Annotated in this window: 39 protein-coding genes (1 of these 39 running past the window's edge); 21 read left to right on the top strand and 18 right to left on the bottom strand. The window is 59.4% G+C overall.

Annotation, left to right across the window (positions count from 1 at the left end):
* The 9 genes from BGE01nite_RS01655 to BGE01nite_RS01615 form a co-directional block, all read right to left on the bottom strand.
* Window positions 1–135: the 5' portion of an ATP-dependent RNA helicase gene (locus tag BGE01nite_RS01655; protein ID WP_146848526.1), read on the bottom strand. It extends 2,421 nt beyond the left edge of the window; only the first 135 of its 2,556 coding nucleotides appear in the window; it begins with the start codon at window positions 133–135; its stop codon lies off the left edge, out of view.
* Window positions 136–238: 103 nt separating this feature from the next.
* Window positions 239–697, bottom strand: coding sequence for an SRPBCC family protein (locus BGE01nite_RS01650; protein WP_146848525.1), 459 nt, complete (start codon window positions 695–697; stop codon window positions 239–241).
* A 161-nt stretch (window positions 698–858) separates the two neighbouring features.
* On the bottom strand, window positions 859–3,102 hold the full coding sequence (gene katG, locus BGE01nite_RS01645) for a catalase/peroxidase HPI (protein WP_146848524.1): 2,244 nt from the start codon (window positions 3,100–3,102) through the stop codon (window positions 859–861).
* A gap of 156 nt (window positions 3,103–3,258) precedes the next feature.
* Entirely contained in the window at window positions 3,259–5,106 is a 1,848-nt protein-coding gene (locus BGE01nite_RS01640; RefSeq protein ID WP_146848523.1) for an amidohydrolase, read from the bottom strand.
* Between the two features lie 19 nt (window positions 5,107–5,125).
* Window positions 5,126–6,463: an alginate export family protein gene (locus tag BGE01nite_RS01635; protein ID WP_146848522.1), complete on the bottom strand. Its 1,338-nt coding sequence runs from the start codon at window positions 6,461–6,463 to the stop codon at window positions 5,126–5,128.
* 15 nt (window positions 6,464–6,478) lie between these two features.
* Window positions 6,479–7,012 carry an antibiotic biosynthesis monooxygenase gene (locus BGE01nite_RS01630; RefSeq protein WP_146848521.1) on the bottom strand — a complete coding sequence of 178 codons (534 nt, stop codon included), beginning with the start codon at window positions 7,010–7,012 and terminating at the stop codon, window positions 6,479–6,481.
* An 88-nt stretch (window positions 7,013–7,100) separates the two neighbouring features.
* The gene (locus tag BGE01nite_RS01625; protein WP_146848520.1) at window positions 7,101–7,778 is read right to left on the bottom strand and encodes a hydrolase; all 678 of its coding nucleotides are present in this window, start codon (window positions 7,776–7,778) and stop codon (window positions 7,101–7,103) included.
* Window positions 7,779–7,863: 85 nt separating this feature from the next.
* A complete protein-coding gene (locus BGE01nite_RS01620) occupies window positions 7,864–8,352 on the bottom strand; it encodes a VOC family protein (RefSeq protein ID WP_146848519.1) in 489 nt (162 codons plus the stop codon).
* Between the two features lie 84 nt (window positions 8,353–8,436).
* Window positions 8,437–8,829 (bottom strand): hypothetical protein, encoded by a 393-nt coding sequence (locus BGE01nite_RS01615; RefSeq protein WP_146848518.1) that lies wholly within the window; start codon window positions 8,827–8,829, stop codon window positions 8,437–8,439.
* A gap of 196 nt (window positions 8,830–9,025) precedes the next feature.
* On the opposite strand from BGE01nite_RS01615, the gene BGE01nite_RS01610 reads away from it, so the two are divergent.
* Window positions 9,026–19,399 (top strand): Calx-beta domain-containing protein, encoded by a 10,374-nt coding sequence (locus BGE01nite_RS01610; protein WP_146848517.1) that lies wholly within the window; start codon window positions 9,026–9,028, stop codon window positions 19,397–19,399.
* Window positions 19,400–19,405: 6 nt separating this feature from the next.
* Here BGE01nite_RS01610 and BGE01nite_RS01605 read toward each other — a convergent pair whose 3' ends face one another.
* A complete protein-coding gene (locus BGE01nite_RS01605) occupies window positions 19,406–20,107 on the bottom strand; it encodes a pirin family protein (RefSeq protein ID WP_146848516.1) in 702 nt (233 codons plus the stop codon).
* 90 nt (window positions 20,108–20,197) lie between these two features.
* Here BGE01nite_RS01605 and BGE01nite_RS01600 point away from each other — a divergent pair, with 90 nt between their 5' ends.
* From BGE01nite_RS01600 to BGE01nite_RS01575, 6 genes are all read left to right on the top strand, one after another.
* Window positions 20,198–21,103 carry a LysR family transcriptional regulator gene (locus tag BGE01nite_RS01600; RefSeq protein ID WP_170266520.1) on the top strand — a complete coding sequence of 302 codons (906 nt, stop codon included), beginning with the start codon at window positions 20,198–20,200 and terminating at the stop codon, window positions 21,101–21,103.
* A gap of 86 nt (window positions 21,104–21,189) precedes the next feature.
* Window positions 21,190–23,784: a DUF1800 family protein gene (locus BGE01nite_RS01595; RefSeq protein ID WP_146848514.1), complete on the top strand. Its 2,595-nt coding sequence runs from the start codon at window positions 21,190–21,192 to the stop codon at window positions 23,782–23,784.
* A gap of 47 nt (window positions 23,785–23,831) precedes the next feature.
* Window positions 23,832–25,262, top strand: a complete 1,431-nt coding sequence (locus BGE01nite_RS01590) for a DUF1501 domain-containing protein (RefSeq protein WP_170266519.1) — start codon at window positions 23,832–23,834, stop codon at window positions 25,260–25,262.
* 80 nt (window positions 25,263–25,342) lie between these two features.
* Entirely contained in the window at window positions 25,343–26,152 is an 810-nt protein-coding gene (locus BGE01nite_RS01585; protein ID WP_146848512.1) for an SDR family NAD(P)-dependent oxidoreductase, read from the top strand.
* A gap of 3 nt (window positions 26,153–26,155) precedes the next feature.
* Complete coding sequence (locus tag BGE01nite_RS01580; RefSeq protein WP_146848511.1) at window positions 26,156–27,760, top strand: glycoside hydrolase family 75 protein; 1,605 nt, start codon at window positions 26,156–26,158, stop codon at window positions 27,758–27,760.
* Between the two features lie 59 nt (window positions 27,761–27,819).
* Window positions 27,820–28,515, top strand: coding sequence for an RDD family protein (locus BGE01nite_RS01575; protein ID WP_146848510.1), 696 nt, complete (start codon window positions 27,820–27,822; stop codon window positions 28,513–28,515).
* 13 nt (window positions 28,516–28,528) lie between these two features.
* Here the strand turns inward: BGE01nite_RS01575 and BGE01nite_RS01570 are convergent, their stop codons facing one another.
* Both BGE01nite_RS01570 and BGE01nite_RS01565 read right to left on the bottom strand, forming a co-directional pair.
* Window positions 28,529–29,929, bottom strand: a complete 1,401-nt coding sequence (locus tag BGE01nite_RS01570; RefSeq protein ID WP_146848509.1) for an APC family permease — start codon at window positions 29,927–29,929, stop codon at window positions 28,529–28,531.
* A 3-nt stretch (window positions 29,930–29,932) separates the two neighbouring features.
* Complete coding sequence (locus BGE01nite_RS01565; RefSeq protein ID WP_146848508.1) at window positions 29,933–30,898, bottom strand: type I phosphomannose isomerase catalytic subunit; 966 nt, start codon at window positions 30,896–30,898, stop codon at window positions 29,933–29,935.
* A 300-nt stretch (window positions 30,899–31,198) separates the two neighbouring features.
* Here BGE01nite_RS01565 and BGE01nite_RS01560 point away from each other — a divergent pair, with 300 nt between their 5' ends.
* Entirely contained in the window at window positions 31,199–31,459 is a 261-nt protein-coding gene (locus BGE01nite_RS01560) for a hypothetical protein (RefSeq protein ID WP_218032871.1), read from the top strand.
* Between the two features lie 26 nt (window positions 31,460–31,485).
* The gene (locus BGE01nite_RS01555) at window positions 31,486–32,121 is read left to right on the top strand and encodes a hypothetical protein (protein ID WP_146848507.1); all 636 of its coding nucleotides are present in this window, start codon (window positions 31,486–31,488) and stop codon (window positions 32,119–32,121) included.
* A 120-nt stretch (window positions 32,122–32,241) separates the two neighbouring features.
* On the opposite strand, the gene BGE01nite_RS01550 is transcribed toward BGE01nite_RS01555, so the two are convergent.
* Entirely contained in the window at window positions 32,242–32,421 is a 180-nt protein-coding gene (locus BGE01nite_RS01550; protein ID WP_146848506.1) for a hypothetical protein, read from the bottom strand.
* A gap of 49 nt (window positions 32,422–32,470) precedes the next feature.
* On the bottom strand, window positions 32,471–35,056 hold the full coding sequence (gene clpB / locus BGE01nite_RS01545) for an ATP-dependent chaperone ClpB (RefSeq protein WP_146848505.1): 2,586 nt from the start codon (window positions 35,054–35,056) through the stop codon (window positions 32,471–32,473).
* A 242-nt stretch (window positions 35,057–35,298) separates the two neighbouring features.
* Here clpB and BGE01nite_RS01540 point away from each other — a divergent pair, with 242 nt between their 5' ends.
* Together BGE01nite_RS01540 and BGE01nite_RS01535 are read left to right on the top strand one after the other, a co-directional pair.
* Window positions 35,299–36,546 carry a protoporphyrinogen/coproporphyrinogen oxidase gene (locus tag BGE01nite_RS01540; protein ID WP_146848504.1) on the top strand — a complete coding sequence of 416 codons (1,248 nt, stop codon included), beginning with the start codon at window positions 35,299–35,301 and terminating at the stop codon, window positions 36,544–36,546.
* Window positions 36,547–36,581: 35 nt separating this feature from the next.
* The gene (locus BGE01nite_RS01535; RefSeq protein ID WP_146848503.1) at window positions 36,582–42,137 is read left to right on the top strand and encodes a PVC-type heme-binding CxxCH protein; all 5,556 of its coding nucleotides are present in this window, start codon (window positions 36,582–36,584) and stop codon (window positions 42,135–42,137) included.
* A 5-nt stretch (window positions 42,138–42,142) separates the two neighbouring features.
* Here the strand turns inward: BGE01nite_RS01535 and BGE01nite_RS01530 are convergent, their stop codons facing one another.
* Window positions 42,143–43,258, bottom strand: coding sequence for a nucleoid-associated protein (locus BGE01nite_RS01530; protein ID WP_146848502.1), 1,116 nt, complete (start codon window positions 43,256–43,258; stop codon window positions 42,143–42,145).
* A gap of 312 nt (window positions 43,259–43,570) precedes the next feature.
* On the opposite strand from BGE01nite_RS01530, the gene BGE01nite_RS01525 reads away from it, so the two are divergent.
* From BGE01nite_RS01525 to BGE01nite_RS01510, 4 genes are all read left to right on the top strand, one after another.
* Window positions 43,571–43,960 carry a hypothetical protein gene (locus BGE01nite_RS01525; RefSeq protein ID WP_146848501.1) on the top strand — a complete coding sequence of 130 codons (390 nt, stop codon included), beginning with the start codon at window positions 43,571–43,573 and terminating at the stop codon, window positions 43,958–43,960.
* Window positions 43,961–44,064: 104 nt separating this feature from the next.
* Window positions 44,065–44,562: a hypothetical protein gene (locus BGE01nite_RS01520; RefSeq protein WP_146848500.1), complete on the top strand. Its 498-nt coding sequence runs from the start codon at window positions 44,065–44,067 to the stop codon at window positions 44,560–44,562.
* Between the two features lie 87 nt (window positions 44,563–44,649).
* Window positions 44,650–46,215 carry an ArnT family glycosyltransferase gene (locus BGE01nite_RS01515; protein ID WP_146848499.1) on the top strand — a complete coding sequence of 522 codons (1,566 nt, stop codon included), beginning with the start codon at window positions 44,650–44,652 and terminating at the stop codon, window positions 46,213–46,215.
* Window positions 46,212–46,856 carry a phosphatase PAP2 family protein gene (locus BGE01nite_RS01510; RefSeq protein ID WP_146848498.1) on the top strand — a complete coding sequence of 215 codons (645 nt, stop codon included), beginning with the start codon at window positions 46,212–46,214 and terminating at the stop codon, window positions 46,854–46,856. Before BGE01nite_RS01515 ends, BGE01nite_RS01510 begins: the two co-directional genes overlap by 4 nt.
* Here the strand turns inward: BGE01nite_RS01510 and dusB are convergent.
* From dusB to rpoN, 3 genes are all read right to left on the bottom strand, one after another.
* Complete coding sequence (gene dusB, locus BGE01nite_RS01505) at window positions 46,785–47,828, bottom strand: tRNA dihydrouridine synthase DusB (protein ID WP_146848497.1); 1,044 nt, start codon at window positions 47,826–47,828, stop codon at window positions 46,785–46,787. The two genes, BGE01nite_RS01510 and dusB, sit on opposite strands and share 72 nt — an antisense overlap.
* A gap of 56 nt (window positions 47,829–47,884) precedes the next feature.
* Complete coding sequence (locus tag BGE01nite_RS01500; RefSeq protein ID WP_146848496.1) at window positions 47,885–48,451, bottom strand: response regulator; 567 nt, start codon at window positions 48,449–48,451, stop codon at window positions 47,885–47,887.
* 569 nt (window positions 48,452–49,020) lie between these two features.
* A complete protein-coding gene (gene rpoN / locus BGE01nite_RS01495) occupies window positions 49,021–50,439 on the bottom strand; it encodes an RNA polymerase factor sigma-54 (protein WP_146848495.1) in 1,419 nt (472 codons plus the stop codon).
* Window positions 50,440–50,630: 191 nt separating this feature from the next.
* Between rpoN and BGE01nite_RS01490 the strand changes: the two genes are divergently transcribed.
* The 6 genes from BGE01nite_RS01490 (at window position 50,631) to BGE01nite_RS01465 (ending at window position 57,439) form a co-directional block, all read left to right on the top strand.
* The gene (locus tag BGE01nite_RS01490) at window positions 50,631–51,548 is read left to right on the top strand and encodes a sugar phosphate isomerase/epimerase family protein (protein ID WP_146848494.1); all 918 of its coding nucleotides are present in this window, start codon (window positions 50,631–50,633) and stop codon (window positions 51,546–51,548) included.
* Window positions 51,549–51,675: 127 nt separating this feature from the next.
* Window positions 51,676–52,746 (top strand): TFIIB-type zinc ribbon-containing protein, encoded by a 1,071-nt coding sequence (locus BGE01nite_RS01485; RefSeq protein WP_218032870.1) that lies wholly within the window; start codon window positions 51,676–51,678, stop codon window positions 52,744–52,746.
* Between the two features lie 61 nt (window positions 52,747–52,807).
* Window positions 52,808–53,626, top strand: a complete 819-nt coding sequence (locus tag BGE01nite_RS01480) for a sugar phosphate isomerase/epimerase family protein (protein WP_146848493.1) — start codon at window positions 52,808–52,810, stop codon at window positions 53,624–53,626.
* A 129-nt stretch (window positions 53,627–53,755) separates the two neighbouring features.
* Window positions 53,756–54,889 (top strand): molybdopterin-synthase adenylyltransferase MoeB, encoded by a 1,134-nt coding sequence (gene moeB, locus BGE01nite_RS01475; RefSeq protein WP_146848492.1) that lies wholly within the window; start codon window positions 53,756–53,758, stop codon window positions 54,887–54,889.
* Between the two features lie 306 nt (window positions 54,890–55,195).
* Complete coding sequence (locus tag BGE01nite_RS01470; RefSeq protein WP_146848491.1) at window positions 55,196–56,098, top strand: PIG-L deacetylase family protein; 903 nt, start codon at window positions 55,196–55,198, stop codon at window positions 56,096–56,098.
* A gap of 6 nt (window positions 56,099–56,104) precedes the next feature.
* Window positions 56,105–57,439: a carbon-nitrogen hydrolase family protein gene (locus tag BGE01nite_RS01465; protein ID WP_146848490.1), complete on the top strand. Its 1,335-nt coding sequence runs from the start codon at window positions 56,105–56,107 to the stop codon at window positions 57,437–57,439.
* The last annotated feature ends 232 nt before the right edge of the window (window positions 57,440–57,671 follow it).

The following is a 57,671-nucleotide window of genomic DNA, read 5'->3' as shown; positions in this document are numbered from 1 at the left end:
GAGAAGCATCTGCGGCACCTGGGTGGTTTTGCCAGAGCCCGTGGGAGCCACGAGCACCAGACGATTGCCCACCTGCAGCGTGCGCAGGATGTCAGCGTGGATCTTCCAGATGGGGAGCGCGGTAGGGGCAGGCATGAAAAGGGGCGCGCATGCTATCGCTCAGCGCAGGTAATGCCAACGCGAAGCTCGACAACAACGACGAGAGTTTGCCGCAGCGCGCCCCAGTCCTGCCAAGCACTCACATGCCGTCCGGAATCTCAGGATCAACGAGCTGCGCGAGCTGGATGAGTGATTCCTGCCAGCCCATATAGCAGCCGTGCTCTGGGATGATGGAAGGCACGCCTTCCTGCGTGACCTTGATCTCAGTGCCGCAGAAGACTTCCTTCAACTCCACCGTGACATGCATCTCGCCGGGCAGGTTCGCGTCCTCGAACTTGTCTGTGTAGCGGATTCGCTCATTCGGTGTGAGCTCGGTATAAGTGCCGCCGAAGTAGTGGCTGGAACCCGTGGTGAAGTTCGTGAAGGACATGCGGTAGGTGCCGCCCACGCGGGCATCGATGTGATGCACCTTGGCGGTGAATCCAAAGGGAGGCAGCCACTTGCACTTGGCATCGGCATCCAGAAAGGCGCGGTAAACACGCTCAGGCTTGGCACGCAGGACGCGATGGAGGCAGATGGTATGGGTATCGGTTTTCATAGGTTTGGTGTTGGGGGTTCAACATCACGACGAACGGGATCGCGGCCGGAGGACAACTTTCGGAAATTATTTTTTCGGAGAGCACTCTCCTCAATAAAAACGCCCCGGACCTGCATGAGGTCCGGGGCGTGATTTTGAGCTTTCAGGTCTGACCTTGAAGGTTACACCAGATCGAAGCGGTCCAGGTTCATCACCTTGGTCCAGGCGGCGACGAAGTCCTGGAGGAACTGATCTTGCGAATCGGAGCAGGCATACACCTCGGCCACGGCACGCAGCACCGAGTTCGAACCGAAGACGAGGTCGGCACGCGTGCCACTCCACTTCGGCTGGCCTGATTTGCGGTCGATGCCGGCGAAGGCATTGCCGCATGGCGAGACCGATTTCCACTCCGTGCCCATGTCGAGCAGGTTCACGAAGAAGTCATTGGTCAGAGCCTCAGGTTTCGAGGTGAGCACGCCATGCTTGGCACCACCGACATTCAGCACACGCAGGCCACCGACAAGCACCGTCAGTTCCGGCGGAGTGAGGGTGAGCAGTTGCGCACGGTCGATCAGCAGAGCTTCCGCAGGTACGCTGTATTTGCCTTTGAGGTAGTTGCGGAAGCCATCGGCCACCGGCTCGAGCGCCTCGAAAGATTCAGCATCCGTCTGCTCAGCGGAGGCATCCATGCGGCCTGGAGTGAAAGGCACCGTGATGGACTTGCCAGCGTTCTTCGCGGCCTGCTCCACACCGGCACCACCTGCCAGGACGATTAGATCCGCGAGGGACACTTTCTTGCCACCGGCGGCAGACTTGTTGAAGTCAGCCTGGATGCCTTCCAGCACTTTCAGCACCTTGGCGAGCTGCGCAGGCTGGTTCACTTCCCAGTCTTTCTGCGGAGCCAGGCGAACGCGGGCACCATTGGCGCCGCCACGCTTGTCAGAGCCACGGAAGGTGGAGGCCGAAGCCCAGGCGGTGGAGACGAGTTCGGAAACGCTCAGGCCCGAAGCCAGCACTTTGCTCTTCAGCGCAGAGACCTCCTCCGGGTTGACCAACGGATGATCGACGGCAGGAATAGGGTCCTGCCAGATCAGTTCTTCTGCGGGAACTTCAGCACCGAGGTAGCGGGCACGAGGCCCCATGTCGCGATGAGTCAGCTTGAACCAAGCACGAGCGAAGGCATCCGCGAACTGGTCGGGATTCTCCAGGAAACGGCGAGAGATCTTCTCATACGCGGGATCAAAGCGCAGCGCGAGGTCCGTGGTGAGCATGGATGGCGCGATCTTCTTCGAAGCATCATGCGCATGCGGCACGGTGCCAGCGCCGGCATCGCCTTTCGGCTTCCACTGCTGGGCACCTGCGGGGCTCTTGGTGAGCTCCCACTCATAACCAAAAAGGTTTTCAAAGAAGCCATTGCCCCACTGCGTCGGCGTGGTGGTCCAGGTGACTTCGAGACCGCTGGTGATAGTGTCGGCGCCTTTGCCGGAACCAAAACTGTTCTTCCAACCGAAGCCCTGCTCCTCCAGGCCTGCGGCCTCAGGATCATGGGAGACATTCGATGAAGGTCCCGCGCCGTGAGTCTTACCAAAAGTATGACCACCAGCGATCAGCGCCACGGTCTCCTCATCATTCATGGCCATACGGCCAAAGGTATCGCGAATGTCATGGGCCGATTTGATCGGATCAGGATTGCCGTCCGGGCCTTCAGGATTGACGTAGATCAGGCCCATCTGCACAGCGGCCAGCGGGTTCTCCAGATTGCGGCTGTGGACCTTACCGTCAGCGCTGTCATCAGAGACAAGCACAGAGTCGCCTTCCACACCGGGGGAGCCGTGCGCATAGCGCACATCACCACCCAGCCAGGTTGTTTCGCGGCCCCAGTAGACATCATTGTCAGGCTCCCAGGTATCTTCACGACCACCGGCGAAACCAAAAGTTTTGAAGCCCATGGTCTCAAGCGCCACGTTGCCCGTGAGGATCATCAAATCAGCCCAGGAGAGTTTGCGGCCATACTTCTGCTTGATCGGCCAGAGCAGGCGGCGCGCCTTGTCCAGACTCACGTTGTCCGGCCAGCTGTTCAGGGGAGCAAAGCGCTGCTGTCCACGACCACCGCCGCCACGACCATCACCCGTGCGATAGGTGCCCGCGCTGTGCCAGGCCATGCGGACAAACAGCGGACCATAGTGTCCGAAGTCAGCGGGCCACCAGTCCTGCGAGTCGGTCATCAGTGCCGCGAGATCCTTCTTCACGGCGGCGAGATCCAGGCTCTTGAACTCCTCCGCATAGTTGAATTCGCAACCCATGGGGTTCGACTTCGACGAATGCTGGTTAAGAAGGTCAACACGCAACTGATTCGGCCACCAGTCTCGGTTTGTGGTTCCGCCGCCGGCGGTTTGATGGAAGGGGCACTTGGCTTCTGTTGTCATAGGTTTGATCTAGGGTGGGAGCTGAAGAAGACGACCGAATTAAGACCCCAGCAATACGCACGAGGGTATCACCGGGAGACTATCCATTCCGACGATTCTAATTTGATCTCTTTCCGTCTGTCACCCGAAAAAGCTGCACGAACGTGCTCCGGTCCATTAGAAGGCGTAACAGTCGCACCCACTGCCCCACAATTGCGGGAGCGGCGTGGCCTGAATCGTTGAACCACTGCGATTCATGACCGGCGCGATGTGGGGGGCAAAGCTGATGCTGCGTTCCGCCTTGGTAAATCCTGGTGCGCCATAGCCCCCAAACTTCGCCACCGGACTCCAGTCCGGAGTCACGGGCAGGTCAGGCGGCGAGTGCTCTTTGAACTCTGCCTCGGCATACACCGGCTTCCCGCCGAGGATGGTCAGCACGCTGTGCAGCCCTTTGATCTCCTCCTCCGGCACCTGGAAGTAGTCATCACTGAGCACGATGAGGTCCGCTAGCTGGCCGGGTTTGAGCACGCCTTTTTTCTCTTCGTCACGGCTGAACCAGGCGCTGCCATGGGTGTAGAGTTCGAGAGCTTCTTTACGGCTTAGACGATTCTTCTCCGTGTACAGGCTCAAACCCCCGACCGTCTTGCCGCTGACCAGCCAGTAGAGCGAGTTCCATGGATTGTAGTTCGCCACGCGTGTGGCATCTGTTCCCGCACCGACGGGCACGCCCATCTCCAGCATGCGGCGCACGGGTGGGGTGCGCTCCGCTGCTGCCTTGCCATAGCGATCGACAAAATACTCGCCCTGGAAGGCCATGCGATGCTGAATGGCGATGCCGCCGCCGAGAGCCTTCAAGCGCTCAATATTGCGGTCACTGATGGTCTCGCAGTGATCAAGGAACCAATGCAGGCCTTCGAGCGGCGCATGACGGTTGACCTCCTCAAAGACATTTAGGAAGCGTGTGATGCTCTCGTCATAGGTGGCGTGCAAACGGAAAGGCCAACGGTTCTCCGCGAGCAGGGTGACGACGTCTTTCAACTCCGTCTCCAACGTGGCAGGCAGATCAGGACGAGGTTCCAGGAAGTCCTCAAAATCCGCCGCGCTGAAGACCAGCATCTCGCCTGCTCCATTCACCCGATAATAGTCATCCCCCGTGTCCGGCTTGGTCATGCCGATCCAGCGCTCAAAGTCACCTTTCTCCCCACCTTTGTTTTGCGTGAAGAGATTGTAGGCGATGCGCAGAGTCAGCTCGCCGCGCTTGTGCAGCTCGGTGATGACCTCGTAGTCATCCGGGTAGTTCTGAAAGCCGCCACCCGCATCACAAACGCTGGTTAGGCCAAGCCGGTTCAGCTCGCGCATGAACTGGCGGGTGGAGTTGTACTGATACTCGATGGGCAGCTTGGGACCTTTGGCGAGCGTTGCGTAAAGAATGAGCGCGTTCGGTTTGGCAATGAGAAGTCCGGTGGGCTCGCCATTCTTGTCACGCTGGATCTCGCCTCCAGGCGGGTTTGGCGTGTTCTTGTCATAACCCACGGCCTTAAGCGCGGCGCGGTTCAGCATGGCCTGGCAGTAGAGATGCAGGATGAAGACCGGCGTGTCAGGAGCTGCTGCGTTGAGTTCATCCAGTGTCGGCAGGCGCCTTTCTTTGAACTGAAATTCGTTCCAGCCACCGACCACACGAACCCACTGTGGTGCGGGTGTGCGATCCGCCTGGATCTTCAGCAGTGCCAGGGCATCACTCAGAGAAGTCACGCCATCCCAGCGCAGCTCCAGATTGTAGTTCAGACCGCCGCGAATGACATGCAGGTGCGAATCATAGAGACCCGGCACCACGCGACGGCCTTTCAGATCGATGCGCTTCGTCTGCGGCGTGGTGATGTCCGCATACTCCTCACCCTCATCGACCGCGATGATGCGACCACCTGCGATGGCGATGTTTCCAGCCTCCGGGTAATCAGGGTCCAGCGTACTGATGCGGCCATTGTAGAGGATCAAGTCTGCCTTCTGAGTGGTTTCGAGTGACATGGGATAAGGTGAGTTGAGGTTAAAATTCGATGCGAGCAGCGATTTGCAAATAGTCCACGCTCCGGCCACCGACGCTCGTGAGCGAGGGGCCTGCTTCGTGGTGGGTGAATCCGATGGAAAGATCAAACGATGAATGCGGGTCCCAGGCCAGCGCCGCATTGTAGGCTGTGCCCAGATAGCGCTCGCCATTCGGCGCAGCACCAGCCACGGCATTGAAGGGCGGTGTGTAGACAGCATCCCCGGTATCAAACCGCCACAGGAAGTTCACTCCGAGATCCAGGCTCAGGCTTTTCGTGAGCTGAAGACTGAGGCGAGGATTGAGATTGTAGAGATTCGAGGGCGAGACGAAGCCGCCCTCGTTGAAATAATTGTTAGCCTGAAACAAGGGGTCGAAGGTATTGATCTCACCACTTCCCTGCCCGCCGGAGATCAGGTCACCGCGGAAACCGAGTGTTGGTTGGAAAAGCTGGTCTTTCCAGGTGTGCCCCAGCCCCAGGCTCACCGCTCCGGCCAGGATGTCCCGGTCCGCCACGTCACCCGTCTGCAGAATGAACTCGTGGTTATAACTCCACGGCCCTTCCTTGCCAAAAAGGCGTGTGCCGAAGGTGTGACGGATCTCCTGCTGCCCATCACTCAGCGGCGAGCTATCGAGGCGACGGCCCAGATAGTAGATATCCATGCCATGCCCCTCGCCGAAGACCGAGGGTCCCGTGGCATAGAGGCCCCAAAGTAGCGTTCGCTGAAAATACGAGGCATTGTCGAACTCCCCCGGACCAATGCGGACCGGCGAAGCCAGGATGGCGTCCACGTTCCAATCCGGCATCCGCCAGGAGAGACGCAAGGCATCATGCACCAGCCGTTGGTTCGCACCTTCGCGGTGCGCGAGAAGCCTGCCCGAACCATAGTAGAGAGTCTGCCGACCTGCCCGAAGCACGAGAGATGAGCGCGCACCGAGCTCCAGGCGAGCCTGCGCATAGAGCTGCAGCAGATCCAGCTGATCTTCGTCAGGTGGAGACTGCTCATTGCGCATGCCTTGCATCTCGCCCCAGGTCAGTTCGGTCATCAGCTTGAAGTCATCGCCCTCCTGCCAGACACCGAAGACCTGCACACGATGGTGCACCCAGGCGTCATCACGGATCGGCGCGAACCCGAAGTCCCGGTTCCGATAATACTCAAACATCGAGCGCGCATGGCCACCGAAGCTGAGCCTGCTCTGCCCAGCTTCATCCAGATCAACGTGCGCTTTGAAAAGCGACTCGGCAGGCGGCGGCACCCGATCCCAGGGATCGTCAGCCGCATTGGCCGCCCCTGAGAACGACACCATCAGAGCCAGAAGATGTCGCAAGGGGTTGCTCATAAATGCGGACGTGAATCAAACGTTGGAATGCAGCCAGCGATGCAGCAGCTTCGTGACCAGCGGCATCACGACCCAGGTGAGCATGGTGACCATGCACGCGCCGACAATCAATGAGGCGACCGGATGCGGCAGACTATGCAGATTCGGAATGACCAAAGCACCTAACAACAAGCTGGTGGGATACACGCCTGCCAGAGTGGCCACGGCCATCTTCCAGCGGGGAGGCTTGGGCGAACCCGGCTCGCGGAACCAGGCCTCAAGGCCATGCAATTCACGATACTGAGCCTCGCCCTCGGTGAGTGTTTGCGCGCGCTTTTCCCACTGCTGAAATTCCGGAGATGCGTAGAAGGCGTCCCGCTCCGCCTCGCTGGCAAAGGTGCGCAAGATGCCGTGCTCACGCGAGTCCGAACCCGGCGGAGGCAGCAGCAGGCTGGCACCGATCACACCACCGTGGCTGAACGAACTTTGAAAAAATTCCGTGAGCGCCTGCTGAAACTCAGCCTCGCAGCCGGGGCGCACGCTACGAGTGATGGCAACATGAACAGACATGAGAAGAAGGGGTGAAAATCAGAGAACAAGACGCGGGCGGGCTGTGCGGCTGGCCAGGATCCGCCCGCGCTGTTCACGGTGAGTTTTATCAATGCTTGGCTCCGCCGGTCACGACATGAGGCGACTGAGCGGACTGAGGTGCCTTGTGCACCATGGTGTAGGCATACTCCACACCCACGCCATAGGCTCCGGCGTGCTGTTTGAGGATGCCCATAAGGTTGTTGTAATGTTCGCGGTTCTTCCAGTCGCGCTGGAATTCCAGCAGGGCCGGGATGGTGGTGAGACGTGTGGCACCGGCCTGCACCATGCGGCTGAGCGCAGCCTCATGAGCCGCGGGAGAGGTGGCTCCGCAGCAATCATCCACGACGTAGATGTTATATCCGGCGCCGATCATCTCGATCGTCGGCCACGTGACGCAGACTTCGGTCCAGAGCCCGGTCATGATGATGTTCTTGCGGCCTGTGGCTTCGATGGCCTTGCGGAAACCAGCATCATCCCAGGAGTTCATGCTGGTGCGTTCGATCACCGGCTGGCCGGGAAACACATCCAGGAGCTGGGGCCAGAGGTAGCCGGAGAAGCTCTCTGTCTCCACGGCGGTCAGCACGGTGGGGACATTGAACTCCTTCGCGACCTTGGCGAGAAGGGTGACGTTGTTGATCAAGGTGGCGCGATCAATGTTGGACACGCCAAAGGTCATCTGGGGCTGATGATCGATGAAGACGACAGCGGCATCTTCAGCGGTGAAGAGTTGGTGGTAGTGGCTCATAGGAGTGGGTGCGTTGCGGGTTTGAGTTAGGGTGCGGTTTGGGGGAAATGAGAGGAAGCGAAGGTGGGATGGAGCGGGGCGGCTCTCACAGAGGAGCGGCTTTGAGCAACGACTCGAGATCCAGCGGCCCGGTGGTCATGGCGATTTCGCCGCGAGAATCGCGAGGCCACTCGGCGGGCTCGCGGTCCACGTAGAGCTCGAGACCGTTGCCATCAGGATCGCGGAGATAGAGGGCCTCGCTCACGCCATGATCGGAGGCACCATCCAGGGGGACTTGATGCTGGATCAGGCGCTTCAGCGCATCAGCGAGAGAGGCTCGATCAGGATACAGGATCGCGGCGTGGTAGAGTCCCGTGGTGCCCGGAGGCGGTGCCTTGCCGCCTTTGCTCTCCCAGGTGTTCAGGCCGATGTGGTGATGGTAGCCCCCAGCGGACACAAAGGCGGCCTGGGTGCCGTAGCGCTGGGTGATTTGAAACCCGAGCACACCGCAGTAAAAGGCCAGCGCGCGCTCCAGGTCAGCCACTTTCAAATGCACGTGGCCAATGCGGACTCCAGGATGGATGGCGGTATTCATCACAGCAAAAAAGGGTGAAGTTTAGAGACCGGGAGGGATGAGGCCGATGCCGTGAAGACATACGGCCCCGCGGCTTGTAGCGACTCAGGCCTTGAGCAGGTTGGCGAAAGCCTTGCGCTCTGTGAAGAGAACGAAGGCGGAAAGGACGGCCACGGCGATCACCGGAGGCTGGGTCAGGCCTGCGCCCTTGGTGAGGAAGATCTGGAAGGCCAGAATATTAATCACGATGGGGCCAAGGACCAGGAGACCGAAGTTGCGAGTCTTCGGCAGGGCCACGAGCACGCCGCCGAGGATCTCCAGCACCTTCACAAAAGTCAGGTAGCCCGTGGGGTAGAGGGCAGCCATGAAGAGTTTGTGAGGAGCGTCGGCCGGAGAATTGTCCGGCGGCATGGGGATGAAGTTCAGGAAGAAGTTCAGCCCGAAGGTCACGAAGGCGAGACCAAGAAGGGCGGCGGCGATGTTTGAGGTGAGTTTCATAGTGTTGAGGTTTTGCGTGTTTAGGTTTCTCTGACGGACCGAAGCTTCCCGAGAAGTGCCGTGTTGCAAAATGCAGGTTCCTTGGCCTGAGCATGTCTGTTGCGTATGGCCGGCTAGCCTCGCCAGGGGAGAGTGAAGTCCCTTCTCGCGGGACTCGCACCGCACCGTCTTTCGTGATAAATCTGTCACGGTATTCATGAAAAACCTTCCCCCTATGTGGCTGGCAGCGTTGATGCTGGCCTCGATTCACTTTGTCTCTGCACGTCTGCTGGCCGCGCCTTTCGCCGCAGGAAATCTCGTCATCTATCGCATCGGCACCGGCACGGGCTCGCTGGTCAACACGGGCAATCCGGTCTTCCTGGATGAATACACACCCACGGGCACGCTGGTGCAGTCCATCGCCCTGCCGACGACGGTGAACGGCATGCAGAAGAGGCTCATCGCCAGCGGCACGGCGGGCTCGGAAGGCCAGATGACTCTCTCGGCGGATGGCAGATACATTGTGCTGCCGGGTTATGATGCCACGCCGCCGCATTCCTCATCGCTGACCGGCACTGCATCGAGTGCTGTGAATCGTGTGATCGGTCGCGTGGATGCGCTGGGGGGTATCGACACCAGCACAGGCCTCACGGATGCGTATAGCGCGAACAACTTCCGTGGTGTGTGCTCCGCGGATGGCGCGCAGTTCTGGGTCGCAGGCAATGGCAACAGTACCACCGGTGGTGTGCGGCATGTGGCCGCGCTTGGAGCCACGACATCACTGCAACTCAGCACCACGAACAACAACCTCCGCCAGCCTGGGATCTTTAATGGGCAGCTCTATGTTTCATCAGGCAATGGTTCGACGGCTCGTCTCGGTCCGGTGGGTTCGGGACTGCCTAACACGGCGAGCCAAATCATCACCAATCTGCCGGGCTATCCCGTGAATCTCAGCCCGAACGCCTTTGTGCTGCTTGATTTGAGTGAGACCGTGGTTGGTGTCGACACACTCTACATCGCTGATGATGAGGCCACCAATGGTGGCATCCTCAAATACAGCTTTGATGGCACCACATGGACGGCACGCGGCAGTGCTGGCGCTGCGGCAGATGCGTATCGAGGCCTAACAGCAAGCGTTTTTCAACTCCCAAGTCCTGGAGTCAACCTTTATGCCGTGCGCAAAGGTGGCGGGACGGCCACTGGTGGTGGCGAGATCGTGAGCCTCTCAGACACGAGTGGCAGCACAGGCACATTGAGCGGCATGCCGACCTTGATCGCAACAGCCGATACGAACAAAGCCTTTCGCGGCATCGCCTTTGCGCCGCAGCGCCCTGACCTTCTGGCCGAGGTGGCCGGCCCATCGGGCTTCGGCCCGCAGATTCCGCCACCTTCCCTGCCCTACACGCGTGAACGTTTTCTGCTGCATGTGCGTGTTCACAACAGCGGAGGCGGCGCGGCCTATCAAGTGGGCGGGCAACTCACTCTACCCGTTGGTTTAAACTACGTCAGTGACAGTGCTGTCTCGGCTGGATTTCAAAGCAGCATCGCAGGTCAGGTGCTGACCTTCAGCGGCGGCACGCTTGCGGCCCATACGCAGGCCACCTTCACGGTACAGGTCGTCACAGAAGTCGCCGCCACCTACAGCATCCCCGCCGGAGCTTTGGTCATGGATCCGCTGAGCTTGGTGGATGAGTCGGATGAGGCCAACAACAGCTCCACCACGACTCCCAGCTTCGACGTCAATCACGCTGCGGACCTCAAGGTCAGCCTCAGTGCACCGGCCAATGCGCTCACCGGCAGCGCAGGCTTTGATTACACGATCATCGCGGGCAATGAAGGACTCTCGGATGCGCCGTCGGTTCGCGTCAGCTTCACGATTCCCGCAGGATTGAGCTTCGTGAGTGCCAGCGGTGCGGGGTTCAATGCCAGCGAGGACTCTGGTGTGGTCCATCTGGATGGTTCACTTATTGCGGATAGCAGCGCCACGCTTACCGTGCGGGTGACTGCCAGTGCGGATGGCACCTATACCGCGCCTGTTGGAGCTGCGGTGATCGGCCAGATACCTCTCACCCTTTTGATCGAAAGTGATCTCACTAACAACACCTCGACAACAGCAGCCACCACGGAGCTGCTGACCAGTGATCTGGCGATCACCAATGTGGCGAATGGCACTTTCCAAGCAGGTGACAGCGCGAGCTACACGATCAACGTTTCCAACACCGGCACTGGCAACACCCAAGGATTGGTCGCAATCACTGAAACGCTGCCAGCGGGCCTGACTGCAACATCTCTCACAGGCACTGGTTGGACCATCACCCAGGGCACAGGTGCTACGGTGAGCGCGACGCGGAGTGATGCCTTGCTTCCAGGCCAGAGCTACCCGCCGCTGACACTGAACGTTACCATCGCCACCAATGCTCCGACTTCGGTCATCAGCACGGCCCATGTCAGCGGTGGTGGTGATTCGATTGCCGCGAACAACTCGGCCAGCGCCACAACCTCCGTGCTTGGCGCAGGGCCGGGAGTCATCTCCCTCAGTTCCGCAAGTTACATCGCCCATGAAGAAGATGTGGCCGTGAGCATCAATCTCACGCGCACGGGTGGTCGCACTGGCGAGGTGATGGTCACTTTTGCGACGAGCAACGACACGGCCTCCGCAGGAAGCGACTATACCAGCGTGAATGCCATTGTGCCTTTTGCAGATGACCAGATCAGCCGCACCGTGCTCGTGCCGCTGCTCGGAGACAACGCGAACGAGCCTAACGAAACATTTAACATCACGATCAGCGCACCCACGGGCGATGCAGCTCTGGGGGCGATCACCACGGCCAGCGTGTTTCTTCTGGAGCCCGACAGCGCAGATCCGAAACTCACCCTCAAAGATCCCAAGCCCAACCAGCGGATCGATGAGGGTGCCGTGAGTGCATCTGGCGAGGTCTCTGACAACAAACAGGTGCGGCGTGTGCAGGTGAAGCTCAACAACGGCAGCTTTGCCGATGCCCAACTCACCCCTGGTAATGGCGGCAAAACGAACTTCACGCTACCACTGGCACCCACGCCTGGGTTGAACAACCTCGTCGTCAAAGCCTCCGACTTCCGTGGCAATGAGACGGATGAGCTGCTGCGCAGTTTTACGTATGTTGTGAAGCGTCCGCTCACCCTGAGCCTTGTCTCAGCTGGCAGCAGCACGGTGTCTATCAAACCAAACGAAGCGCTGACGGCCCTGGAACTTGGCAAAAGCTATTCACTGACCGCCAAACCAGTGTCCGGCAAAGTGTGGAATGGATGGTCCTCTCCCCAACTGACACTCAGCGATGCCCAGCGGCTGAACACGACACTGAATTTCACCATGACCGAAGGTCTGAGCATCACGGCGAACTTTGCTGACAATCCTTTCCATGTCTCCGTCATTGGAGATTTCAGCGGTCTTGTGCGTGCGGATGGCGGCACCACTCCATCTCACGACAATGAAGGTGCCATCAAGATCAAGGTGACCCCTGGCGGAAGCTTCAGCGGCACTCTGCAGATCGCTGGCACCAACCTTCCCTTTAACGGTGTTCTGGACACAGCGGGCACGGCACGCTTTGGCAATGAGCTCGCTATCTCGACCTTGCTCTCACGTTCTCCCAGGGCAGGCTATGTGCTCGCATTTGCCGCCGACCTAAGCCTCTCTGGCAGCAAGAAGATCACAGGCACTCTGCGGCGTCAGACACGCGAAGGTTCGGTGCCGCTTTCGACCTTAGAGGTGAACCGTCACGCCTATGATGGCAAGACGCCTGCGACTTCGGTCACGGACACCTTTTATACCTGGGCCATGCCCGCGCAGGCACAGACGAACGGCCTCACTGCCTCCCAGTTTCCACAGGGTGACTCCATCGGCTCCATCCATGTCAGCAAGAGCGGTGCGGCCGCCATCGCAGGCGTGCTGGCGGATGGGACGAGCTTCACCGCGAGTGCGGCTTTGAGCGCAGGACAGGATCTGCCGCTGTTCGTTCCCTTGGAGAAAGGCGCGGGTTCGATCAACGGCTGGCTGCACGTGGATCACACCCGCCCGGACACGGATGTCAGCGGCACGGCGATGCATTGGTTCAAGCCTGTGATTGCTGACGCACATTACTATCCATTTGGCTGGCCTGAAGGTGTCACGCTTTCGTTGATCGGGGCCCGTTTCACGGTTCCGGTGGGAGAGAGTGTGCTACCGGATCTTGCTGAGGTTTCGGGGGCGAATGCACTGCTTAGCTTTGCCCAAGGTGGTCTCGTCGGCCTTCTCGGGAAAGAGCTCGCCATCACGCCGACCAACGTCGTGACCAAAATTCCAGCCTCTGATCCGAGTTATGAACTGAAACTCACCGCCAAGACCGGACAATACACCGGCAAGTTTGATTTAGGCACCGGAGCGTTTGCCAGCTTCACGGGTGTCATTTTGCAGAAGGGCGAGCATCGGCGTGGCTTCGGGCACTTTCTCACGGCCAAGCCCAAGGTCATCAGTGGCACAGGCTTGAGTGGCGTGGTGGAGCTGCGAACCAAGTTTAATCCACGACTCACGTTGGTGATCTCCGAGGTGATGTCGAACAACGAGCACACCATCACCGATGAAGATGGTGCTTACTCCGACTGGCTGGAGATCTACAATCCCGGACTCACTGAGGTCGACCTCACGGACTGGTGCCTCACGGACAGCGCCAGCAATCTCGCCAAGTGGCGATTCCCAGCGGTCACGCTTGGACCGAAGCAATTGCTGTTAGTCTGGGCCAGCAGTAAGAACCGGCGCGTGCCTGGACAGCCATTGCACACGAACTTCAACCTTTTGGCTGGGGGTGAGTATCTCGCGCTGGTGAGACCGGATGGCGTGACGATCGAGCATGAGTTCTCCCCCATGTTCCCAGCCCTCGCGAACGATGAGAGCTACGGCATTCACTTCAGCGGTCGTCCCGCTTTGGTCCAGGGCGCTGCAGTGAAGTATCATTTGCCTGCGAACAACTCGCTCGGCACCACGTGGACGGCAAAAGAGTTCAATGACGCCTCCTGGAGCAAGGGAAAGACAGGCCTTGGCTTCGGAGTCGGCGTGCCCGGCTTCACGGTGCGCCAGGTCGCCTCCAAACCTGCCTTTGGGGCCGTGCTCAGCATCGCGGCTTGTGAGGCTCTGCTGGCTCTACCCAAGGGTCATGGGAACATTTTGAGCGAGGCGACGGTGATCGCACCCTATATCAACTACCTCGGCGATGGCGCTGAAGGGCGCTATGGCGACAACCTTTCCCTGCCGAATGGCACCGCTGAGCCCTATGCATTCAAGGCCATGGGCATCATCACCATTCCCGTGGCTGGAAACTATGTCTTCGGTCTGAACTCGGACGATGGCGGCCGCATCAAGATCGATGGAGTCGCAGTGATGACGGATGACAGCAATCATGGTCCGCTGGACAATCTGAGCGCGCCTGTGAACCTCACCGCCGGATCGCACACGGTGGAGATCATCATGTGGGAAGGTGGCGGTGGAGACTGCGTGGAGTTCTTTGCCAAAGCAGGCACGGACACAGCTTGGAATGCAGACTTCAAACTTGTGGGCGGGCCGGGAGGGCTGCCTGTCGTCACGAATCCGCCGAGCTCCATCAGCACGGCGAGCAACGTCATCAGCACGAATTTGCAGTCGGCGATGCAGGGCAAGCGTGCTGGCTGCTATGCGAGGCTTCCCTTCACCGTCACGAGCGTGGGATCACTGACCGGGATGACGCTGCGAATGCGCTACAATGATGGCTTTGTAGCCTGGCTGAACGGCACTGAGATCGCACGCCGGAATGCTCCGCTGACACCAGTCTTTGATTCCACGGCGACCGCCACACGCTCGGCAGCAGAAACATTGACCGAGGAAGTGATTGATCTGTCCGCGCAGATTTCTCTGCTCTCCGGTGGCACGAATGTGCTGGCCATTCATGGCATGAATGACTCGGTTTCAGATTCCTCCTTCCTGATCCTGCCGGAACTCAGCACCACGGCAGGACTCGCGGCGAATGCGGTGTTCTTCCGCCCTGGTGACACAGCGATCACAGCCACTCCGGGAACCATGAATGGTGTGCCTGCCTTTGATGGCATCGTGGCGCCTCTTGTGTTCAGCCAGAAGCACGGCTTCTACGACAAGCCGATCTCGCTCGCCATCACCACGGCCACTGGAGGTGCGAGCATCCGCTACACGCTGGATGGCTCCACGCCCACGGCCACACATGGCACGCTTTACAACGGACCTGTGGCCATCAGCAAGACGAGCATCGTACGCGCGATCGGTTATAGGAGTGGTTACGAACCTTCGGCACTGCTGACGCAGAGCTATTTCTTCCTCAATGACGTGATCCGGCAGTCTGCGAACGGTGCGCGGCCGTCGACGAGCTGGCCTGCGGGAACGGTGAACGGACAGGTGTCCGATTATGGCATGGACCCGGACATCGTAAACGGCACGAATCCGGAGATCGGCGGTGTGGACAAGGTCAAGTCTGCGCTCAAATCCATCCCCACGGTTTCAATCGTCACGGATCTGCCTAACCTATTTTCACAAGACACGGGCATCTGGGTGAATCCGTATGGACGTGGCGAGGCGTGGGAGCGCCCGGCTTCGGTGGAGCTGATTGGTGACAGCGGACCGAACGGCGGTTTCGACATCAATTGCGGTCTGCGACTACGTGGTGGCTTCAGCCGCAGCGGTGACAATCCGAAGCATGCGCTGAGGCTCTTCTTCCGCAGTGAGTATGGTGCGTCCAAACTGAACTACCCGCTCTTTGGCAATGAAGGTGTGTCCAGCTTTGACAAGATCGACCTCCGCACGGCGCAGAACTACTCCTGGTCCTTCGGCGGGGATGGCAACAATACTTTTATCCGCGAGGAGAGCACGCGTGAACTGCAGGGAGCCATGGGCCAGCCTTACAGCAAGAGCCGCTACTATCATCTCTATCTGAATGGCCAGTACTGGGGCATCTACGACAGCGATGAACGACCTGAGGCGAACTTTGCAGAAAGCTACATCGGCGGAGATGCGGATGACTATGACACCGTGAAGGGCGAGCAGGACCAGGGCTACGTCACCGGTGTGACCGATGGCAATCTGGACGCGTGGGAACAACTGCGAGTGAAAGCGCGAGCGCATTCAGCCGATCCGAGCAATGCGAACTTCTTCGCCATCTCCGGCAAGGCGGCGGATGGTGTGACAGCGACCAGCGATCCTGTGCTGCTGGAGGTGGACAACCTCATCGACTACATGCTGCTCACCTTCTGGAGCGGCAACCTGGATGGCGCCACGTCCGCCTTCCTCGGAGACTCGAGAGCCAACAATTGGTTCGCGTCCCGCAACCGCACGGGCAATTTTGGAGGCTTCCGGTTCTTCGCGCACGACTTCGAGCATACTTTTTTCAATGTGGATGAGGACCGCACCGGCCCCTTTGCCAATGGCAACCCGGCGGATGTCTCCACCTACAATCCGATGTTCATTCATCATGATCTCAGGCCGAACCTTGAGTATCGCATGATGTGGGCGGACCGGGTGCAAAAGCACCTGTTTGGCGGTGGCGCGCTCGTTGCGGAGAATGTCCAGACCAGGATGCGGGCACGCAAGACGCTGCTGGACAAGGTGATCATCGCGGAGTCGGCCCGCTGGGGTGACTCGAAGCGCGGGAACGACACACCGCTGAACCGCCTGAACTGGATTGGCGCGGTGGATTATGTGATCGAGAACTATGTCCCGGAACGCGGGAGCCGTGTGATCGCGCAGCTTCGCGCCGATGACCTGTACCCCAGCTTCGATGCGCCTGAACTTGCACAGAACGGCGGTCCGTTCCCGAGCGGATCTGAACTCATGATCACCGGGCATGGCGGCATCATGTACTACACGCTGGATGGCAGCGACCCGCGCCAGATCGGCGGCACTCTGAACCCCGCGGCGCAGGTTTACACCAGCAGCACCTCGACGATCCAGGCGGTGCCGCTCACTCAGACATGGAAGTATCTCGCAGATGGCAGCGATCAAGACAGTGCATGGAGAGCATCTGTTTTTGATGACAGCACCTGGAGCAGCGGCCCAGGCGAACTGGGCTATGGAGATGGGGATGAAGCCACGATAGTGTCGTTTGTGGATGCGAATGCCTCGGCCGCCGGCATGCAGAAAAATGCCACCACCTACTTCCGCACGTCTTTCGAGATCGCCGATGCCACAGGGCTGACGGCCGCAGCGCTGCAGGTGAAGTATGACGATGGTGTGATCCTCTATCTCAACGGCACGCAAGTGGCCCGCTCGCCGAACATGCCAGCCACAGCTGCTCACAACTACTACACCAATGTCAGCGCGCCGAATGAGAGTGCCTTCTTCACCTTCAACATCGATCCGGCGCTGCTGGTCACGGGCACCAATGTGCTCGCGGCCGAGGTGCATCAGGCCGCGCCGGACAGCAGTGACGTGAGCTTCCAGGCGTCTCTGAGTGTGACGCGCACGGACACCCCGACACCACTTTTCCTCACCGGCACGGGCAGCCGCACGCTGAAGGTCAGAGCCCGGCAGAATGATGAATGGAGCGCTCTGGTGGAAGCGGTCTTTGACGTGAGCCCGGCGCCTGATCTGACCGTATCGCTCAACCCACCGTCCTTCCCATTCGCGGGAGGAAGCTTCCAACTGGTCGTGCCAGTCAAAAACATCGGCAGCGCGCCGACCAGCGGCCTCATCGAGGTGACAAGCCCTCTGCCAGTCGGAGCGCAATCGGTGTTGCTGGGAATGGCCGCAGGCTGGACATCGCACCTCAATCCTGATGGTTCCACCACGGCCAGGCGAAGCACGCCGTTGCAGCCTGGCGAGACAAGCAGTTTGATCCTGATCGTAGACACATGGTCCACGGCTCCGAACTACATGCCGTTTTCTGCAACGGTGGCAGGAGGTGGTGAGATGATCCGCAGCAACAACAGCGCGAGCCTCGTGGTCAGGGTCAATTCCCAAGGAACCAGCCATTTTACTTTCGCGAACAATGTTTTTGCCGCTCCTGAAGCCGATGGCAGCGTGACCGTCACTGTAGTGCGCACTGGGACACGGACTGGCGCTGCCAGCGTGAGGCTGAGCACGAGCAACGGCAGCGCCATTTCTCCCGGCGACTATCAAGCCCAGGAGGTCATCGTGGAGTTCGCTGATGGGGAAGATGCCCGGGAGGTGCAGATCGGACTCACGCCAGATGACCGGAAGGAGATCCATAAGTACTTCACGGTGAAGCTCGACAACCCGACGGGTGGAACAAGCATTGAAGGGGTGGGCCAGGCACGCGTCACCATCCTGGAAGAGGATACGAATGCTCCGACGGTATCACTGACCACTCCCAGCGAGGCGGCGCGCATCGTGCTGGCAAACGTGCTTCTCAAGGGCACGGCCCGTGATGACAAAGGCCTGGGCAAGGTGCAGGTGGCCTTGAACAACGGTTCGTTCACCGATGTGGTGACCACCCTCGATGCCAAAGGGACCAGCGGAACCTTTACCGCTGAAGTCCCTGCCCTGGCTGGAAACAACACGGTTCGTATACGGGCGGTGGATGCGCGTGGGTTGATTTCGAATGAAGTGATCAGTCAGTTCACCTTTGTACCTTTGCGACCACTGACCGTGAACATTCTGCCTGCGGGTAGTGGCGATGTCAGCATCACTCCCGGAGGCAAGCTTTCACAGCTTGAGGTGGGCAAGAGTTACACACTCACGGCCAAGCCCAAGACGAGCTTCCTGTTCGATCATTGGTCAGGGCCCAGCATCAATACACCGTCACAGTCTCTGACCTTCACGATGAGCGAAGGACTGGTGATCAGCGCCAACTTTGCCGGCTCAGCCGTGGGCACGGCCAACGCAGGCGCCTATCAAGGGCTGGTTGTTTCCGATGCCGGTGTTCCGCGTCTGCAGGAGAGTCATGGCATCATCAGCCTCAACCTGACGCCGGCGGCATTGCTCTCAGGAAGTCTGCAACTCGGTGAGGTGAAGTATCCCTTTGCGGGAGAACTGCATCCCGATGGCAGCGCGCGATTTGGCAAGGAGCGCTCGATCTCGCTGATCATCCCACGGGTAGGTCGGGCCAGCCTTGTGCTCAGTCTTCAAATCAATCTGGCGATGCACACTTTGACGGGCCATGTGGGTGAGCAGACACGCACCGGCGTGGCACCTCTATGTGCGTTCAATGGTGCAAGGAAGCGTGCTCTGCTTGCTTCGAACTCTCCTTTGTTAGGCAATGGTGGAAAGTATCAGGTCACTTTGACCCAGGTGAATCCTGTGGCAGGAACATTGGGATATCCCGGCAATGCGGCAAGCATGCTTAAAGGCACGCTTGCCAAGTCGGGTGTGCTAACGCTGGCTGGCATTTTGACGGATGGCTCCAAGGTCACGGCTACCTGTGATCTCCTGGAGTCTAACCAAATGCCTTTTTACGAGCTGCTGGATGGCAAAGCAGGAAGCCTCGCCACAGTTTTGAACTGGAGCGAGGCCACACCGGGCTTTACGGTCACTGGCGGCTTGTGGTTCAAGCCGGTGACGAATCAAGGATTGTCCCCCTTCGGCTGGCCAGAGGGACTGGTGTTCAGCATCGAAGGGGAACCTTGATTTACCTTATCCGAGGTCGAAGAGCAGGGCTTCCACATCGGCGCTGGCCGTGAAGGTCAGCGTGCCGGCATCTTCCGTGCTTACAGCGTCACCGGGTTGAAGCTGGGTTCCGTTCACCGTGGCCGTGCCGGTGATGAGCTGGAACCAGGCTCCACGTCCGGCACTCAGGTCATGAGTGACAGATTCACCCGAGCCAAGACGCACGCGGTAGACATCAGCATCCTGATGGATGGTGGCGCTGTCCTCGCGGCCGTCCGGAGAAATGACCAGCACTTTGGCGGTGGTGTCATGCTCCTGCTTCGGATGCCACTCGGTGTAGCTGGGCTTCAGGCCTGGCTCACGTGGGCGGATCCAGATTTGCAGCAGGCTGGCGGGATCAGTCTTGGAGGGGTTGAACTCACTGTGAGTGACACCGCGGCCCGCGCTCATGAGCTGGATCTGGCCGGGCTCAAGCACGCGGCCATTGCCCATGCTGTCCTTATGGGCCAGGGCGCCGTAGAGGACATAGCTGAAGATCTCCATGTCACGGTGAGGGTGGGTAGGGAAACCTGCACCTCCGGCGATGACGTCCTGATTGATCACGCGCAGGCTGCGGAAGCCCATGTGCTCGGGATCGTAGTAGTCCGCGAAGGAGAAGGTGTGGTAGGAGTCGAGCCAGCCGTGGTTGGCGTGGCCGCGTTCTTGGGATCGGCGAAGGTTGAGTTTCATAACGAGACGATACTGCTCTGAAACGTCCGCTGCCGCCAATACGGTCTTGTTTGCCTCAGGATGCAGCCCGCGTATGCTCAGCAGCATCTCATGGAACTCCGACTGCTCCGCTCCTTCATCGCCGCTGCCGAAGATGGCAACATCAGCAAGGCTGCGGTGCGGCTTGGAATGACGCAGCCGGCCCTGAGCCGCCAGATCAAAACTCTGGAGGACGAGCTCGGCGTGCCGCTGCTGGAACGTGGCGCGCATTCCTTCTCGCTAACGGCTTCCGGAGACCTTTTGCTGCGTGAAGGCAAGGGCTTGCTGGAGCGTGCGGACATGCTGGAGCACCGCATCCGTGCTTCCGCGAAGGCCCAGACCATCCGCGTGGGATATTCCCCCTCCCTCACGGCAGGCATCCTGGCACCCGCGATGGAGGCCTTTAGCCAGCTGCATCCGAAAGCGCGCGTGGAGCTCTCTGATCTCAGCAGCCTGGAGATGGTGGAAGGTTTGCAAAAGGGTGCGCTGGATCTGGTGGTCACTGTGCCGCCCGTCAAAGAGGTGCCGGAGATCTCCTGGGTGACGCTGCAGCAGCAGGCCTGGCGTGTGGCGGTGCCGAGACAGCATGCGCTCACCGCCAAAGCCAGCCTGGGGCCGAAGGATCTGCATGAGCAACGGCTGGTGATCTACAACCAGCGCGAGTATCCCGACTACTGGGCGATGATCACGGGATGGTTCAAAAGCCAGGGCATCAATGCGCGAGTAGCAAGTGAATGTGATGGGGTGACCAGCCTGATTAGTGCCGTGGAAGCAGGACTCGGAGTGGCCCTCGTCGTGGAGCGAATCGCCTGCCTGATCCCCGAACGAATTGTGCTAAAGCCGCTGAAGCCGCAGCCTGCGCCCATCTGCATCTCGGCAGGCACCCTGGAGCGCCAGAGCCGGGACAAGGTCATCGCCGTTTTTATCGAGGAACTGAAACGCGCAGGAGAGATTGATTATCATCGAACCACGACGTAACTCGTTCACGCATAATCCGAGAGTGCTATTTCACTCCCCGTGTTTCAGAGCAGGGTTCCGGTCATCCCGACCACCCGCACCTGTTCATGAAAAGGTTTTTACCTGTACTCTTTCTCGCATCCCAGCCCCTGCTGGCGATCGACTCCAACACCAACCAGCAGAGCGACATCTGGGAAATCCACTACGGCGCCCTGAGCCTTCCCGCGCAGGGTGATGCTGATGGCGACAGCTACTCGAACTCGGTCGAAAGCGTGGCAGGCACGAATCCGCTGGATGCCAGCTCCTTTCCCAAAGTCGGCATGGGGGCCGGAGCTGCCGGAACGGTGGATGTGCAGTGGCTCAGCGAGCCGGGCAAGACCTACGGCATCTATGGCAGCCCGGACCTGAATCCCGCGAACTTCACCCTCATGGGAACGGTGATGGGAGACGGCACGGCGATGCTCGAATCCCTGGCCACCGGCGGCCAGGGCCGCTGGTTCTTCAAGCTGAATGCGCTGGATGTGGACAGTGACAATGACGGCCTAACCAACTGGGAGGAGATCCGCATCGGCTTCGACCCTTTCCTGAATCACAGCGACCGAAATGACACGGTGGACCTCACCCGCTACCAGAACTCGCTGAATGCCGCGAGCACCATCACGGTGGGCTTGGTCGATGGTGACATGCGTGAGGACTGGCCGGACAAAGGGGTGATTGCCATCCGCCGTTCCGGGGGCATCAGGCCGCTGACTATCAACCTGACCTTCACCGGTGGCGCCACACGCAACAGCGACTACACCACAAACAACACCGGCATGCAGATCGTCATACCTTTCGGTGCTCGTGAGGCGTGGGTGGAGCTGACACCGATCAATGATGCCGCGAACGAAGGGAATGAGAACATCGTGGTCACTGCCACGACCGGCACGGGCTATTCACTCGGCAGCGTGGTCAGTGCCACGGCCACGCTTGGAGATGCATCACCACTGCCGTCCGCCAAAGAAGCCGCGCGTTTCCTCATCCAGGCAGCGTTTGGTCCTGACCAGGACAGCAATGATGCGGACAACAATCCAGAGAATGTTGAAGAAGTTATGGGCATGGGCCTGGAGGCCTGGATCGATGACCAGTTCACGCGCCCGATCGGCTACATCCAGCCTTACACCGCGTGGGCTGTGACGAACGGCAACGCCATCGCCCTTTACGGCAACTACAAGGAGCACTCCTGGTGGCGCCGTGCGATGGGACACCCGCGACTGACGCCGACCTCGCCCTCGGACCAGCTCCCAGATCCGCTGCGCCAACGTGTGGCCTTTGCGCTCAGCCAGATCCTGGTGACCTCTGACCGTCCGGAGACTCTGGCCGTGGATTTCGTGGGCATGGCGAACTACTACGACATCTTTGAAGAGCATGCTTTTGGCAACTACCTGGACATCCTGAAAAAGGTGACCATGCATCCAGTGATGGGTGTGTATCTGAGCCACCTCGGCAACCAGAAGGCGAATCCCGCGCTGAAGATCCACCCGGATGAAAACTATGCGCGTGAGATCATGCAGCTCTTCACCATCGGCCTGTGGGAGCTGAACACGAACGGCACGCGCAAGACTTATCCCGTGGGACATGCCTATGCCGGACAGCCCATCCCGACCTACAGCAATGCCGACATCACCGAGCTGGCCCGCGTCTTCACCGGCCTGACCTGGGGTGACAGCGCCAACTTCAACCCAAACAACCTGCTGAACGGCAACCGGCTCATCCCGATGAAGATCTGGGATGCCTACCATGACTGTGATCCTAAAACCTTGTTAGGCGGGTTCACCACGCCTGCACGCACGCCCGGCGCCAACAACACGGGCACCGCAGGCACGGCTGACATCGATGCTGCGGTGACGAACCTCTTCAATCATCCGAACGTGGGGCCGTTCCTGGCCAGACTGCTGATTCAGCGCTTCGTCACCTCGAACCCAAGCAATGCTTACATCGGCCGTGTCGCTGAAGCCTTCAACGGCACGAACCCGGTGGGGCCGCGCGGTGACATGAAGGCCACGATCAAGGCCGTCCTCATGGATCCTGACGCGCGCAACCCGGTGCTGATGGAGTCCCCCACCTTCGGCAAACTGCGCGAGCCCTTCATGCGCGTGGTGAACTTTGCCCGTGCCTTCAATGCGGCATCCACCTCCGGCCACTATCCGCTGGATCAGTTTTATCTCGACCATCAGCAGGACCCGCAGAATGCGCCCAGCGTGTTTAACTTCTTCCTGCCGGGTCACAGCCCTCCAGGCCCTGTGACGCAGATGGGACTTGTGGCTCCTGAGTTCCAGATCATCAATGCCAGCTCCGCCATCACGGGCGCGAACTACTTCTTCAACGCGCTGGGGAACAATGGTCTTCACCGCTGGGGCAACGGCACCGCCGCCTACAACGTGCGTCTCAACATCGATCCAGAACTGAGCATGGTGGTGCCTGCGGCCAACATCGGCCAGGACACGCCCAATGTGAACCTGCTCATGGACAGTGATCCGCTGATCCGCCGTCTCGACATGGCCCTGCTCGGCGGCACGATGTCTCCGCGCATGTTTCAGGCGCTGCGAGAGTCGATCGACCGCATCAAGCCACCGAACACAAGCTGGGAATGGCACCGCGAGCGGCTGCGCCAGTTGATCACCCACATCGTCACTTCCGCCGAGTACAACGTGATGCGCTAAGCCCGCTGCGGTCCTTTCATTTTCCCCACCCACTTTTCCTTTTTGCCATGATCACGTTTTCTCAAAGCCGCCGCCATTTCCTGGGCAGGGCCAGCTGTGCCGCGGTGAGCTCCATTCCCGTGCTGAACACGGTGCTGAACCTCTCCCTGGCCGAGAAGATCTCCGCCGTCACGGCTCCCGCCAATGGTGAGTATCGTGCGCTGGTCTGCCTCTTCCTCTCCGGCGGCAATGACAGCTACAACATGCTCGTGCCGCGTGAGGCCACTGCCTATTCGCAGTATCAGACCAGCCGCTCCAATCTGGCTCTGGCGCCAGGATCGCTGATCGACATCCAGCCCACCGGCCTGCCCAACTTTGCGGTACACAATGCCATGCCGCAGGTGGCCACGCTCTTTCAGAACAGCAAGGCTGCCTTTGTGGCGAACGTGGGCACGCTCATCGAGCGTGTGCAGAACCGCACGCAGGTGAACACGCTGCAGAAGCAGCTTCCTCTCGGCCTCTACTCCCACTCTGACCAGGTGGAGCAGTGGCAGACCAGCCTTCCGCACCAGCGCTCCGGCATCGGCTGGGCGGGACGCGCGGCGGACATCCTGCAGGAGCTCAACAGCAACCAGAAGGTGCCGATGAACATCTCCCTGGATGGCGGCAATGTCTGGCAGACAGGCCATGACGTGGCGGAGTATGCCATCACCACGGATGGTGCGGTGGCGCTGGAAAACTATGAGTTTGCCTGGCAGTCGAGTGACGTGGCCGCGCAGGCTTTCAGCCAGGGTGTGGACAGCCAGCTGGCCCAGCAATACTCCAACGTGCTGATGCAGACCTTCAACGGCCGCAAACGTGCCGCTCTGGACGCCTACAATGCCTTTACCACAGCCACCGCCGCCTCACTGCCTGGGGCCATTTCATTCCCTGACACTTATGTGGGCAACCGACTGGAGATGATTGCCAAGGCCATCCAGGGCCACGGTCATCTCGCACTCGGAGCCAAACGCCAGACCTTCTTTGTGAACTTCGGTGGCTGGGATCACCACAGCGGTGTGCTGAGTTATCAGAACTCCATGCTGCCGCAGGTGAGCCAGGCCATCGGCGCCTTTTACAATCAGCTCGTGGCCATGGGCATGGAGAACAATGTCACGCTCTTCACCGCGTCTGACTTTGGCCGCACGCTGACCAGCAACGGCCAGGGCAGCGACCATGCCTGGGGTGGCAACCAGCTTGTGGTCGGCGGCAGTGTGCTCGGCAAAAAGATCTACGGCCAGTATCCCAGCCTGGCGCTGAATCCAGACATCGGCTCGGAAGTGAATCCTCTGGACCTTGGCAGTGGCCGTCTCATCCCCACGACAAGCTGTGACGAGTACTTCGCCGAGCTGGCACTCTGGCTCGGAGTCTCGCCCACAGACCTGCCGCTCGTGTTTCCGAACATCAGTCACTTCTACACACCTGGCAGCGCTTCAGGGCCCGTGGGCTTCATGGCCTGACGGAGGGTCCTAAGCAGGAGTTTGCCTGGAAAGCTGGTTGCCGCCCTCAACCAGCCTGTGTACTGCTACGGCCTACTCTTATGGCGAATGGATTCCCTCTCGAAAAATGCCGTGCGATCATCACCGGAGCCTCGTCGGGTCTCGGGGCTGAGTTTGCTCGGCAACTGGCCCCGCATGCCGAGTGGCTGGTCCTGGTGGCCAGACGTGCGGATGCCCTGGAAGAGGTGAAGAAGTCCCTCGCCGGACCAAAGACGCAGGTGCACTGCTGCGTGGCGGATCTGGCCACGGATGCGGGACGTGAGGCGGTGACTGCCTTTCTGGATGCCCATGGCCTGAAGCCCAATCTCCTGGTGAACAATGCAGGTCTCGGTGACTACGGCACCTTTGCCAGTTCGGCTGCGGACAAGACGCGCATGCAGCTGGAGCTGAACATGACGGCTCTGACCATGCTCACCCATGCGCTGATCCCGCGGCTGCAACGTCCCGGGGGCATCATCAACATCAGCTCGCTGGCGAGCACGATCCCGATGCCAGCGCTCGCGGTGTATGCGGCGACGAAATCGTATGTGACGAGCTTCTCGGAAGCTCTGGCTGTTGAGCTGGCGGGCGAAGGCATCACGGTGACCTGTGTCTGTCCCGGCCCGACTCCGACGAACTTTAGCAAGACGGCGAAACGTGCGGATGGCACGGACACGGACCGGGAAGGCCAGGGACTGCTGCGCATCCCCCCCTCCCAGGTGGTGTCTCTGGCACTGGATGGAGTGAGCACAGGAAGGGCATCTGTGTTCCCGGGCACGGGCGTTACTATCGCGGGCAGCCTTTTCCGCCTGATGCCCCGCTGGATCCTGCGCCGGGTCTTGCGCCGTCGATTCAACAAAGGCACTGTCTGAGCCATGCCAAATCCCCCCACTGAGAGATCCAGTACGAATGAACGCCAGGGACCTTCCCCCTGGGAGCCACGGCAGCGCGGGATGTTCAGCTCGCTCATCCGCGTGCTCATGCTGGTGATCATCGCGCTGCTGCTGGTGATCCCGTTCACACCCTTTGCCGGGAAGATCAAACGTGGCCTGAAGGAGATCGTCGCGGCGGGGGAAGCCACCACCCGGGTGGTCACGAAGGAGATCACCAAGGAAGTGCCGGTGGAGAAGCGCATCGAGGTGCCCAAGGAAGTGATCAAAGAGGTGATCAAGGAAGTCCTGGTGCAACCACCGCTGCCGGACAACTTCATCCCGCGCAAGGACGCGGACGTGGCCACCTTCTTCAATGGCATCACGATCAAATCGAAGCTGATCACCGAGCAGGGTACCTATGCCAGCCTGGAGAGGCTTTCCCCAGATGCCTACAAGGCTGAGTTCGAACTCAGCGTGCGCGTGCCGAAGGCGAATCAAACCCTGCCTGAGCTTTCCCGCATCAACCCTGCCCTGCCCGGCTTCCTGCCGGATCTAGGAGCGATGCTGGAGACGGCCAAGGTCTCCGGCTTTTACCACAAGCTGTATGAGAACAAGACGAACTCGATCCAGCGCGACATCACGCGCCTGAACAAGATCCTGGACCGTCATAACTTCTTCGACTGCGAGACCATTCTGGAGCTCTCGCACCCGACCTCGAAGCGCAAGGCGCTGCTGATCCAGTCCGAGATGGATGTGGTGGCAGATGGCTCTGATGGCGACCGCATGCCCACGCTGGATGAGTATATCTACCTCTCCGACTACTACCAGCCCTTCACCAGCTATGCCTGGGCCAAGAAAACGACCAACCCCAACCCGCTACTCTCCAAATGGGAAGACCGGCTCAAAAAAGCCCAGGAACAGTACAATGTGAAGGGGCTGCCTGCGGACAAGAACCGCGAGCTGAAGGCTCTGACTGATACTCTGAAGGTGGAGATCAGCGAGATGAAGGCACGCAGCAGTCTCATCGCGGAAAAAGACCCGTTCATCGTGCTTTCCCTGCTCTTCCGTGGTTACTCCAATGCGAACAAGTACACGCCGCAGATCGGTGACTATGCCGTGGTCATTCATGGCGACAAAATGTATCCCGCCATCTGCGGTGACTATGGTCCGACTCTGAAGATGGGTGAGGCCTCCCTCTTCATCGCCAAGGCCGTGAATGCGCAGGCCACGCCGTATCGCCGGCCGGAGAGTGATTTGAAGGTGACCTATCTCATCTTCCCCGGTACGGCGGAGAAGCCCAATACCGCACCAGACCTCGCCCACTGGCATGAGAAGTGCAGCGAGTATCTGAAGGAGATCGGCGGACCGGGGCCGGGTCGGGAACTGCATCGCTGGGAAGATCCCTTCAAGAAGCCTGAGCCTGTGCCAGCGGCTGGAACGACAACAGCTCCCGCTGGCACGCCTGCGGCAGGGACGCCTCCCGGAGGCACGACAACACCAGCTCCTGCGACAGCACCGGGTGCCACGACCCCACCTGCAACGACGACGACTCCCTCCGCGCCTGCTCCAGAAGCTCCGCCCGCCACTCCCAAGGCTGGCGGATCCTAGACATCTGATTGTCTGCGTCCTTTTGGTTCGGCCTATTTTTTCTCTCTCCCTCCCCGCCCATGAACTACCACGTCGCTCGTAACGGACAGCAGCTCGGTGTGCTCAGTGCCACCGACATCAGTTTGAAACTCTCCTCGGGCGAGCTCAGCCCGGAGGATCTGGCCTGGGCCCAGGGCATGGCAAGCTGGCAGCCGATCAACAGCATCAGCGGACTGGCGGCTGGCAGTTCGTTTGCGCCACCGCCACCGCCGATCGAGGTCAATCCGTATGCTGCGCCACAAGCGGCTATCTATCATCGCAGAAACACTGCCACGACCACTGCAACCGAACTGGCATCCCTCGGACAACGTCTTGGAGCTTACTTTCTCAACGTTTTGACCGTGTTTCCCGCCGGACTCCTTTTCGCCTTGGCCATGTCCAAAATGGACAAGGAGACTGAGGAGTTAACCAGCACAGGCATGCTGATGATGGGCATTGCCCTTGCTTACAGCCTTGCCTTGCTCATCTACAACTTGATACGTCTGAGCACCCACGGACAGAGCCTCGGCAAAAAATGGATGGGCATCCGCATCGCCAGCTTCGAAGACAATAGCAATGCAGGCTTTGTGAAGGCAGTCATCCTGCGGGCTATCGTGAATGGTCTCATTGGAGCTTTCGTGCCTTTCTACGGACTCGTGGATGTCTTTTTTGTCTTTCGTGAAGACCGTCGCTGCATCCATGATCTGCTGGCAGGCACCCACGTGGTGAAGGACTGATCGAGGTTGAGGGTCACTCGGTGCCATCTGCCCACGGCCAGCGGCGAGTGCCTCTGGCCCAGGCGAGATAGCTCAATACTCCGACACCGAGGCTGGCCAGCGCATACCAGCGCTTTTCCTCCGAGGTCCAGAAGACGGCCAGCCAGCCTGCGGTGGCGATAATGATGGGCAGCGGATACAGCCAGACGCGATATGGGCGCGGCATGTCTGGCTGATGCCGGCGCAGCAAGACCAGCGCGGCGATCTGGCCGATGAACTGGATGAGGATGCGCAGCACGACCAGGGTCTCGATGACCAGGCCGAGGCTCAGAAAGCTGCAGGCCGCGGAAAGCCCGGCCAGGAGGAGCAGCGAACGGTGCGGGAACTGGCCCTTCGGATGCAGCTTGCCAAACCAGCCGAAGAAGGTGCCGTCACGCGCGGCCGCATACGGGATGCGAGAATAGCCTAACAACAAGGCAAACAAGCAGGCCACGGCAGTCCACAGCAGCATGATGGTGAAGCCGATGGCCACGGGTCTGCCCCAGGCGCGCTCCAGGCAGATGGAGGCCACGTATTTGGCGAACTCAGGCTCAGGCTGGCCAGGCATGGGAGTGAACTCGCGCCAGGGGACGATGCCGATGATGGAGAGATTGATCCCCACATACAGTACCGCCACGACGAGCAGGCTGGTGATGACACTGCGCGGGATCGTGCGGCCGGGATCGCGCACTTCATCGCCCACGTAGCAGATGTCATAGTAGCCGAGGTAGTCGTAGATACCTATCCGTGCTCCGGTGAAGAGGCCCATCATGAAGCCCCAGCTCCAGTCGAAAGCATTGGGCGGGAAATCAAAGGCACGCGAGGCATCGAACTTCAGAGCGCCGGTGACGATCACGGCGCCCACTGTAGCGATCACGCCGATCCAGACGGCCACCGTGAGCTTGGCGATATGGCCAATCCGGCGATAGAGCAGCAGCGTGACGATGCCTACCACGGCAAGCACCACCGCAGCGCCTTTCCAGGTTCGCAGATTGTTCTCGGCGATGCCGGGAATAAGGTAGTCCAGGTACTGCGCGAAGCCGATGATGCCCGAGCCGATCTCCATGGGGCCGCTGATGATGAGCTGCCAGATGAAGAGGAAGGACATCAAGCGCCCCCACTTCTCCGCGCCGAATCCCGTGCGTAACCAACGATAGGTGCCGCCGCTCGCCGGCATGGCCGCGCCGAGCTCGCTCCACACCAGCGCGTCAGGCAGGGTGATGAGCAGCGCTGCCAGCCAGCCGAGCATGGACTGCGGTCCGCCCAGCGTGGCCATGAGCGCAGGCAACGTGATGAAGGGACCCACGCCGATCATGTTCGACATGTTCAGCGCCGTGGCCGACCAAGGACCGAGGCGACGTTCGAGGTGACCTTCCGGGAGAATGGGTTGTGACATGAATCAGGGAGCGGGAATGCGAATCTCCAACCAACGCGCATTTCCCTCCCCAGCATTCTTGATTCCACGTTTCACTCCATTCAAACAGGCTGGCACTAAGGCGAAGTCACCGGCGACCAGCGTCTTGCCAGCCACTGTGATCGTGCCTTCGATCATCGCCACCACAAGGTGCTCTCCTTCTATGCCAAGCGCTGTGGTGTCATGGATACTGGCTTCACGAATCTCAAAGAACTCACAGGTCACGAGCCTGCCCTGCGCGTCCGCTTTTTGAAAAGCAGGCGGTGACTCTGCGAAATCAATGCTGAGCAAAGACTCCTGCACGTGCATCTGGCGCGGTTTGCCGTCCAGGCCCACGCGGTTCCAGTCAAAGACGCGGTAAGTGGTGTCACTGTTCTGCTGCACCTCGTAGATCACCAAACCTGCGCCGATGGCGTGGATGAGTCCGCTTGGGATGAAAAGACAGTCCCCTGCCCTCGGCTCCAGCATCTGCACAGCATCTGCCACGGTGCCGCTGCGAATACTTTCTTCAAAAGCCTCCCGCGTCATGCCCTCACGCAAACCCGCGTAGATCTTCGCCCCGGGTTCTGCATGCAGGACATACCACATCTCGGTCTTCGGCTCGCCGCGAAGCTCAGGAGCCACTGCTGCCGGTGGGTGCACCTGGATGGAGAGATCATCACAGGCATCCAGGATCTTCATGAGCAGCGGATATCGCTGCGCAGGATGCCCAGCCAACGTTGCACCAAACACGGTCTCGCGATGCTGAAGCCAAAGCTCGTTTAACGTCATCGAACCACCGTCAGGCAGGGTGAAGGCACTCTGCTCGTGCTCGCGATCACTGACCTCCCAGGACTCTCCATACGGCGTGTCCGTCTCCGGCAGCGTCCGACCTAACAAGGTCTCCAGCCGCCGCCCTCCCCACACCCGAGTTTGGTAGAGCGGTGCGAAGGTCAGGAGGGAGTCGAACATCACCACCACTCAACACCACAGACCCGCATCAGCAAGGAAGGGATGCTTGTAAAGGGCGTTTACCACCTGCCGGGCTTTGTTCATCACGTGAAGTGACTAGATGACAAAATTCTCAGCCTCACTCACTATTTGATCATGGAAAAACACGGTCCTTACTATCGAAGCGGTGTTCCTGGTGGGCCTGGATGTCGGGTGGCGGCTATTCCGATTTCTGGGAGAGCGTCCGGATCAGATCAGGTCACTGAAGGCAGTCTGCTTGATGGCGGGCCGGAGGCTTCTGAAATCGAACTTCTCCGCACGGTGGCTCATTGTCTCGGGATTGCCTGGGGACATGACGAGATGGGCTGGTGGGCGATGGTGCCGAACGAGATGCGTTGCAATCTCACCTCATCGGCTGAGTCTACCTCCGGCCTGCCCTTCGCCCTCTATCGCGAAGACGACAATGGCGCGCGGTTTCTCATCGACCGTTTTGCCACGCGAGAGGAGGCTGAGGCGAAGGCCACTGAGCTCGGTATTGGCGGACATAAGCAGTACTATTTTGTGGACTTCGAGGGCGCATAAAGACCTCATACAATGCTCAAAGAGCTATGTCACAATCGCTTTCATCGATCCGACGGCGTGCCGCGAACAATACTCTAGAGGTCGAACACATTCTTGGCGCGGCTGCGCTACGTATTGAAGGTTTGCCTGAACTGCTCGATGAACTTGCTCGTTCCGAATATTGGAGTGACGCTAACCACTTGCCAGACGGCACGCATGTGGTCCCGTTAGCACGATGGGCCAGAGTGGCATCCGAATATTGCCGCAACGGCATGACGGGTCTCAGGTCCGTCCTAGGGTTGCCCGGACACGAGCGCTTTGTTCTCTCACTTCTGGAGGAACTCCATACGAGCGAAGCAGTCGAAGCAATGCTCGATTTCTTCTCTGACTGCATTGACTCACCCGCAGGAGATCCACAGCTCGCGAACGAGATCGCGAGTCGTTTGAACCATATCCTTTGCTTCAAGCCTGATGTCCAAATAGTCGATTCCACGCAGAAGCGACTCCGCATCTTTGCCAGTGCTTCAGTTACAATCTTTGACGATGATGCCAAAAGAGCGATGGCGGTTTGCCTCCTCCGAGCGGTGGGGGACCAATCGTCACTTGAGCTGCTGGCCACTATTCCCCCGTTCAAATATCCATGGGAGTCTGTAATCCCAGCCACCAAAAAAGGCGATTCGTAAGCGTCTAAAATCCTTCAACGAATGAAGAAGTCGCGGCTATACTCCCTATTTGTTTAGAGGATCAAGCATCCCTGCAACGCGACAGCCTCACTTCCAACGACGATGAACTGCACGCCGTGGTCAGCGAGACGCACCAACAGTTTTTCGAACGGGGTGTCCATCGGGTTCGGGAGGTTGGTTCGAGCCAGCGCGCAACCGATGCGCGCTCTGGCGCAGCATTTCCAGACGCTTCAACGGCGGCAGCCGGGGAAGACTGCCACCCACCTTCCGGCGGAGAGGCTCCTGGAGGTCGTCGGTCATGCGGAACAGTAAACTGAGGCTAGGCGGAGCACAAGGTTTGTGATGAGCTTCACGTCTTCTCAAACACGGGCTTCCCGGACTTCATCACGGCGGTGATGTGGTCTCCGTCTTTGAAGCCGCCTTCGAGGACGGCTAAGGAGAGCGGATCAAGGAGGTGCTTTTGGATGGCACGTTTGAGGGGGCGGGCGCCGAAGACGGGATCATAACCGGCATCGGCGAGGTAGCGGGTGGTGTCGTCGGTGACAGTGAGGTGGATGTTTTGCTTGGCGAGGCGGGTGACGACGCGTTGGAGCTGGATCTTCACGATCTTATCGAGCTGCGAGGCATCGAGGCGATCGAAGGTGACGATCTCATCAATTCGATTTAGGAACTCGGGGCGGAAGAACTGCTTCAGGCTTTCGCGGACGAGGGCCTCGCGCTGCTCGGCATTCGCCACGTCCTGGATGTGCTGGCTGCCGATGTTGCTGGTCATGATGATGACCGTGTTTTTGAAGTCGACAGTGCGGCCCTGGCCATCGGTGATGCGGCCATCGTCGAGGACCTGCAGCAGGGTGTTGAAGACGTCGGGGTGGGCTTTCTCGACCTCGTCAAAGAGCACGACGCTGTAGGGGCGGCGGCGCACGGCTTCGGTGAGCTGGCCACCTTCGTCATAGCCGACATAGCCGGGAGGCGCGCCGATGAGGCGGCTGACGCTGTGCTTCTCCATGTACTCGCTCATGTCGATGCGGGTCATGGCGTTCTCGTCATCAAAGAGGAACTCGGCGAGGGCTTTGCAGAGCTCGGTCTTGCCAACGCCGGTGGGGCCGAGGAAGAGGAAGCTGCCGATGGGGCGGTTCTCATCCTGGATGCCTGCACGGGCACGGCGCACGGCATTGCTGACGGCGATGATGGCATCCTTCTGGCCGATGACGCGGGCGCTGAGGCGCTCCTCCATTTTCACCAGCTTCGAACGCTCGCCTTCCTGCAAGCGTGAAACGGGGATGCCGGTCCAGTTGGCGACGACTTTGGCGATGTCTTCCTCGGTCACTTCTTCTCGCAAGAGGGTGTTCGCGGTTCTCGGTTCATGGTTCTCGGTTGAAGCAGTGCTGAGTTGCTTCTCGAGATCGGGGATGAGACCGTACTGGATCTCTCCGGCGCGACCGAAGTCACCACGGCGCTGGGCCTGCTCCAGCTCGGTGCGGAGGCGGTCGATCTCTTCTTTGACTTTGCGACCGGCATCCACAGACTCCTTCTCCTTCATCCACTGGGCTTTCAGCGCGGAGGATTTCTCTTTGAGATCAGCGATGTCTTTCTCGAGCTTTTCGAGGCGGGCCTTGCTGGCGGCGTCCTTTTCCTTTTTCAGGACCTGGCGCTCCATCTCGTCCTGCATGATCTCCCGCTCGATGACGTCGATCTCCGTGGGCATGGAGTCGAGCTCGATCTTGATACGGCTGGCGGCTTCATCGACGAGGTCGATGGCCTTGTCCGGCAGGAAGCGATCCGTGATGTAGCGATTGGAAAGCGTGGCGGCGGCGATGATGGCGCCATCCTGAATGCGCACGCCGTGGTGAACCTCATAGCGCTCCTTCAGGCCGCGCAGGATGGCGATGGTGTCCTCCACACTGGGCTCGCCGACCTTCACGGGCTGGAAGCGACGCTCCAACGCGGGGTCTTTTTCGATATGCTTGCGATACTCATCCAGCGTGGTGGCGCCGATGCAGCGCAGCTCACCACGGGCGAGCTGAGGCTTGAGCAGATTCCCCGCATCCATGGCGCCTTCGGCCTTGCCGGCACCGACGATGGTGTGCAGTTCATCAATGAAGAGGATGATTTCGCCATCGCTGGACGTGACTTCTTTGAGGAAGGCTTTCAGGCGCTCCTCGAACTCGCCACGGAACTTGGCACCGGCCATCATGCCGCCGAGGTCCATGCTGATGAGGCGCTTGTTCTTCAAGGAATCCGGAACGTCTCCGGCGACGATTCGCCGAGCCAGACCTTCCGCGATGGCGGTCTTGCCGACGCCGGGCTCACCGATGAGCACAGGATTGTTTTTGGTTCGGCGGCTGAGCACCTGCATCACGCGGCGGATCTCTTCATCGCGGCCGATGACGGGGTCGATCTTGCCCGCTTTGGCGCGTGCGGTGAGATCGGTGCCGTACTTCTCCAGGGTCTGGTATTTGCCTTCGGGGTCTTGATCGACCACGCGCTGCGAGCCACGGACGTTGGAGAGTGCTTTGGAGACGGTGTCGTAGTTCAGCCCGGCTTGCTTGAGGGACTCAGAAAGCTCGGTCTTCGTCTTGAAGAGGGCCAGGAGGATGTGCTCGACGCTGAGGTAGTCGTCCTTGAGGTTTTTCTGCTCGTCCTCGGCCTTGGTCATGAGCTCGCGGAACTCATTGGAGAGGTAGAGGCCGCCGGAGCCGCCGCTGACCTTGGGTTGCTTGGCGAGGAGGGACTCGACGGCGCTTTTCAGGCCTTTGGCAGCGGCCGGATTGACGGCGGCTTTTTCAAAAAGCGGGGTCGTGATGCCGCCATCCTGCTCGAGCAAGGCGAGGAGCAGATGGGCGGGCCTGAGCTCCTGGTGACCATGGCGGGTGGCCACGGACTGGGAGGCATTGAAGGCTTCCTGGAGCTTAACGGTGAATTTTTCGGGACTCATGGTTGGGTGAGAAAAGTGGTTTCCCAATGCTACGCTATCAGCATGCCATCAAGGCGTGTCAGAGCGCCACGCCTTGATTGGCAAGGGTTCCACGAGCATTGCGTGTCTGGCTGGGATACGTGCAAAACCCCTACTTTGGCGCTCATGTGACGGCCAAATGTGACGAAGAGGCTCAAAAAACACTCCTTGGCATAGTGCAGGCTTCGCCTACATGGACGGGGTTAGACCACGAACCCCACCTTATGCCCTCCCCCACCATCGCCATCGTCGGAGCCGGACTTTCCGGGCTGGCCTGTGCGCGTGCGCTAGCAAAGGCAGGGCGGCCCTTCACAATTTACGAGGCGGCGGACGGGGTGGGAGGCCGGGTGAGGTCTGATAAAGTGGATGGATTTACCCTGGACCGGGGCTTCCAGGTGCTGCTGCCGGCCTACCCAGAAGCACGACGTGTGCTCGACTATGAAGGCCTGCATCTGAAGCCACTCTACCGGGGTGCGAACGTGTATTTCAAGAACAGCCTGCATCGTCTGGCGGATCCCTTTCATCATCCGCTGGATGCGCTGATGAATCTGCGGGATACCTTCATCCCCTGGCGGGACAAGTGGCACACGCTGATGCTGTGGAAGGAAGCCGCAGGCACGATGGGCATCGAGCGCCGTCTGCCCGAAATGGAGACCGAGGACTATCTGCGTGATTTTGGTTTTACCGAGGCGATGCTCGACCGTTTCTTCCGTCCGTTCTTTGGCGGAGTGTTTCTGGAAAAGGACCTGCGCACCTCGGCGCGGATGTTTTTCTTCCTCTATGCGATGTTTCGCAACGGTGGTGCAACCATTCCGGCGCATGGCATTCAGGCGATCCCGGATCAACTGGCGGTGGCGCTGCCTCCAGGTTCGCTGAAACTGAACACGCCGGTCACTTCAGTGAGGAAGAATGAGATCACCCTGGAGACGGGCGAGATCATCCGCGCGGATCACATCGTGCTCGCGGTGAGCGAGGATGTGGCGCATCGGCTGCTGCCTGACACGGGAGTGGAAAAGCCGAAGCCCGGCCGCAGCACGACCTGCCTCTACTTCAGCACGGATCAGGCACTGCCGAGCGAGTCCATTCTGTATCTGGATGGAGACAATCGCGGGCCGGTGAACAATGCCTGCGTGCTGACCAATGCCTCACCGAAGCTGGCGCCGAAGGGACAGCACCTGATCAGCACGAGCATCGTGGGTGCGCCCTCCAGCAACGAGCTGGAAGATGTGGTGAGAGAGCAGATGACGCGCTGGTTTGGCCCTGGTGCACGGCAGTGGAAGCACCTCCGCACCTACCAGATCCGCAATGCGCAGCCGGAGAGCCGGCAACTGGTGCTGGGTGACAGCGCTCTTTCCACCGTGCTGGAGCCGGGCTTGTACCGCTGCGGAGACTATGTGGAGGATGTGTCCATCAACGGCGCGCTGATCAGCGGACGCAAAGCGGCTGAGGCGGTGCTGGGAAGCATGGGCTGAAAGACTGGCCGGCTGTGGGCCGTCGCAGTCTGATCATGTTTTCCCGACTCCTGCTGTGTGGCCTCGCATGCCTGGTGATCCCTGCTCATGCTGAACCTGTGTTCCGCGCGGGTGTCTCGGCGGTCGACGTCTCGCCCAAGACCTTTCCACGCATCATTGCAGGCGGCTTTCTGGAAGGGCGTGGTGAAAGGAATGTCGATGCGCTGCATGTGCGCAGCTTTGTGCTGGATGATGGCAAGATGAAGATCGCCTTTGCGATCGTGGACACCTGCATGATGGAGCAGGCGCTGATTGATGAGGCGAAGGAGATGGCTTCACAGCAGTGCGGTATTCCGGTGGATCGCATGATGGTCAGTGCCACGCATACGCACTCGGCACCCGCCGCGATGAGCTGCCTGGGAACGAGGAAGGACACGGAGTATGCGAAGTTTCTCACGCCGAAAATTGCCGAGGCCATCGTGGCGGCAGACAAGGCGCTGCAACCGGCACGCATCGGGTGGGGATCGTTTGATGACTGGGAGCACATACACAACCGCCGGTGGATCCGGCGCGAAGGGCGGGAGGTGGTGGATCCGTTTGGCCAGCCCACGGGGCGTGCGAACATGCATCCTGGATACCTGAGCAAGGATGTGATCGGGCCCAGTGGTCCGGTGGATCCGCAGTTCTCGGTGATCTCGCTGCAGACGATCGATGGGAAGCCGCTGGGGGTGCTGGCGAACTACTCACAGCACTACTTTGGCAGCGGCGCGGTCTCGGCGGATTACTATGGGCACTTTTGCCGGCATCTCGCTGCCAAGATGGGACAGGCGGGTGATGGCAACGGACCTTTCGTTTGTGCCATGAGCCAGGGCACCAGCGGAGATTTAATGTGGATGGACTATGGTGCGGAGAAGAAGTCCCCTGCGCTCGACACCTATGCCACCGAGGTGGCTGACAGTGCGATGAAGGCCCTGGCGACGGTGAAGCATCATGATCACGCCCCGCTGGGCATGGTGGAGAAGATGGTGGAGCTGAAATACCGTGTGCCAGATAAGAAGCGTCTCCAATGGGCACGACCCATCGCTGCGAAGATCGAGAATGATTTGCCGAAGAACAAGGAGGAAGTCTATGCGCGAGAGGCGCTGATTCTGCATGAGCGGCAGAAGACGAGCCTGAAACTGCAGGCCATCCGGATCGGTGACCTGAGCATCGCGACGCTGCCTAACGAGGTGTATGCCATCACGGGGTTGAAGCTGCGGGAAGCATCTCCTTTCCCCATGCACTTTAACATTGAGCTGGCCAATGGGGCTGAAGGATACATCCCGCCACCCGAGCAGCATCAGTTGGGCGGATACACCACCTGGCCCGCACGAACGGCAGGTCTTGACGTCAATGCGGAAACTCAAATGTACCATCAACTTGGCTATGAGCTCATGGTTTTGGGCAAGACATTTGTCCGGAACAAGGCGGGCAGCGACCTGGGAGTGTATGGGCGTGAAATCGCAGACTCCAAGCCTTCGGCCCACTACGATTGCAGTGAGAGTGATGGAGAACTCCTGCGCTCACCGACAACACCCATCCAATCATTGAGGTCTGACACCTGGAATGTGGGGATGCAATGGGTGGGTGGCCATGCGCTGTATCTGCCCGGAGTCGGCAGTGGTCTCGGCTATGGTGAGGAATCGGCACTCAGACTGTCGCCATTTTCCAAAGGCCTGAGCTTCAACAGGAGCATCCAAGCCGCAGGCGGCCACCTCAAAGCAGAGTGGGGCGAGCAACCTGCGACACCCACCAAAGAGGCGCCCAGTGCCGCCTCCATCGCCCTCTGGTTCTGGCTGGGTCATGAGAGCGGGGCGAGTGAGCGGGATGGAGAGCTGATCCATGGGCTCGGAGTGGCTCTCAAGGCGCATCAGTTTACTGATCATACGGTGAAGCTGGAGCTTGCAGGGGCCGAAGGCAAAGTAGTCCAGGGCTTTAGCCCGGCTGGTGCCGCCAGCTCCGATAACGAAGATGTAGCGAGCAAAACTGGTGATCACGGGCTAAAGCCCATGAGTACTTTGGCGGACGACTGGCATTTCGTGGTGCTTATCCGCGATGGAGAGAATGTGCGGGTGCATCTCGATGGTGGTGAGAAGCCTGTGCTCATGAGCAAGGCAGGAAAGGCGACAAACGAGGTCTTATTTGGCCAAGGACTGGAGGGGCGGCTGGATGAGATCACGGTTTGGAATCGTGCGGTTGAGACCTCGCTGATCGCGAAGCTGTGGGACACTTCGAAAGTGGCGGAGGACAATGCCCGTCGCGATGTCGCGAGGAAGGAGAAGGCCAAGCGAGTGGAGATGCAGACGAACTCCTTGCTGAAGCAGCATGAGAACTGGTCGGTCGCGATGCGCTTCCGCAATACGAAGGCCAATGATGCGCGTGCGGTCACGGCTTATCTGGTTTCACGCGGGCCGAAGGGCGATTCTCAGGCGCCGGGGGACCACCTGGGCATTGGTGGCAACTACAAGGACTCCAGGCCAGGCAAACTGTTTGTGTACAACGGCAACGCGGCGAATCAAACCTTGTTCGGCCTAACCACGATCCAACCGGGGACGTGGAATGAGGTGAAGATGGAGCGCGCTGGCTCGCGCGTGAAAGTGACGCTGAATGGCAAGGTGGAGATTGATGCTGAACTGCCGGTCACGGCGCTGGGCTCGAAGGAAGTTTTCTTGGGTCGGCGCTGTGATGACTTTGCGCCATTGGACGGGATGTTTGAGAATGTGAAGGTGAGTGGGTTGGAGAGCCGCGAAGTGAGGGGCGTTGACTCAAAGAACGCAGGCGGGACGCCTGCACCACACTCAGCGCCGCTGTCGCCCGAGGAGTCGGCGAAGAGGTGGCATGTGCGGGAGGGGTATGAGATTGAGCTCGTGGCGGCGGAGCCGGTGGTGCTGGATCCGGTGGCGTTTGACTGGGATGAGAAGGGGCGGCTGTGGGTGGTGGAGATGGCAGACTATCCGCTAGGCATGGATGGGAATGGCAAGGCGGGCGGACGTGTGGTGATGCTGGAGGACAGCGATACGGATGGACGCTATGACAGGCGCACGGTGATCGCCCAGGAGCTGAGTTTTCCGACGGGGATTCTGACGTGGCGAGACGGGGTGATTGTCACGGCGGCGCCGGACATCTTTTTCATCTCGCCAGATGGCACGAAGAAGGTGCTCCTAACAGGCTTCAGCACGGGTAACCAACAGTTGCGAGTCAACGGGCTGCGCTGGGGCATGGATGGGTGGGTGTATTGCGCGGCGGGGGCGCACAACGGAGGGTATAACAAGGGCACGCAGATCGAGTCGAGGCTCACTGGAGAGAAGATTGATCTCGGCAGTCGTGATTTCCGGTTCAAGCCGGATACGGGTGAGTTTGATCCGCAGAGCGGACCTTCACAGTTTGGTCGCGCGCGTGATGACTGGGGGCACTGGTTCGGTGTACAGAACAGTTTTCCGCTGTGGCACTATGTGCTGCAGGATCACTACCTGCGGCGGAACCCGCATGTGATTCCGCCGGACCCGATTCATCAGCTCTATCCGAGGAATCCGCCGGTGTATCCTGCGAGCGGCCTGGAGAAGCGGTTTCACAGCTTTGACCAGGCGGGGAGGTTCACGAGTGCGTGCGGGATTGAGGTGTATCGCGACCGCGTGTTGTTTGATGATGGCAAGACGCATGCTTTTACGTGTGAGCCGTTTCACAATGTGGTGCAGCATCATGTGCTGGAGGATGATGGGGTGACTTTTAAGGCGAGGGTGGATGTCAACCTCGGCTCCAGCACTGAGCCGCGAGGGGACTCGCGGACTACGGATTTCCTGGCGAGTGAGGATCGGTGGTGCCGGCCGGTGATGGTGCGGACGGGGCCGGATGGGGCGTTGTGGGTGGCGGACATGTATCGCTACATGATCGAGCATCCGCAGTGGCTGCCGCAGAATGGGAAGGATGAGCTATTGCCGCACTACCGCGAGGGGGATGACAAGGGGAGGATCTGGCGGGTGGTGAAGAAGGTGGCAGGGCAGTCGACGTCTCCGGCGTTACGGCACGGTGACGGGCTGAAGCCCATCACTACTTTCGCAAGCGCGAACGGGTGGTGCAGGGACAGGGCGCAAATGATGGCGCTGTGGGACGGTTTTGAAGCGAAGCAGCTGGTTCAACTGCTTCAAAACCCTCTGCCACAGGTGAGAGCTCAAACAGCATGGACCTTTCTCCTCGGAGGTAAAACTGACTTCGTTCCCTTTGACAAGCTGTTGTCAGATCCAGCCCCGGAGGTGCGTGTGCAGGCGCTGCAGATGCATGAGAAGTTTGATCATGCTCCGCAGTCGCTCATGGGGCTCTATCATCATGACTGGCGGCAGCTTGCTGATCCCCGAGTTTCCATGCAGCTGGCGCTTTCAGCGGGCCATTGGAAGGACGAATGGCTTGGTGATGTCCTGGCTGAGATTCTCGAAGAATATCCTCAGGGTAGTGAAATCGTGGGTGCAGCCTTGAGTTCAGTGCTGCCTCATTTGGAGCGAGCATGCACACGTGCTGACAAGAGATCGGCACCAATGCTATTCCGCTGTGCACTGACGGTAAAGAATGAGAAGGCCATGGCGGCGTTGATCGCACGAACCCAGGACCAGCGAGACATGAAGGAGCTTTTGGCTGTTCTTGACGAGCATGAACTTTCGCTGGCCCAGTTCACCAAGGAGATGCGCTCACCCGACGCACAGCAGGGATTGAAGAAGATGGGAGCGATCTTAGCGAAGGCGGTCCAAGCAGTTCAGGCCTCAGCAGATTCGCCAACGATGGATGATCTGATGCTGCTGGCTTCAGATCGGGAGCATCGTGGCATGGTGAAAGGCATGCTGGGCGGACTGTGGGCGAAGACGGGAAGTGCTGAGGTGCTGAAACTCATCTCCAAGCTACAGCCGAAGGGTGCGCCGGAGTTTTTGCTAGAGCGCTTTGATGAGCGGACGCCGGCGATGCGTGGCCAGATCATTGAGGCGCTGCTTTCGAATGATGAATGGACCACCGTGCTGCTGGGGCGAGCTGAGGCGAAGAGCTGCGATGCGGCGACGCGGGCTCGTTTGGTGAAGCACCCGAAGAAGGAGATCGCGAAGCTGGCTGGGGCGACCTTTGCGGATTCCGCGAGTGCGACACGCGCGGCGGCGGTGGAGAGGTTCAGGCCAGCGCTGAAGCTCACGGGAGATGCGGAGAAGGGCAAGGCGACCTTCGCGATGGTATGCGCGAGCTGCCACAAGCTGGATGGCGTGGGCATGGAGCTGGGGCCGGATCTGCGCAGCGTGGTGCAGCATGATGCGGAGAAGCTCATGAACTCGATCCTGGATCCGAGCGCGATCATCGAGCCGGGGTTCATGGCGTATCACTGCACGCTGAAAAGCGGCGAGCAGCTCTATGGTGTGGTGGCCACGGAGACAAGCGCCAGCCTAACTTTGAAGATGGCAGGGAATATCACACGGTCCGTGCTGCGCAGTGATGTGACGAGCCTGAAGAGCACGAACACATCCCTCATGCCAGAAGGCCTGGAGGCGGCGCTGACGCCCCAGGCCCTGGCAGATTTGATCGCCTATCTAAAAATGGCGCGGTGAAGTGATCAAGATGCGGCGGCAGCGGTGGCTGGAGCCGGAGGCGGGCCGTCGCTGGCGGAGAGATCACGGTGATAGTACACCTTGATGTACTTCATGCCTTTCTTGTCATCGTAGCCGCGCTCGAGCATAGGGTCCGCGTTGTCCTCGGCAGTGCCGGGCTTGACGTGGATCTCGACGCCGGTGTCGAGCTTCAAGACTGCGCTTATACGCTTCTTGGCCTTCACTAAATCCTTCTTGGAGATCTCAAAGCTGGTCTCCAGGGGCTGTCCCTGCTCCTGCTCCATGCGGGCGCGGTGCTCCTGGAAGGCCTCGATACGGTCTGGATTCTTCAGCACGGCCTGCTCGAAGTCCTGAAGGTCAAAGCGCTCGCGATCTTCAAAGAAGTCCAGTGCATCACGGGCGGCCTGGGCAGTTTCCCATGGCGGAGATTCTTCGTCAGCAGGCTTGTTCTCCTCCAGGAAGGAGACGGCCATTTTGGCATAGGCATTGGTCAGAAAAGCAGCATCAGGGACGGCCTCAACGCCGAGGAAATCTCGTGACCAGAAGCGCGCATCCGCGCCGGCACGGTCAAAGGTGAGGACGTAGTAACCTTTGTTCGGCCAGTAGTCGACGATGAGGCAGCCTTTGTCGATCTTCTCCGGGTGGATGCCCTCGATGGTGGTGATCTCGAGGTCCTCACCCTTCGCCGTGATGGTGAGGAAGGGGGTGACGCTCTCCGACTTCAGGATGAGGATGCCCTGCACGAGCTCGCCCTCAATGTGGATCTCCTTCATGTGGGCGATGCAGAGGTCCCCGGATTTGATGTTCGGGTGGTTGGACTTGGCATGGAGACGCTGGGCGATCTCAATGCCACGCTGAAGAAAGCGCTCAGGGTTGGCGAAGACGGATTTCGCGCAGGAGTTCATCTCATGCTGATCCAGGGAGGCATGATGGGTGAAGCGATGCGCGATGAGGTTCTTGAAGGGCTTCAGGAAGATGCCGGTGAGCTTCTCCTGGTCCTCCTCCGGCACCTCGTGCAGAGAGCGGGAGACCTGGAGAGGCTCGCCACGCTGAGCGTGGCCGACCTTGGCAAGCACGAGACGGGTGACGGAGGCAGTGTCGAGACGGAGTTTGACGGACATGATGAAATTGGGGGTGCTGCGGTAATGGAGCGGTGGTTGGCGTCAACCTTGGAGTGATGATTGTTCTCGGTTCTCGGTTCTCGGTTCTCGGTTCTCGGTTCACTACCTTCCAGGTTTGGAAGTTTCTGGGGCGTGGTGGTTTGATTGGGCGCGGCTTGACAGAAGCCGGGGTAACTATGTAGAACTGCCTAGGTTAGAGGATATTCCATCTCCCTTATGAATGCTGCTCCCGCCTTAATTCTACTTGTCCTGGGATTGTCACTGAGTCTCTCTGCGGTCCAGGCTGCAGATACTCCCGCCCTGGATCCAAAAGTGATTCTGGAATCTATTCCGAAGGATCTACTCAAGGACATTTCCGGCAATGCCGCGAAGCGCAAGGAGGCGATCGATGCCGCCGAGCAGAAACTGCAGGATAAATACAGAGACCAGACCGGCACCCTCTCATTTCGAGTACGCAACACCAACAAGTCCAACGGTCGCTACTATGCCTATGGGGAAACGGACCGTGTGCGTGTCTCCGGCACCAACTTTACAGTGAGCTATACCATCTACCTCGACGAGTCAGAGAACGAGAAGGGAGCCAAGATCAAAACAGGTGACAAAATCACGGCGAGCGGCAGGGCTTTTGTCTCCCTCTATGGCAGCAGCAGCAGCGACTACACCAGCCTCTCAGTCAGCGTGAACGATGCCAAACTGAAGTGAGTCCTGGGATTTAGCCTGCTCTGACCACCTTCCAAGTTTGTCATGTTGTCATGGTGTGTGGCTTGACAGGATCTTGGATGTCCGCTTAGGACCACCTAGGTTAAATGATATTCGAACTTATTATGAATACTGCATCAGCCCTGTTTCTCCTCACCGTGGGTTTGTCACTGAACCTCTCCACCATCCGTGCTGCGGCTGAAGAACTGGATCCCAAGAAGATCCTCGAAGAGATCCCGAAAGATCTGTTGAAGGACATTTCGGGAAGTCCTGACAAACGCAAACCGGCGATCGACGCAGCATCCACACAGCTGCGGCAGAAATTCAGAGGCGATCCGGGAGATGTCTCCGTGAGGGTGTCGAGCACAAACATGTCGAACGGTCGCTATGTTATCAATGTACAGAGTGAGCAGGTGAGGGCCTCTGGCACCAACTTCAACGTCAGCTACTACATTTATTTGGATCCAGCGGAAAACGCGAAAGCCGCCAAAATCAAGAAAGGGGACAGGGTCAAGGTCAGCGGCAAGACGTCTATCTACATGGCTAGCCCTAGCGATACCTACACCTTACTCTCCATCACCCTCAACGATGCCAAACTGAAGTGAGGTGAATGTCTGGAGGTCGGTCGTGACTGACCTCCCGCGTCGTGCTGGTTCTGCATTCCTCATTTGCCCCCTGCCCTGCCCCGTGCCATGCCTGCAGGCGTTTTGATCTCCCTCGATTCTCCCTCTGCCAACTGGACCCGCCGTTTCTGGGTGCTGCTGGCGGCTGTCCTGGTGTTCCGCGTGTTGTTCACGCTGTTCTTCTGCGCTCATGCGGACCTTTCAGGAGATGAGGCCTACTACTGGGACTGGGGCCGGCGACCAGACTGGGGTTACTACAGCAAGCCGCCGATGATCGGCTGGATCATGGGAGTCATCGGCCACTTTGCCGGAGCCTGCGACATCGCGGTGCGCCTCACGGCGCTGACTCTGGGCACGCTGACACTCGCCGCCCTCTTTGCTCTCACGCGAATGCTGTATGATGCGCGGACGGGGTTCATCGCCGCCGTGCTGGTGCTGCTGACGCCGGCCAACACGGGACTGAATCTCTTCCTCACCATTGATGCGCCACTGCTGCTGTGCTGGTCACTGGCGCTGCTGCTGTTCTGGTTCGCGACCACGAAGCCCCAATGCTGGTGGCGCTGGCTGACGCTGGCGGTAGTGATCGGGATCGGCACCTTGAGCAAGCAGATGATGCTGGTCTTCCCCGTACTGATGGTGGCCTTTGCGGCGCTTTCGCCTGAAGACAGGCCGCTTTTGAAGAACGTCCGCATGTGGGTGTCGATCATCCTGGGAGCCACCTTTCTCATTCCTGTGATCCTCTGGCAGCAGAAGCACCACTGGATCACACTGGAGCACACGGCCCATCACTTTGACACGGAGAGCCTGGGAGTGGTCAAGTGGCTCACCCGCACGCTGGAGTGGCCCTTTGTGCAGGCGCTGCTGTATTCCCCGGTGACGTGGGCGGTGATGGTGGTGGTGGTGTGGTGTGGCATGAAGCACTGGAAAGCCGCAGGACGCCGCGAGCGCTATCTGCTGCTGTGCACGGCTCCCGCCCTGGTCATTTTCACGCTGCTGGCGCTGCGCCAGCGGATCAACCCGAACTGGCCGGCGGTCTTCTGGGTGCCGCCGCTGCTGCTGGCGGCGGCATGGTTTGCCGGACACCTCACCCTGCCCGGGCTGCCGAGGGCGCAAGCCTGGCGCACCTGGAGCCTGCGGATCTCTGGAGGCATGGTCCTGGTGGCGCACCTCGGTGTGGCGATCGTCTTTGGTGCCGAGCTCAAGGTGCACAAGAAGCTGGATGAGGAACTGAAGAAGTGGCGCGAGACGGGAGTGGCCGCAGGTGAGTACCTGGACAAGGTCCCCCGCCCTGATCACACCTTCGTCATGGCCTTGGGACACCGCTACAATGCCGCGCAGCTGGCCTTTTCCATGCCGCAGCATCCGAGGCTGTACCGCTGGGAATCCTCCGGCCACCCGATGTCCCAGTATGAGATCTGGCCCGGGCCGGAAGAACGGATCGGTGATGACGGGCTGATTTTTTCCCCGAAAGCTCTGCCCCCCACCGTGGCGGAATGTTTTGAGAGCGTAGAAAAAGTGGGAAAGGTAGAAGTCCAGCTCGGAGAGAAGTCACGATTGTTCGATGTGTATCTTGGCAGGAACCTGAAGCACTGGTCAGCCATTCCCAGCACCCAGCCGCCGCTCCCCAAATCATGATTTCCTGGGACCTGACCCTTCTGCGCCTCATCAACCTGAAGTGGACCCATCCCGTCCTGGACTGGCTGATGCCTGCGGTGTCGGCTCTGGAGGCCTGGCTGCCGCTAATGATCCTGGCGGTAGTGCTGGTGCTGTGGCGCTGCCGCTGGCGCGGGGCCTGGCTGATCTTCTGTGTGGCAGTCACACTGACGGTGAGTGACGGGCTGATTTCCCGCAATCTGAAATTCCTGGCCAACCGCGTGCGGCCAAGGAGTGCGGTGGACGGGCTGGTGGTCCGTGATCTAGCGACGGCGCGGCCTGAATTCATGCGGCTTTTCAAGGCCCCGGTGACGATGCCGAGCCAGAGCCAGGGGAAGACGAAAGGGGGATCCTTCCCCAGCAGTCACACGATGAACATGTTTGCGCTGGCCACGGTGGTTGCGCTTTTCAACCGGCGCTGGAGCGCGGCGCTGTATGTGCTGGCGACTCTGGTGGCCTATTCCCGGCTTTACTGCGCCGTGCACTGGCCCACGGATGTGATTCCCTCCATCGGGATGGGCATCCTGATCGGCATGGTGGTCCCGCGGCTCTTATTCCGGCTGGCTAACAGATTCGGTTTCCTCCACCGGGTCAGCGCCTGCCGTCCCGAGGTCGTGAAGTGAGTCTTTGCGGGCGAGGAAGTCGGCCATGATGTCCTCCAGCTCCATGACGCTGGTGATGTGACTGAAACGACCGCGCAGGAATTTTCCGCCCTGCAGGTTCTTGGTGTAGTTCATGAGCCGCGTGCGCATGGAGCGCATGACTTCAAACTCGCCGCGGGTGCTGCGCGGGATGGCCATGAGACAGTGGCGGCGCATGAGGTCAAAGCGCTGCTCCACGGTAGCGGAGGGCAGATGCTCTCCTGTGGTGAGGTAGTGCTTTGCCTCGCGGAAAACCCAGGGATTGGTCATGGCGGCACGACCAATCATGATGCCACTGACATTCGTCTGAGCACGGCGGACCTCAACGTCCAGGCCGCTGCTGATGTCTCCATTGCCAATGACGGGAATCTTCACGGCGTCTGCGACTTGAGCAATGACGTCCCAGTCAGCATGACCGCTGTAACCCTGCGCCTTCGTACGACCGTGCACGGCGATGGCCTGCATGCCGGAGTCTTCGAGGATGCGCGCCACATCGACGGCGTTGACGCTTTGAGAATCCCAGCCGATGCGCATCTTCGCCGTCACGGGAATAGACACCGCTTTGGCGACCTCACGCGCGACACTGGCGAGCAACGGGCAATCTCGCAAAAGCGAGGAGCCTCCATTTTTCGAGACCACCTTGTTCACGGGGCAGCCGAAATTGATATCGATAAAGTCTGGCTGTTTCCAGTCGATGATCTTGCGGGCAGCCTCGCCCATGCGCACGCCATCGGAACCAAACAGCTGCACGCCGAGAGGGCGCTGAGGCTCGTCAAAATCCACGTAGTGGCGGGTGCGGTCGTCCCGCTGGAGGATGCCCTCCGCAGAGACGAACTCCGTGACCATCACGTCTGCTCCGAGTTCTTTGCAGATGCTGCGGAAGACCACGTCCGTCACTCCAGCCATGGGGGCCAGATAGAGAGGGAACGTGTCGTTGTTGAACCAGGGAAGCATCCGCTAGATTACTCTCATGGGAGCGAGGAGCAAGCCTGTCTCCATGCGAGGACAGATCAGGCGGGAGTTTCGGAACCCTTGTGACCGAGCTGTTTCACCGCTTTGTTAAGCTGATCATACTCGAGGGGCTTCTTGATCACGGTGACCGGGCCATGGCTGAGGATGCGGCTGAGCACCTCGCTGTCCGGATAGCCGGTGATGATCACGATGGGCAGGTCAGGATGAAGCTCCTTGAGCTGGGAATAGACTTCGTCACCCGGAACGTCTGGAAGCTTGAGGTCGAGGAAGACGAAGTCGAACTTCTGCTTCTTCGCGAGGCTGATGGCCTCAGCACCGGTGCCCACGACAAGGCGGCCGAAGCCAGCCTTCTTGAGGAATTGCTTGAAGAGAGCCTGAAGAGCCGGGTCATCATCAACCACCATGACGGTGGGCTGACCAGCCTCTTCCTCTTTACGCAGCACGTCACGATCAAGGAGGCTGCGCTTGATGCGCCAGCGACCACCGATCTGAACGGCAGGCAACTGCCCACGCTGAACGAGATAATAGACCGTGGGAAGAGGAATGCGGAGATACTCCGAGGTTTCCTTTACGGTCATCAGTTCGGGTGTGGAAGTATCAGACATAAGAAGGGAGAGGTGGGGAGGTATGAAAAACCTGGAGAGTAGCGACGCGAGCCGCAAAATTCAGAATTACTCAGACTTTTCTATATAATTACCAAAACGGCAAGGCTTTTTTTGGCAGTTTATTGCTTTTGGACCGAGGAGAAAAAACAAACTTGCGAAACCTATCACAAATAAGAGGAGATTTACTCTAATGGAACTGGCTGGAGCTCGGCACGAAAAGCGGCATAAAATGCACTGTCAGAAGAAGTTATTCACAATTTCAGACAGCGGATACCGCCAAAGCTCTCAAATAATAACGAGAACCGTCTCAGTTCTAGACGCACGCTTCGAATCCCTTCATTTTCAGGGTTTAGCAAAGATCCAGGTCGAACGGGTATCCCGTTTCCAACCGTCTGAGGTCATTCTAGGGGATCAACCTGATATGACTATCCTGAGATGACCCAGGACATCACCAGAGGCAGTGCCCTTCACTGCTGAATAAACAGGAGGGATCTTGGCCCCGGAACACATGCCTCAGATGAAAGCGCCACGTTCTCCATGAGAGTGTGGGCTTTCATCATGCCTCATATTCATGAGAACGACTTTCGGAGATGGCTGGGCAGGATGCCCAGAGCTTCGCGATACTTCGCCACGGTTCTGCGGGCGACTTTGATGCCCTGCTTGTCGAGGATCTTGGCGAGCTTGTCGTCACTCAGCGGTTTTGCCTTCGGCTCAGTTTTGATGAGATCGGCGATGGCGTTTTTGACACTCGTATTACTGAGATCCTCACCAGACTCGGTCTTCACGCCGTGGCTGAAGAAGAACTTCAGCTCAAACACACCATGGGGGGTGGCCATGTATTTGCCAGAGATGGCGCGGCTGACAGTGGTCTCATGCACGCCAACTTCATCAGCCACCTGGGCCATGTTGAGAGGGCGGAGCATGCTGGTGCCGACTTCCAGGAACTCCTGCTGATGAGAGAGGATCTGCACCGCGATCTTATAAATGGTCTGCTGGCGCTGGTGGATGCTGCGGATGAGGAACTTGCCGCTGCGGAGCTTGTCGCGAATGTAATTACGCACCTCCGTGCTGCTGCCGGACTGGCTGAGCATGTCTTTATAGGCATTGCTGAGCCGGAGATGAGGCAGGTCGTCATTATTCATGACGGGAACCCACTCCCCACCCTGCCGTTCGATGATGATGTCAGGCGTGACGTAGTTGTTTGAACTGACGGCGAAGCGCGATGCTGGACGAGGATCCAACGTGCTGATGAAGTCTGCGGCCCGGGAGATCTGCTCCACGGGCACGCCGAGTTTGCGAGCCAGGATGGGGTAGCGCTTGTTCGCCAGATCATCCAGATGCATGTCCACGAGACGGAAGGCCAGGCTCTGGCGCTTGCCGAGGCGCTCCAACTGAATGAGCAGGCACTCGCGAAGGTCATCGGCACCGACGCCGACGGGGTCAAAGGTGGTGAGCAGTTCTTTGGCTTTGCGCAGGTCATCCAGCGGGATGGCATGCTGGAGGCTCATGTCCTCCACGGGCGTGTTGAGGAAGCCACGGTCATCCAGGCTGCCGATGAGGAACTCGGTGTCCTTCACCACCGCAGGACTAATGTCCTCTGCGGTGCGAAGCTGGGAGACGAGATGCTCCTGCAGCGTGGTGGGTGCCACGATGCTGTCCATGAGGAACTGCCAGCGCTCCTGGTCCTCGGAAGTGCGGCTGCCGGACTGCATGCGGCTCTGGGCCCAGTATTCGCGCCACTCCTCGTCCATCTGGGAGATGATGGCGAGCTCGTCACGGTCCTCGCGATTGTCCGGATCATCGGGCACGGCGTCCTCAAGGGAGACCTCCGGGCTTTCGAGTTCCAGCACAGGATTGATTTCAATCTCTGTCTGGATGATCTGGCGAAGCTCCAAGGTGGGCGCCTGCAGAATCTGAAGACTCTGCTGCATCTGCGGACCGATGGCGAGCTTCTGAGTCTGGGTTTGGTAAAGTCCTTGGTCGGCCATGATTGGGGGTTGGAGCCGTGGTGAGCTGGCTGTCTCACTACCTCATGAAAGGGTGGAAAGCAAAGAGCGGGCCAGGGTTGAATTTTATTTTTTTTAGAACGAGGTTCGATACGTAAAAGATCCTTCACCCGGTGCGCTCTTGACCCCCGCGCCTTAGCCGTTATCAAGCGCTCCACCTTTCCTTTACCACCATGATCAAACTCACCGGCATCGCAGATGAAGCAGGCGCGTCCCTCGACGTGCAAATCAAAGCCCACCAGGAACTCGGCTGGGACAGCATCGAATCCCGCGCGGTGGAGATCGATGGCGTGAAGGGCAACCTGCATGAGATCCCGGAGGCGATTTTCGACAAGGTCGTGGCACGCCTGGACGAGAAGAACATGAAGATCAGCGGCTTCGGATCGCTCATCGGCAACTGGGCGAAGAAGATCACGGATGATTTCAGCATCACGGAAGCGGAAATCTCCCGCGCCATCCCGCGCATGCAGCGCCTGGGTGCGAAGCTGATCCGCGTGATGAGCTATGCCGTGTGCAAAGATGAAGCTGGCAAGGACGTGGAGGAGCAGTTTGCCCCGGAGCGCATCCGCCGCATGACAGAGATCAACAAGCGCTTCGCCGATGCCGGCCTGACGGTGGTGCATGAGAACTGCATGAACTGGGGCGGCATGAGCCCCTCTTATGTACAGCGCATGGCGGAAGCTGTGCCGGGCATGAAGTGGGTCTTTGACACCGGCAACCCGGTCTTCATCGATGACCGTGACAAGCCCGGCTCCAAGCAGAACTCCTGGGAGATGTATCAGGCGGTGAAGCCCTTCATGGCTCATGTGCACGTCAAAGATGGCATCTGGGACAAGACGAAGAACGACGCGGTGTACACCTTCCCTGGCGAAGGCGAAGGCCAGACCGAGCGCATCATGAAGGACCTGGTGGACACGGGTTACGAAGGCTACATCAGCATCGAGCCGCATGTGGCCGTGGTCTTCCACGGGGCGGGTGCGGCTGACGACCTCTCTCCTGAGCAGAAGGCGAAGGAGCAGTATGACAGCTACATCAAATACGGCCGCATGCTGGAAGCCATGCTGAAGCGCCTGGGCGCGAAGCTGGGCTGAGCGGACTGAGTCAAAGATTCTGGGTCAAGGTTGTGATGAGTCACGACCTTGGCCTTTTTTCTTGAGCAAGATGGCGAGCACCTTGACGTCCTTGACTCTCCTGACCAATCATTGACGAGTAACTCCCATGTCTGAAGTCACTGCCCTCACTAAATTTGCCTGTCCTGGATGTGGTGGAGAGGCTGTGTGGACGCCTTCCAAAAAGGCGCTGGTTTGTCCTTACTGCGGGACGGTATCGCCGGCGGAACTGAAGGCGGACGGGACACTGGTGGAGGAGAATGATCTCGTCGCGGGACTGCGGTCACTGCCGGAAGATCAGCGTGGATGGGCGGCGGAGCGCAAGACGGTGCGGTGCCAGAGCTGCCAGGCCATCTCCGTCTTCAATGAGACGCGAGTGGCGCAGCGCTGTGACTTCTGCGGTTCGTCATCGCTCATCAATGTGGATGACATCCAGGCGCCGATCCGGCCTGGGAGCGTGCTTCCCTTCAAGGTGGCAGAGAGCAAGGTGCGCGAGGACATCCGACGCTGGTATGGCAGCCACTTCTGGGCACGCAGTGATGTGGGAGACAAGGCGCTCACCGATACCCTGCACGGTCTCTATCTTCCTTACTGGACCTTTGACGCTCACGCGGAGTGCCCGTGGGAGGCTGAGGCGGGGCACCATTATTATACCACGGACAATCAGGGACGCCGCCAGCAGCACACACGCTGGGAGCCTGCGTTCGGGCATGTGAGCATGGATTTTGATGATGTGCTCATCCCGGCCTCGAAAGGGGTGCATGGGGCGCTGCTGGAGGATTTGCTCCCCTTCCCCACCACGACGGATCTGGTGCCGTATGATCCGGGCTACCTCAGCGGCTGGGTGGTCGAGCAGTATCAGATCGACCTCGTCCAGGCGGCGCAGGGTTCCCGCAACCGCATGAACCAGCAGCTCGAGAGTGAGGCTGGCCGGCAGGTGCCCGGGGATACTTATCGGAATCTGCGCATCTCGCCGCAGTACAGCGCTCAGACTTTTAAGCACACGCTTCTGCCGATCTGGCTGCTGACCTATAATTATGGCAGCAAGACCTACCAAGTGGCGGTGAACGGCTCCACGGGCAAGATCACGGGCGAATACCCGCTGAGCTGGGTGAAGATCGCGATCGCCATCTTTATCGGGCTGGTGATCCTGTTCGTCCTGATCCAGTTTAACAACTAGGTCCTTGGAATCGCGCAGTTGACGGACAGCGGGAGGCTCGCCAGCCTCTCCGTCCCCACCTATGCGATTCGCGATCTGCAACGAGACCTACCCTTCCGACTGGCCCTTTGAAAAAGTGTGCGAGGACGTGGCTGCCGCTGGCTACCATGCGCTGGAGCTGGCCCCCTTCACCCTGAAGGAAGATCCCCGTGATCTGACCGAGGCTGATGCGCTGCGGCTGAGCCACATCGCTTCCTCCTTCGGTCTGGAGATTTTGGGGCTGCACTGGCTGCTGACGAAGCCCACCTTTTTTCACATCACCTCACCGGATGCCATTCAGCGCAAGGAGACCGCGAAGTTTGGCCGCCATCTGGCCCGCATCTGCGCGATGACCGGCGGACGCATCATGGTCTGGGGCAGCCCGAAGGCGCGCAACACGCTCCCCGAATGGGAGTATGAAGATGCCTTCAAACGTGCTGCGGACAGCGTGCGCGAGGTCGCTGAAGAGTGCGGCAAATATGGCGTGGTGATCGCCATGGAACCGCTGGGCAAGAAGGAGACGAATTTCCTGAACACGGCTGAGGAGACCATCCGCCTCTGCCAGATGGTGGATCATCCGAGCTGCAAGCTGCACCTGGATGTGAAGGCGATGAGCGATGAAGCCAAATCCATCCCGGACATCATCCGCGACAGCAAGGACTGGTTCGTGCACTTCCATGCGAATGATCCAAACCTGCTCGGCCCAGGCATGGGCGAGGTGAAGTTTGAGCCGATCATCGCGGCGCTGAACGAGGTGAAGTATGACGGCTTCCTTTCCGTGGAGGTTTTTGACTATCGCCCCGGAGCCCAGCACATCGCCCGCGAGAGCATCCGCTATCTCAAGGAAGTGATGGGAGCCTGACCGCGGAGCGGAATGACGAATGAGTAAATCCGAATGACGAAACGATAGCCCAGGCGACTGCAACCTTCGGGCTTCGGCATTCGTCATTCCTTCGTCATTAGGAAATTCGTTATTCGTCATTCACCCATCATGTCCGATCTCTCCAACGCCGAGCTTCAGCGCTATGCCCGTCATCTGGCCATTCCAGAGTTTGGCATCGAGGCGCAGCGCAAGCTGAAGGCTGCGCGTGTGCTGTGCATCGGCGCAGGCGGGCTGGGGTCGCCGATCACGATGTATCTGGCGGCGGCGGGTGTGGGCAAGATCGGGCTGGTGGATGCGGATGTGGTGGAGATCTCGAACCTGCAGCGTCAGGTTTTGTTCGGGCAGGATGATCTGGGGCGGCCCAAGCTGGAGGCGGCGCGAGACCGTCTGCTGGGGATCAATCCGCATCTGGAGCTGCAGACGTATGCGGAGCGGTTCACGGCGGCGAACGCGATGCGCATCGCGGCTGACTATGATGTGATCATCGATGGCACGGACAACTTTCCCACGCGCTACCTATCCAACGATGTGTCTGTGTGGCTGAAGAAGCCGAATGTTTATGGCAGCATCCTGCGCTTTGAAGGCCAAGTGGGGGTCTTTGCCCCGCATCTGGGCGCGCCGTGCTACCGCTGCATGTCTCCGCAGCCTCCTGCACCCGGCCTTGTGCCGAGCTGCGCTGAAGGTGGTGTGCTGGGGGTGCTGCCGGGATTGATCGGAACGATGCAGGCGCTGGAAGCGATCAAGCTCATCACGGGCATCGGGCAACCTTTGTTAGGCAAGCTGCTGCATGTGGACACGCTCGGGCTGCGCTTCCGCACTTTTACTTTGCGTCGAGATTCCGAATGCCCGGTCTGCGGCGAGAACCCCACCATCACGGAACCCATCGACTATGAGGGCTTCTGTGGCATCCAACCTGAACTGAAAGTGAAAACCATCTCTGTCCGTGAACTGCATGCCCTACGTGAAAAGGGAGACAACCATTTCCTTCTGGATGTGCGTGAGCCGGATGAATATGCGAAGGCGCATATCGAGGGATCAGTTTTGATTCCGCTGGGTGAGGTGACAGTTCGTGCAGGTGAGTTGCCGCGCGACAAGCCCCTCTATGTGCACTGCAAGATGGGCGGGCGTAGTGCGAAGGCTGTGGCGGCGCTGGAGGCGCTGGGCTTCACGAATGCGGTGAATGTCACGGGTGGGATCACGGCCTGGTCGGATGAGGTGGATGCGGGTGTGGCGAGGTATTGAGGGAGCATTTCGAGGGCTGATGGGGAGCGGACTTTAGTCCGCAGCATCTTGATCGCAGATGAGAGGTGGAGAGTATGCCTTTGGCTGTTTTGCGCGCCTATGTCTTCGGGTTGAAGGAGTGATGAGGATGAGGGCACCCATGGGGAGATTTCGACCTGCAGCGGACTGAAGTCCGCGCTCCTTGGGCGGTTTGGCCTTCGTCGTCGTAGATGCATCAAAGGCTAACCAAGGCGGGTCACTCGAGCATGCATCGTGGTCATGAATGGGGATTGCCTTCATGCAGCGGGGGCTCAGACTGGTGGGATTATGAAATCGATTCTCCTTACCTTGGCGCTTTGTCTGATGGCAGGCCTGTCAGCGGTTCAGGCGGCTGATGCGGACGGGAAGCTGCGCATCCTGGTGTTTGGGGCGCATCCGGATGATGCGGACTACAAGGCGGGTGGCACGGCGGTGAAATGGGCTCGACTGGGGCATCATGTGAAGCTGGTGTCGGTGACGAATGGGGACATCGGCCATTGGAGGGAGGCGGGAGGGCCGCTGGCGAATCGTCGGCGCGCGGAGGCGGCGGCTTGTGCGAAGAAGCTGGGGGCGACTTCCCAGGTGCTGGACATTCATGATGGTGAGCTGATGCCCACGCTGGAGAACCGCCGGCTGATCACGAAGGTGATTCGTGAATGGGAGGCGGATATTGTGATCGCGCATCGGCCCTGGGACTATCATCCGGATCATCGCTATGTGGGGGTGCTGGTGCAGGATGCAGCCTTCATGGTGACGGTGCCGTTCTTCTGCCCGGATGTGCCGGCGATGAAGAAGAACCCGGTCTTCCTGTATTCGAGCGATGGCTTTCAGAAGCCTTATCCATTCAAGCCTGACATCGCCGTGGCGCTGGATGATGCTTTGGATCAGAAACTGGACGGGCTGCATGAGCTGACCTCCCAGGCCTATGAGGGCGGGGCGAGTGGCTCGGCGGAACATGTGGAAAAAGAGGTGCCGCCTGCCTCGGATGATGCGGCACGCCGTGTCTGGCTGAAACGCCGCTGGGGAGCACGACAGGGCAGCGAGGCGGACAAATACCGGGACCTGCTGATCCAATTCTATGGCGAGGAGAAGGGCAAGGCGGTGAAGTATGCGGAGACCTTTGAGATCTGCGAATACGGTCGCAAGCCTTCACCTGAAGAGATTCGCCAGTTGTTTCCGTTCTATCAGTAACCTGCCATGAAACGCTTCCTCACCACCGCCTGCCTTTTGGCCTGTGCTTTTTCCTGCCAAGCTACTGGACTGGAAGACTGGACTTTTTGGTCTCCTCGTGCGGAGGCCGAGCCGGAGCATGTCGTAAATCCCAAGGCCGGCCGTGATGGCGAGGGCGGGCTGGTGATCGAAACTGGAGCCGGTGAGCAGTGGATCGGCTGCTGGGTAAAGACCGTGCCGGTGCAGGGTGGGAAGCACTACCAGTTCGAGGCCTGGAGGAAGTTTCGGGATGTGTCCGAGCCGAGGCGCAGCGTGGTGACACGGGTCATCTGGCTGGATGAGAAAGGCGCGAACGTGAAGTGGGAGGAGCCTGCGGTGGCGGGTTATGCCAAGGGGACGGTGCCGCGCGCCGAGCCTGAGTATCCGGCTGACCTTGGAGGCAAGGCTGGTGAGTGGGGACGCTTTGCGACCACGCTGCGGGCGCCTGTGGCGGCCCGTCAGGCCAAGCTGGAGCTGTATCTGCAATGGGCTCCGAATGCGCGGGTGGAGTGGAGCGATGTGAACCTCACGGAAGTCCCCGCCCCTGCCCCGCGCAAGGTCAGACTGGCGACGATTCATCTGCAGCCGAAACAGGGCAAGAACCCGGAGGACAAGCCGCCGCAGTTTGCGCCGCTCATTGCTGAGGCGGCGAAGCAGAAGGCTGACCTGGTGGTGCTGCCCGAGACCCTAACCTATTATGGAACAGGAAAGCCGATGGAAGCGAGTGCCGAGGCAATCCCAGGACCAAGCACAGAGTACTTTGGCAAGCTGGCGAAGGAGCATGATCTCTACATCGTGGCCGGGCTGGTGGAGCGTGAGGGGAAGACACTGTACAACACTTCCGCGCTCATCGGGCCGGATGGGAAGATGGTGGGCAAGTATCGCAAAGTCACCCTGCCGCGCAGCGAGGTGGAGCATGGCATCACCCCGGGGCGTGACTATCCGGTGTTTGAGACGCGCTTTGGCAAGGTGGGCATGATGATCTGCTACGATGGCTTCTTTCCTGAAGTGGCGCGTGCGCTGACGATCAAAGGGGCGGAAGTGATTGCCTGGCCGGTGTGGGGTTGCAATCCGATGCTGGCCTCAGCGCGTGCCTGTGAGAACCATGTCTATGTCGTCAGCAGCACCTACACGGACGACAAGCAGTACCATTGGATGATCTCCGGCATCTTTGATCATTACGGCGATGTGCTCGCCAAGGCCAATGAGTGGGGCACGGTAGCCATCGCTGAGGTGGACCTCAACGAGCATGCGCACTGGAACAGTTTGGGGGATTTCAAGGCGCAGATTCCGGCACACCGACCGGCGGCTTTGAGGGAGTGAATTCGGGGTCTTGTGGCTGTCGGGATGTTTTTTTTTGACAGCATTAACAAGATTTCAGGATTACAGGATTCTTTGTCGCTTCGTCAGGTGAACTCTGGGATACGAGGCTTCAAAGAAGCGGAAGGCTGACGCCATCCGCTACATGGGGATGATGCGTGCATCGGTGTGTGTGGAGACATTGATGTCTCCGCAGAGAGCGATTTGATGGGGCGCAGATCAGGTGTGCGCACGA

The organism is Prosthecobacter gellanilyticus, assembly GCF_007992435.1.
Classification (GTDB): Bacteria; Verrucomicrobiota; Verrucomicrobiia; order Verrucomicrobiales; family Verrucomicrobiaceae; genus Prosthecobacter; species Prosthecobacter gellanilyticus.
This window is presented reverse-complemented; position numbering and strand designations above follow the sequence as displayed.

Coding starts and splice junctions, on each gene's coding strand:
- BGE01nite_RS01635 (WP_146848522.1), bottom strand. CDS start 6,463: ATGAGCAACCCCTTGCGACATCTTCTGGCTCTGATGGTGTCGTTCTCA.
- BGE01nite_RS01520 (WP_146848500.1), top strand. CDS start 44,065: ATGATATTCGAACTTATTATGAATACTGCATCAGCCCTGTTTCTCCTC.
- BGE01nite_RS01625 (WP_146848520.1), bottom strand. CDS start 7,778: ATGAGCCACTACCACCAACTCTTCACCGCTGAAGATGCCGCTGTCGTC.
- BGE01nite_RS01540 (WP_146848504.1), top strand. CDS start 35,299: ATGCCCTCCCCCACCATCGCCATCGTCGGAGCCGGACTTTCCGGGCTG.
- BGE01nite_RS01490 (WP_146848494.1), top strand. CDS start 50,631: ATGATCAAACTCACCGGCATCGCAGATGAAGCAGGCGCGTCCCTCGAC.
- BGE01nite_RS01610 (WP_146848517.1), top strand. CDS start 9,026: ATGAAAAACCTTCCCCCTATGTGGCTGGCAGCGTTGATGCTGGCCTCG.
- BGE01nite_RS01570 (WP_146848509.1), bottom strand. CDS start 29,929: ATGTCACAACCCATTCTCCCGGAAGGTCACCTCGAACGTCGCCTCGGT.
- BGE01nite_RS01630 (WP_146848521.1), bottom strand. CDS start 7,012: ATGTCTGTTCATGTTGCCATCACTCGTAGCGTGCGCCCCGGCTGCGAG.
- BGE01nite_RS01535 (WP_146848503.1), top strand. CDS start 36,582: ATGTTTTCCCGACTCCTGCTGTGTGGCCTCGCATGCCTGGTGATCCCT.
- BGE01nite_RS01650 (WP_146848525.1), bottom strand. CDS start 697: ATGAAAACCGATACCCATACCATCTGCCTCCATCGCGTCCTGCGTGCC.
- BGE01nite_RS01500 (WP_146848496.1), bottom strand. CDS start 48,451: ATGTCTGATACTTCCACACCCGAACTGATGACCGTAAAGGAAACCTCG.
- katG (WP_146848524.1), bottom strand. CDS start 3,102: ATGACAACAGAAGCCAAGTGCCCCTTCCATCAAACCGCCGGCGGCGGA.
- BGE01nite_RS01605 (WP_146848516.1), bottom strand. CDS start 20,107: ATGAAACTCAACCTTCGCCGATCCCAAGAACGCGGCCACGCCAACCAC.
- BGE01nite_RS01465 (WP_146848490.1), top strand. CDS start 56,105: ATGAAACGCTTCCTCACCACCGCCTGCCTTTTGGCCTGTGCTTTTTCC.
- moeB (WP_146848492.1), top strand. CDS start 53,756: ATGTCCGATCTCTCCAACGCCGAGCTTCAGCGCTATGCCCGTCATCTG.
- rpoN (WP_146848495.1), bottom strand. CDS start 50,439: ATGGCCGACCAAGGACTTTACCAAACCCAGACTCAGAAGCTCGCCATC.
- BGE01nite_RS01485 (WP_218032870.1), top strand. CDS start 51,676: ATGTCTGAAGTCACTGCCCTCACTAAATTTGCCTGTCCTGGATGTGGT.
- BGE01nite_RS01640 (WP_146848523.1), bottom strand. CDS start 5,106: ATGTCACTCGAAACCACTCAGAAGGCAGACTTGATCCTCTACAATGGC.
- BGE01nite_RS01565 (WP_146848508.1), bottom strand. CDS start 30,898: ATGTTCGACTCCCTCCTGACCTTCGCACCGCTCTACCAAACTCGGGTG.
- BGE01nite_RS01620 (WP_146848519.1), bottom strand. CDS start 8,352: ATGAATACCGCCATCCATCCTGGAGTCCGCATTGGCCACGTGCATTTG.
- BGE01nite_RS01480 (WP_146848493.1), top strand. CDS start 52,808: ATGCGATTCGCGATCTGCAACGAGACCTACCCTTCCGACTGGCCCTTT.
- BGE01nite_RS01590 (WP_170266519.1), top strand. CDS start 23,832: ATGATCACGTTTTCTCAAAGCCGCCGCCATTTCCTGGGCAGGGCCAGC.
- BGE01nite_RS01595 (WP_146848514.1), top strand. CDS start 21,190: ATGAAAAGGTTTTTACCTGTACTCTTTCTCGCATCCCAGCCCCTGCTG.
- BGE01nite_RS01575 (WP_146848510.1), top strand. CDS start 27,820: ATGAACTACCACGTCGCTCGTAACGGACAGCAGCTCGGTGTGCTCAGT.
- BGE01nite_RS01585 (WP_146848512.1), top strand. CDS start 25,343: ATGGCGAATGGATTCCCTCTCGAAAAATGCCGTGCGATCATCACCGGA.
- BGE01nite_RS01600 (WP_170266520.1), top strand. CDS start 20,198: ATGGAACTCCGACTGCTCCGCTCCTTCATCGCCGCTGCCGAAGATGGC.
- BGE01nite_RS01530 (WP_146848502.1), bottom strand. CDS start 43,258: ATGTCCGTCAAACTCCGTCTCGACACTGCCTCCGTCACCCGTCTCGTG.
- BGE01nite_RS01510 (WP_146848498.1), top strand. CDS start 46,212: ATGATTTCCTGGGACCTGACCCTTCTGCGCCTCATCAACCTGAAGTGG.
- BGE01nite_RS01615 (WP_146848518.1), bottom strand. CDS start 8,829: ATGAAACTCACCTCAAACATCGCCGCCGCCCTTCTTGGTCTCGCCTTC.
- BGE01nite_RS01515 (WP_146848499.1), top strand. CDS start 44,650: ATGCCTGCAGGCGTTTTGATCTCCCTCGATTCTCCCTCTGCCAACTGG.
- BGE01nite_RS01555 (WP_146848507.1), top strand. CDS start 31,486: ATGTCACAATCGCTTTCATCGATCCGACGGCGTGCCGCGAACAATACT.
- BGE01nite_RS01470 (WP_146848491.1), top strand. CDS start 55,196: ATGAAATCGATTCTCCTTACCTTGGCGCTTTGTCTGATGGCAGGCCTG.
- BGE01nite_RS01550 (WP_146848506.1), bottom strand. CDS start 32,421: ATGACCGACGACCTCCAGGAGCCTCTCCGCCGGAAGGTGGGTGGCAGT.
- clpB (WP_146848505.1), bottom strand. CDS start 35,056: ATGAGTCCCGAAAAATTCACCGTTAAGCTCCAGGAAGCCTTCAATGCC.
- dusB (WP_146848497.1), bottom strand. CDS start 47,828: ATGCTTCCCTGGTTCAACAACGACACGTTCCCTCTCTATCTGGCCCCC.
- BGE01nite_RS01580 (WP_146848511.1), top strand. CDS start 26,156: ATGCCAAATCCCCCCACTGAGAGATCCAGTACGAATGAACGCCAGGGA.